The following is a 44,708-nucleotide window of genomic DNA, read 5'->3' as shown; positions in this document are numbered from 1 at the left end:
CAACTTGAACTCCAGCGAATGCTGGCGGTATGTCGATCTTGCGGTCATGAACCTTCTCCTGGTGAAGGCCCAGCCAGCGTATCAGTCTCTGCAACTATCGGTGGTCCAGCCCCAGGGGTTCACTCCACGCAGCGCGAAGCGCGTAGCGAGTTCTGCCGCGGCCCGTCTGTCCGAGCACCGCAGGGAAGTCGGCGCGCGGCGCCGACCGCCCCACTTGAAGCGCCGACACGCCCTCACCGGCACCAGGGCCGGACCACGGACCACACAACACCAAGCACCCACACCGACCACTGCAAAGCAAAAAGGGCCAACGCGACCACAGCCGCATTGACCCTTGCGTGAAGACCGGCGAAGAGCAGATTCAGGCCGGCACAGCCTCCACCCCCGCACGGTCCCAGTGCCGGTGCTTGGCAATGGCAGCGACGAAGGTCTGCGCAATGCCCTGCGCCTCTTCGTTCTCGCCCAACTGCTGCGCAGGGGTCGCGGCCACCACCACGCCGGCTGGCGCGTCGGTCTTGCCCTCTTCCACACCGACCGAGGCCAGCAGTTGCGCCCCCTCACCCACCACGCAGATGGACTTGAGGTGCTTGAAGGCCTCCAGCACGAAATGCTGCGCCTCGCCATTGGCCATCAGCGTCTTGGCGTTCTCGGTGCCCGCCGGCACCAGCACCGCATCGAACATCACCGACGGCATGTTGGTGAAGGTGGCATCCACCTCGACCTGACGCTTCGATGCGCTCGTGACGCTGCCCAGACGCGGGCCCACGACCTTGCACATCGCCCCCGCCGACTCCAGCGCCTCGCGGATCGGCTTGAGCGAGGCCGAGTCGACGCCGTCGCTCACCAGGATCGCGATCTTGCGCGTCTTGATGCTGCCGTCGCCGGTGCCGATCATGCTCAGCGCGGGCGATTCCTCGATGGGGAGGTTGATCCGCGCCTCACGGTAGCCGGCCTGGCCTGCAGCAGCCTTGGCGTCGGGCGCCTCGATGCCCAGCGGCTCGGCCACACGGCGGGCCAGCTTTTCGTCCACATGCGCCAGGTTGTCCACCATGCGCTGGCGCACCGCGGGCACCTCCACCTTCGACAGCTCGAAGCGGAAGGCCGCAATGATGTGCTCCTTCTCCACGGCCGTCTGGCTGTTGAAGAACAGGCGCGCCTGCGTGAAGTGGTCGTCGAAGCTCTCGCTGCGGCGGCGCACCTTGGGCGACTCGACCGTCTCGGGGTAGGTCTGGAAGCCCTCGCTGTCGCCATCGACCCGGAACTCCGAGCCATTGCCCAGCGAGTTCGGCTCGTACGCCACCTGCCCGCGCGAGATGGTCTGGCGGTGCATGCCGTCGCGCTGGAAGTTGTGGAAGGGACAGACGCCGCGGTTGATCGGCAGCTCGTGGAAGTTGGGGCCGCCCAGGCGCGACAGCTGCGTGTCGGTGTAGCTGAACAGCCGGCCCTGCAGCAGCGGGTCGTTGCTGAAGTCGATACCCGGCACCACGTGGCCGGGGTGGAAAGCGACCTGCTCGGTCTCGGCGAAGAAGTTGTCGGGGTTGCGGTTGAGCACCAGCTTGCCCACGGGCGTGACCGGCACCATCTCTTCGGGGATCAGCTTGGTCGGGTCCAGCAGGTCGAAGCCCAGCGAATGCTCCTTGTCCTGCGGGATCAGCTGCATGCCCAGTTCCCATTCCGGGAAGTCGCCGTTCTCGATGGCTTCCCACAGGTCGCGGCGGTGGAAGTCCGGGTCCTTGCCGGCAATCTTCTGCGCCTCGTCCCAGACCAGGGCATGGCTGCCCAGCTTGGGCTTCCAGTGGAACTTGACGAAGTGGGCATCGCCCCGGCTGTTGATCAGGCGGAAGGTGTGCACGCCGAAGCCCTGCATCATGCGCAGGCTGCGCGGGATGGCGCGGTCGCTCATGGCCCACATCAGCATGTGGGTGGTCTCGGGCATCAGCGAAGCGAAGTCCCAGAAGGTGTCGTGCGCGCTGGCCGCCTGCGGCATGCCGTGGTGCGGCTCCTGCTTGACGGCATGGACCAGGTCGGGGAACTTCATCGCGTCCTGGATGAAGAACACCGGGATGTTGTTGCCTACCAGGTCCCAGATGCCTTCCTGCGTGTAGAACTTGACCGAGAAGCCGCGCACATCGCGCACCGTGTCGGCCGAGCTGGAGCCGCCCGCCACGGTGGAGAAGCGCACGAACACCGGCGTCTTCAGCGACGGGTCGTTCAGCAGGCCGGCGCGCGTGAACTGCGACATCGACTTGTAGACCTGGAAGTAGCCGTGCGCCGCACTGCCACGCGCATGCACCACGCGCTCGGGAATGCGCTCGTGGTCGAAGTGCGTGATCTTCTCGCGCAGGATGAAGTCTTCGAGCAGCGTCGGGCCGCGCACGCCCGCCTTGAGCGAGTTGTGGTTGTCCGCGATGCGCGTCCCCTGGTTGGTGCTCAGGTGCGGCAGCGGCAGCTCGGCGGTGGAGGCAGCCAGCTGCTCGATCTTGGCGTTCGTTGTGTCGGCCGTGCGGCCGCGGCGCGGGGCGGGGGACTTGCTCTTGGTGGGCATCGGGTGCTTAGAGAAGGAGGTGGGGCCGGTCAGCCGGCTTCGCTGTCGAGAAACACGTCGACGGCGTTGACCAGAGCGACCAGAGCGATCACGGCGGTCATGCCGGCGACGCCCCAGACCAGGAATTCGTCCAGCCAGGCGCTGTTGAGTGCGCTGACAAGGGCAGAGGTCAGTTCCATGGGAATCCTGCTTCGAGAAGGAAGTTGGGGGGGAACGCAGGCCGCTTCGTGCGAGGCATGCCCCTGACAGGTGGGCCGCGAATGTGACAAAGCGTAGGCCCGTGGTTTCGCCGGACGCGTAGTGACGCCACGCCGGCAGATGTGGGAGCGCCGAGCCCGACAAGGTAGGACATGGCCGACGCGCGGCGCACGCCTACACGGCGGGGCGCGAAGGCCTGTGGCACGAACGGTGCAAGGCCGTCTAGGCTCACGCACCCGCGCCGCGACAGTCCACCCCGGACGAAGGCCCGCCCTCCTCCCATGCTCATCCGCATCGGCTACGACATCGAACTGGCCCTGGCCGGACCCACCGCCGTGGTCTACCTGCTGCAGGTGCACCCCGACCGCGCGCACGATCTCGTCGCGCCGGAGCATCCGGTGGCCGATCCCCCCTTCTGGACCGACCACTATGTGGACGGCTTCGGCAACCGTTGCGCCCGCGTACGCGTGCCGGCCGGTCAGCACCGGCTGCGGCTGCACGGACAGGCCACCATCCACGATCCGGGTTGGCCCGACCAGCAGGACTGGGGCGCGCTGCAACATCCGGTGGACGAGCTGCCGCCCCAGACGCTGGCCTTCCTGCTGCCCAGCCGCTATTGCGAGGTGGACAGCGAACTGCTGGCCTTCGCCTGGGCCCAATTCGGCCAGACGCCGCTGGGCTGGGCCCGGGTGCAGGCCATCTGCGACTGGGTGCACCACCACATCCGCTTCGACTACGGCTGCGCCGATGCCGGCCGCACGGCGCTGGGCGGCTGGCGCCAGGGCGTGGGCGTGTGCCGCGACTATGCGCACCTGGCGGTGGCGCTGTGTCGCTGCATGAACATTCCGGCCCGCTACGTCACGGGCTACCTGGGCGACATCGGCGTGCCGCCGGTGCCCTACCCCATGGACTTCAGCGCCTGGTTCGAGGTCTACCTGGGCGGCCGCTGGCACACCTTCGATGCCCGCCACAACGTTCCGCGCATCGGCCGCGTGGTCATCGCCCGCGGTCGCGATGCCGCCGATGTGCCGATCACCATGGTGTTCGGCCAGCACCAGCTCAACCGTTTCGACGTGATCACCGAGGAAGTCAGGGGCTGAAGCCGAGCACCTGCATCGCGCGGGTCAGGCCCTGGCTGGGCACATCGGCCTCGTCCCAAGGGGCATTGCCCGTCGCCAGCCGCTCGCCGACGCTGGCCAACGTCCAGTGCGCACCGCTGGTGAGGTTGGGCAGCTCGTCCCACGCCACGGGCACCGACACGCCCAGCCCCGGCCGCGACCGCACCGACCAGGCGCTCACCGTCGTGGCGCCGAAGCCGTTGCGCAGGTAGTCGACAAAGATGCGGCCCACGCGGTTCTTCGGGCCGCTCTTGGCCACGAAGCGCTCGGGCAGCGTGCGGGCCAGGTGCTGCACCACGGCGCGCGAGAAGTCCTTCACCGTGTCCCAGCCATGCTGGCGCCGGATCGGCACCACCACATGCAGGCCCTTGCCGCCGCTGGTCTTGAGCAGGCCGTCCAGGCGCAGCTCCTGCAGCAGCGTGCGCATCAGCAGGGCGCCTTCCTGCACATGGGCCCAGGGCACGCCTTCGCCCGGGTCGAGGTCGAAGGTCATGCGGTCGGGCTTGTCCAGCCCGCGCGAATGGCCGTTCCAGGTGTGGAATTCGAGCGTGTTCATCTGGGCAGCCGAGAGCAGGCCCTTGGCGCTGTCGATCTGCAGCAGCGGCTCATGGCCCGGGTCCAGCGCGGGGTCGAGCAGGCGCACGCCGGGCAGCGGTGCGTTCTGCACATGCTTCTGGAAGAACAGCTCGCCACCCACGCCGTCGGGCGCGCGCACCAGCGAGACCGGCCGGCCACGCAGGTGCGGCAGCATGAGCGGCGCGACCTGGGCGTAATAGGCGATGACCTCGCCCTTGGTGGCACCGCTGGCGCGGTCGATCACGCGGTCGGCGTGGGTGATGCGCAGGTCGGCCGGCAGGTCGCTTTCGCTGCTCTCGCCGGCAACGACGGCCGGCTTGCGACGGCCCTTGGCGGATGCGGGCTTCGCCGCAGCCGCGCGCGCTGTCGGCCTGGGGGACGCGGCCTCTTTCGGCGTCGAATGTGCGTCCGCCTTCCCCGCGGCCCGCGGGGCCTTCCCGTCGGCAGTCGATGAATCCATGGCGTGCTCCCGAACGATCTGCCGCGCGGGCTTGTCGCTACGCAGGCCCTGGAACACGGCCTGCCGCACCTTGCCTTCGCGCGTCCACTGGCCGAAGGCCACTTCCGCGACCAGCTCGGGCCGCACCCATTGCGCCTTCTCGCCCGCCGGCCGCGGCGTGAAGGGGCATTCGTCCTGATCGAGTGCCTGCAACTGCGCATGCATCTCGGCCAGGCGGCGCTGGTCGAAGCCGGTGCCGACATTGCCCGCATGCTTCAACTCGCCTCGCTCGTCGTACACGCCGAGCAACAGCGCGCCGAAGCCGATGCGGCTGCCGCGCGGCGCGGTATAGCCGCCGATGACGAACTCCTGCCGCAACTGGTGCTTGAGCTTGATCCACCCCAGCGAACGGCCGCTGATGTAGGGGCTGTCCAGCCGCTTGCCCACGATGCCCTCGAATCCGATGCCGGCCGCAGAGGCCAGCAGGTCGCGCGGCGTGGCGTCGAAGGCCTCGCTGAAGCGCAGCGAGGGCGGCAGCTCGCCAGCGTCGAAGATGGCGCGCAAGGCTTCGCGCCGCAGCGTCAGCGGCTCGTCACGCAGATCGCGCCCGCCCACGAAGGGCGCGTCAAACAGCCAGTAGACGATGGGCGCCGTGGCCTGCAGGTCGAAGGCGTTCTGCAGGGCCTGGAAGTCGGGCGCGTCGTTCGCGCCCAGCACGCCGATCTCGCCATCGAGCCAGGCATTGCGCACCGGCAATTGCGTCAGGGCGCGGGCCAGTTCGGGCAGGCGGTCGGTCCAGTCGTGGCCATTGCGGGTGAAGCAGCGCACACGTCCGCGGCCGTCGATGTGGGTGAGCAGGCGGTAGCCGTCGAACTTGAGTTCCCACGCCCATTGCGCAGGCTCAGCCGGCGGGCCGTCGGCCAGCACGGCGAGCTGGGGGGCGAGGGTGTCGGGCAGCGCGGCGGCCACGCCCGGGAGGGGCGTCTCTTCGGCGTCCTTCGGCCTTCCCTTCCTGGCCGTGGCGTCGGCGCGTTGGGTGGCGGCTTTGCTCCGGCCGCGGATTGCAGGCTTGCTGGCGACCGGGGGATCGGGTTCTGCCGGCTCGGCGGCGGGGGCGGCATCGGGTTGGCCGATGTGCCGCACGCTGTCCGGCTCGGCCTCGGTCACGTCGTAGTCGGCCAGCGGCCGCGCGGCGGCATCCTCGTCCTTGATGAGCAGCCAGCTGGGTTTCTTCTCATCCTTGCCGTGCATGCGCACCAGCGTCCAGCGGCCATGGAGCTTGTGGCCCTGCAGCGTGAAGCTGAGCTTGCCGGCGCGCAGGCCAGCGCGGGCATCGCCTTCGGGCACCCAGGTACCGCGGTCCCAGACGATCACCGTGCCGGCGCCGTACTGGCCCTCGGGGATGCGGCCCTCGAAGTCGCCGTAGGCAATGGGGTGGTCCTCCACCTCCACCGCCATGCGCTTGACCGTGGGGTCCAGGCACGGCCCCTTGGGTACCGCCCAGCTCTTGAGCGTGCCGTCCAGCTCCAGCCGGAAGTCGTAGTGCAGGCGCGTGGCGTCGTGCTTCTGCACCACGAAGGCCAGGGCCTCCACGCCCGGCGCGCCGCCATGGCGGGGCTCGGGGGTGCGCTGGAAGTCGCGCTTGCGGTGGTAGGCGGCCAGGGCCTGGGCGGCGTCGGCCGCGGGCTTCGAGATGGCGGTGTCGCGCGGGCCGGCGGTATTGCGCGTCGCCTTGCTGCTCGCCTTGCCGGTCGTGGCGCTGCGTGCCTGGCGGGCCGTCTTGCGGGTGGCCGGCGCCGCTCGGCGGGCAGGGGTCTTGTGGGTGGCGGTGGCCATGTGAATCAGTGGCAATCGGGCGGAGGCGAGCGTGGCGCTGTGGCGCAGCCTTCAGCCCATGCGCCTGCTCATGCCGCCTTGCGGCGCGGTGCCGTCTTGCGGGCGGGCGCGGACTTGGCGGTGGCCCGCTTGGCGGGTGCCTTGGCCGCAGCGCGCTTGCCTGCAGCGGCCTTGGTGCGCGTACTGCCGTCGTCCTCGCCCTCGTCCGCCTCGTCGTCCTTGGCCGCCGCTCGGCCCTTCCCACCGCGCAGGCTGCGCTGCAGCAGCTCGGTCAGGTCCAGGATCTTGGCGCCCGAGCTGGCCTGCTCCTGAGGCTCCAGCTTGGCGACGTCCTGCGCCTGGCCCGCCTCGGCCTTGCGCTCGACCAGCGCCATGATGCGGTCACGGAAGCGATCCTCGTACTCCTCGGGCTTCCATTCGCCCGACATGTCGTCGATGAGTTGCTCGGCCATCTTCAGTTCGCGGTCGTTCACGCCGGCCTTGCGGGCATCGGCGTCGGGCAGCGGCAGGCCTTCCCAGGAGCGGATGTCGGCGCCCCAGCGCAGCAAGTTGAGCACCAGGCCCGGCCCCGCGGGCACCAGCGCCGCCAGGTGCTCCTTGGTCTGGATCACCACCCGCGCCACGCCGATGCGCCCGGTGCGCACCAGCGCCTCGCGCAGCAGGGCGTACACCTTGGCGCCGCGCTGGATGGGCGCCGTGTAATAGGGCCGGTCGAGGTGGATGAAGGGAATGCCATCGGCCGGCACGAAGCGCTCGATCTCGATGGTCTGCAGCGTGCGCGGATAGGCGTCGGCGATCTCCTTGTCGGTCAGCACCACGTACTGGCCGTCCTCCCATTCGACGCCGCGCACGATGTTCTCGCGGGCGATCTCCTTGCCCGTCTTCTTGTTGATGCGCTTGTAGCCCACGGGGTCCATGGAGCGCTTGTCCAGCCAGTCGAAGTCGATGCTGCCGTCCTGCGTGGCCGAGTACAGCGCCACCGGAATGTGGACGAGTCCGAAGCTGATGGCGCCCTTCCACAGGACGCGCGGGCTGGATGCGGGCATGGCAAGGCTCTCCGTGCGGGGGACAGCCAATCTAGGCCAGCGCGCGTGGCACGGCCTGTAGGAGGAAGAAGCCGCCGCCCGCCGTGCGGCGCCTACACCACGATGGGCGTGACCGCGCCATCCATCGCCAGCACCGCACCGGTGACGTAGCTCGCCCGCGCCGAGGCGAGGAAGAGCACCGCATCGGCCACCTCGCGCGCCTCGGCGATGCGGCCGAGCGGCAGCTTCGCCGTGGACTGCGCCAGAGCCTCCTCGGGCGAGACACCTTGCTGGGCGGCCTGGGCCTTCAGGCCCTCTTGCAGTCGCTCGGTGGCGGTGAGGCCCGGGTTGACCACGTTCACCCGCACGCCCTTGGCCGCATAGGCATTGGCCAAACCCACGCTGGCGAGCATCAGGGCCGCGTTGGCCGAGCCGCCCGGCAGGTGGATCGGGCTGGCCACCTTGCCGCCCGCGCCCACCACGTTGACGATGGCCCCGTGCCCGCGCGCGGCCATGCGCTTGATGAGCGGGTCCATCATGTGGATGTAGGTGAAGTACTTGGCCTGCATGGCGGCCTGCCAATGGGCCGCCTCGAGCTCTTCGGCGGGCGTCCTTCGGGCGGCGCCGGCCGAGTTGATCAGCACGTCGACCGGGCCGTGGGATTTCTCGATGCGGTCCAGCACCGCGATGGCGGCCTGCGGGTCGCTCAGGTCGGCCGCGAATGTGGCGACCATGCGGGCCGCGTCGGCCCGGGCGTCGGCCAGCGCCAGCGCCGCGTCGACCAGCCCCGCCTCATGGCGGGCCACCAGGCTGACGCGGGCGCCCTCCTGCAGAAATCCCCGTGCGCAGGCCAGGCCGATGCCCTTGCTGCCACCCGTGATCAAGACATGTTTGCCGGCAAGTTCGAGGTCCATGGCTGCATCCTGCGCGTCGGGCGCGAACTGTCAAACGACCGCCGCCAATGTCCCTGCCCGTTGCTGCGGTGTCACGCGGCTGTCAGGCCTTCGTCCTTCGGGCTCAGGCCCCGTGGCACTTCTTGTATTTCTTGCCGCTGCCGCAGGGGCAGGGGTCGTTGCGGCCGGGCTCGTCGGCGCGGCGCACGGCCTGCACGCGCGGGCCCAGGCTGCGCCACAGCTGGCGCAGGTCGTACACGGCCCAGATGGCCTCACCGAAGTCGTCCAGCCGCTGCTGGCTGACGGTGGGAGGGCCGTCTTCGGCGTACATCGACAGCGCGGGCGGGTGGGTGTCGTCCTCCGCCAGCGTGGCGATGCAGTCCAGGCCGTCGGCCAGCATCTCGGCGACTTCCTTGTCGCGCGGCGGTGCCCAGTCCTCGGACCAGTGCTCGACCGCGGCCAGAAAGCCCAGGGCCCACACCTGCGCGAAGGAAGGCAGCTCGCCCTCGGGCGCTTCGGCGCGCTCCTCGGGCGGCAGGGCGGCGATGGCGCCGCGCAGATCCAGGCACTCGGGCTGGAAGCAGCGATCGTCGTCCAGCGACTGCACGTCGGCTGCGTCGAGGGCCGTCTGCATCTCGTGCCAGCGGCGCTTCCAGCGCCAGACGAACTCCATGTGCTGGGCGGGGGAGAAGCCGGGGCCGAAGAGCGCAGGCCAGTATTCGCTGGGCTCGACCACGCGGCGGGTGCAGACCAGCGCGGCCATGAAGCCGTCGCAGAACTCCCACTGGGGGATGTCCTCGTCGCGCTCGCGCATCGCGTCGAGCGCGTCGTCCAGGGCGTCGAAGTCCTCGGGCGTCAGGGCAGGCAGGGCGGCGGCGGTGCCGACTTCGGCCGGCTGGGGGGTGTCGGAAGTCATGGAAAAAGGGTGTCGGGGAATGCCCCCTATGATGCAGCACACCAAGCCGCCCGCCGGCGAGCGCCCCTGGCGGCCCTGCGGCCGGCCCGGCCGATTTCCGTTTTCATGGCAGCGCTCCGCCCCTCCTTCCGACGTTCCTCGTCCTCCTCCCCCCGCCGCGACGACACCGCCGGCGGCGAGGCCCCGCCCCGGCGCGACCCGCATGCATTCCTGCGCGAGATGCTCCCAAAGCAGGCGCGCAGCGTGGCCGACCACCGGCTGGACGACCGGCGCGTCTGGCTCAAGAAGGCCGGCCCGCGCCATGGCCCGCTGCGCTACCGGTTGCTGTCGCTCATCGCCCGCACGCTGCGGCTGGAGGTGCTGACACCCGTGCCCAACCCCGGCGGCGCGGCGGCCATCGCCATCGAAGCCGCGCGCCTGCGCAGCCTGGCCGCCAGCGGCCTGCGCGTGCCGCAGGTGCTGGCCGAGCAGCCCGAGGGTCTGTTGATCAGCGACCTGGCCGGCAGCGGCCGCAGCGCCGCCATGCTGATGGAGCGTCTGGAGCAGGCCGCCACCCAGGGCCCGGCCGTGCTGCTGGCGGCCTGGGCGCAGGGGCTGCAGGCCATCGCCCGGGTGCATGCCCGCGGCCAGTACCTGAGCCAGGCCTTCGCCCGCAACATGGTGCTGTGCCCCGATGGCGAGATCGGCTTCATCGACTTCGAGGATGACCCCGGCGCCACGCTGCCCACCGACCAGTGCCAGGCCCGCGACTGGCTGAGCTACCTGCATTCGACCGGCGCGCTCATCCTGGCGGCCGGCCCGCAGGCTGCCGCGGCGCACTGGCAGGCGGCCATGGACGCGGCCGAGCCCGGCGTGCGCGAGCGCGTGGCCGAGGCGGCGCGCCGCATGCGCTGGCTGCGGCACCTGCCCCAAGGCCGTCGGTGGGGCCGCGACACGCAGCGCGTGCGCGCCGCGGCGGTGCTGCTGGGGCGCTGGCACGCCGCATGACGGTGCAGCCCGGGCCGGACAGGGCACTGGAAGCGCGCTTCCTTGCCGACGTGCTGCGCAACCCGCACAACGCCTGCATCCTGGCGCGCTGGGACGCGCTGGCCCTTCCAGACGGCTGGCTGGTGGCCGGCTGCCTGTTCCAGACCGTCTGGAACCAGCGGTCGGGGCGGCCGCCGGCGGCGGACATCAAGGATTACGACCTCTTCTACTTCGACCCCGACGACCTTTCCGAGGCTGGAGAGCGGGCCGTGCAGCGGCGCGTGGATGCCCTGTTCGCCGACCAGGGCATCACGCTGGAGGCCTGCAACCAGGCCCGCGTGCACCTCTGGTACGAAGCGCATTTCGGCCAGCCCTACCCGCGCCTGCACAGCAGCCGCGACGGCATCGACCGCTTCCTGATCCCTGCGACCTGCGTCGGCATCGCGCCCGGCCGGCTGTATGCGCCCTACGGGCTGGACGGCCTGTATGCGGGCACGCTGGCGATGAACCCGCTGGTGCCGCATGCGGCGCTGTACGAACGCAAGGCGGCCTCGTACCGGGCACGGTGGCCGTGGCTGCAGGTCGCGCCTGCGTCATTGCCGTGAGCGGGGAGCAGCCGGCAGCGCCACCATCGCGCAGGGCCGCAGCGACGCCATCGCGCGCACCCAGGCGGGCCGCCGGCCTGCGCGAGAATCCGCCTCTTTCCCGTCCCCCGACACCGCCCGGCGCCGTGCCTGCCAAGAACACCAACCCGCCTGCCAAGAAGACGCGCCGGACCTCCGCTGCCGCCGCGCCGGCCGATGCGACGGCTGCGCCGCAACCCGCGGCGCAGCTGGCCGCCCCGGCCCCTGGCGGCCCCACGCGACGCATGCGCCCGCGCGAGCCCGAAGAGCAGATCGAGCACCGCATCCTGGCCGCCGCCGTCGCCGAGTTCGCGGAGCACGGCTTTGCCGGCGCGCGCATCGAGCGCATCAGCAAGCAGGCCGGCACGGTGGACCGGATGCTGTACTACTACTACGGCAACAAGGAGCGGCTCTACCAGGCGGTGCTGGAGAAGCTCTATGCCGAGATGATCGGTGCGCAGCGCGACTTCGTGCTGCCGCCCGACCCGGTGGCCGGCATGCGCCAGCTGATCGAGCATGCCTGGGACCACTACGCGGCCAACCCCGATCTGGTGCGCGTGATCATGAACGAGAACCTGCTGCGCGGCCGGCACATCCGCCAGTCGCAGCAGGTGGGGCGCACGTCCTTCCCCCTGGTGGAGACGGTGGCCGAGATCCTGTCGGCCGGCCAGGCGCAGGGCGTGTTCCGCCGCGACGTGAAGGCCGAGCATGTGCTCATGAGCATCATGTCGCTCGGCTTCTTCTACATCTCCAACCAGTACACCTGCTCGGCCTGGATGGGCGTGGACCTGATGAGCCGCCCGCGCCGCGCCGGCTGGCGCGCGCACATCTGCGAGGTGGTGCTCCGAAGCATCGAGGCAGAGCCACGCGTCGCCTGAAGGCGCGCCGCGCTCAGCCGGGGTTGCGCAGTTTCTTCACCACGTCATCCGGCGGCGCCAGCTTGCTGCCGTCGATGTAGGTGCCTGCCGGCATCACGCCCTTGCCGTCCTTGACCGCCGTGCGGCCCACGTAGATGCCCATCGTGGACTGGTTGTCCTGCGGCCGGAAGGTGGCGGGGCCGAAGGGGGTTGAGAAGTTCAGGCCCTTGAAGGCGGCGATCAGCTTCTCGGTGTCGGTGCCGCCGGCCTTCTGGATGCCGGCCGCCAGGGCTTTCACCGTGGCATAGCCCACCACGGCGTTCAGGCGCGGATAGTCGCCGTACTTCTTCTGGTAGGCCGCATAGAAGGCGCGGTGCTCGGGGGTGTCGATGTTGGCGTAGGGATAGCCGGTGACGATCCAGCCCTCGGGCGCATCGTCCTTGAGCGGGTCCAGGTACTCGGGCTCGCCGGTCAGCAGGCTCACCACCTCGCGGCCCTGGAACAGGCCACGCGTCTTGCCCTCGCGCGCCAGCTTGGTCAGGTCGCTGCCGAACATCACGTTGAAGATGGCGTCGGGCTTGGCATCGGCGATGGCCTGCACCACCGCACCGGCGTCGATCTTGCCCAGCGGCGGCGCCTGCTCGGCCACGAACTCCACGTCGGGCTGCAGCTTCCTGAGCTGCTCCTTGAAGGCGGCGGTGGCCGCCTGGCCGTACTCGTAGTTGGGATAGATGAGCGCCCAGCGCTTCTTGCCGAGCTTGGCGGCTTCGGCCACCACCGACGTGGCCAGGGCATAGGTGCCGGAGCGCAGCCGGTAGGTGTAGCGGTTGCCGTTCTCCCACACCACCTTGTCGCTCAAGGGACCGGAGGCGAGGAAGAACATCTTCTTCTGCCGCGCGAAGTCGGCCAGCGCCACGCCCACGTGCGACAGCGTGACGCCGGAGAGGATGTCGATCTTCTCGCGCGCGATCAACTCCTCGGCCATGCGCACGGCATCGCCAGGGTTGGCGTTGTCGTCGCGGAACAGCGTCTCCAGCTTGCGGCCGCCGAGCACGCCGCCGGCGGCGTTGATCTCTTCCTGCGCCAGCAGCCAGCCGTTGCGGTAGGGCACCAGGTTCTGCGGCAGGGCCTTGTAGCTGTTGATCTCGCCGATGCGGATGGGCTCCTGCGCGGCGGCGGGCAGGACGGCGGCGGCAGCGGCCAGAAGGCCGACGGTGAGGGCTTGGCGCCAGGGGGTGGGGATCATCGCGGGTCCTCGTGGGTGGGTGTTGGACGGAGACGGGGGAGACCGAAAGGGGGAGGGGCACGCCGCTGGTGCGGGCGCGTAGGCGGACGCTCAGGCCGATTCGGCCTCGACCATTTCCTGCACGATGCGGCGCATCTTGATGGCCGAGGCGTCCAGGCCGAGCTGCACGCGCTGCCAGTCGCGCGGCTTGTCCTCGTTGCGCTGGATGGCTTCGAGCACCGCCTTGTCCTCGTTGAAGGCCACGCGCAGGCCGGCGCGCAGGCGCTCGTCGGTGGCGGCGTCGGCGGGCGAGTTCTTCAGCAGCAGCCAGTGCTGCACGCAACTGCGCGCGTCCACCGGCGTGATGAAGTGGCAGGCGAACATCTGGATGCAGTCGCCGCGTGCGCCCTCGGGCGCCCCGGTTCCGGTGGCGGCGGAGCCGAAGTCGATCACGGCGATGCTGGGCGCGTGGTAGTGGTAGTAGTGCCAGCGGTCCACGTTTCCGCCGAAGTCCTTCAGGCCCTGGAAGATGGGAATCAGCGGCCCGTCGATCACCCAGCGCCAGGTGACCACCTTGCGGCCTTCGCGCTGGTGCTGCACGCGCGTCTCCTCACGGCCGGTGCTGCCCAGCGTGGTGGGATGCACATAGACCACATGCGTGGGATCGCACAGGTTGTCGGCCAGGCTCAGGTAGTTGGCGGCCACGGGCAGCGCGTCGCCCTCGATCACGCTGTAGGCCGGGTCGTCGTACTCGGGCAGATGGAAGACCTGCGTGGCATCGGCCAGGGCCGCGTCGCCCATCCACACCCAGACCATGCCCATGCTCGTCGCCGTGGGATAGCTGCGCACCTGCGCATTGGCGGGCGCGCGCTGCATGCCCGGCGCCTGCGTGCAGTGGCCGCGGCAGTCGAAGGCCAGGCCGTGGTAGCCGCATTCCACCGAATCGCCGCGCAGCCGGCCCAGCGACAGCGGCGCGAGGCGGTGCGGGCAGGCGTCGTCCAGTGCGGCCACCTCGCCGGTGCTGGTGCGGAAGACCACCAGGTCTTCGCCCAGGACGCGCCGCTTGGCCAGCGACTGGCCGATATCGCGGGCCCAGCCGAGCGGGTACCAGGCGTTGCGGGGATAGGGCGTGCTGCTCATCGTGCGTCGACTCCGTGGGATGTTTGATCCACATCAGCATACGGCGTGCCAGCCCTGGAGTAAGTGTTTTCTTCACTTAATGGAGTATTCACTCCATTTTCGAGTGCACCATGGTCGGCAACGGTGCGTGGGGTGCACTGCTGCAGGGCATGGCGAGAAGCGCGGGGGCCGTGCGCGATGAAAGTCAGTCAGCCCGTTTGCCCCGGCGTGGAGCGGCGGGCTTCGACAGGCTCAGCCTGCAAAGCCAAGCCGCCCGGCCTTGCGCCGCGCCGGCGAGGCCACTGCCCTGGCCAAGCCCGCCTTCGCGCCAAGCCAAGCCAGCCCACGCCACGCGCGGGCCCGCAGGAAGCCTCAGCCGCCCTTGCGCGCCTGCGCCGCCAGCAGGCGCTTGTTCACGGCGTGCACCGCGCCCAGCTCGGCCTGCATGGCGCGGCTGATCTGCGACAGGGTGCGCAGGCGGCGGTTGCTCTCGCGCAGGCGCTCGGCCAGCGCGCGCGAGATGGAGAGCATCAGCCGCGCGGCCACGGCCGGCTGCACTTCCACCAGGCCGCGCAGGGCCTTGCGGGTGAGCACCGCCAGCTTGAGGTCGGTGAGGGCCGTGCAGGTGGCCGAGCGCGGCGAGCCGTCGATCAGGCCCATCTCGCCGAAGAGCTGACCGGCGTCGATGACCGAGATCACCACCTCGTCGCCGTCGCCCACGCCCGTGCCCTCGGCCCGTACCTGGCCTTCGAGCACCAACGCCATGTAGTCGACGTCGTCGGTCTGGCCCTCGGTCATGATGATCGTGCCGGCCTTGACGGCCATGGGGCGCATGGCATCGACGATGACGCGCGCGTCGTGGATGTCCAACTCGGCCACGATGGACGAGCGGGTGAGCATCAGCGCGGCTTCCTCGCGCAGGTTCACCGAGGCCATGGTGCTCCTTCTTCGCCATCGCCGGACGCGGGCGGCAGCAGCCACACGCGCCCGCCGCCCACCGCATGCAGCCGGCGCTGCGGCATCCGCGGCAGCAGCAGGCCGCCGGTGAATTCGCCGAAGGCCGGCAGGATGGCCAGGCCCGGCTCGCTGACGAAGCAGGGCAGGCGCAGGCTGTCACGACCCGGGCCCTGCAGCGCGCAGGCCGGATGCAGGTGGCCCGCCAGCACGAAGCGACCCGGCTGGGTCTGCGGATGGTGGCAGCAGGCGAAGGGACCGAGCGCAAAGGGCTCGTCGGCCAGCGCGATGCGCAGCTCGGCCGGCGGGTCGCCGGCCCGGTCATCGTGGTTGCCGCGCACCAGCGTCATGCCGACCTGCGGATGACGCGCGCGCCAGGCGGCCAGCGCCTGCAGCACCTGCGGCGTGCGGGCCTGCGGCGCGTGCAGGAAGTCGCCCAGGAAGACCACCTCGCGCGCACTCTGCCGATGGATCAGCGCGTCGAGCCGCGCCAGGTTCTCCTGCGTGGTGCCGCCGGGCACCGGCTGGCCCAACGCCCGGAAGGTGGCGGCCTTGCCGATGTGCAGGTCGGCGATGAACAGGGTCCGGGCCGCCGGCCACCACAGGGCGCGCTCGGGCAGCAGGTGGAGGCGCTCGCCGGCCCAGAGCACTTCATGGGCGGCAGGGGCGTCGGAGACGGGCAGGAAGGACATGGGGGAGGCGGGAGGAGGCAGGAGTTTACGTTTGGCAACCATCCAGAAAGCTGAACGGTCACGAAGTCCCGAACGACTGGCCGGCTTGATGCCCTGGGCATTGCGTGCGAGCCACGTGCCTGGCCTGCTCGCCACCGGCGTGGCCGCGCCGCCCTGCCCGGCCCCGCGGCGCGCACAACGCTAGAGCGGCGGCAGCGGCTTCGACGGTTTGCGCGGACGCCGGGCGCGGCGCGGGGCGGGCGCGGCGTCTTCGCTGCCCTTGACCGGCTTGTCCGGCGGCTGTTCCTGACCGAAGGCCAGGGTGCGGCGCACGTCCTGTGCGTCGCCCACGGGAATGTCGCCGCCCGCAGCCTCCTCCAGCTGCGCCACCATGCGGGCGATGCGGTCGGCCACGCTCTCGTTGCTGAGCTTTTCGCGGAAGCGCTCGACCATCAGCGGAAAGGCGAAGGGCGTGGGTCGCTTCGGCTGCACCAGCTCCAGCCGCTGGCCGGCCATGCGCACCAGGCTTTCGCGCAGGCGGGCGATGTCCAGCTCCTGCGCCAGCAGCTCGGTCTCGGCCTGGGCCAGCAGGCGGTTGGCCGGGTCGTACTTGCGCAGCACCTCCCAGAACAGGGAGGACGAGGCCTGCAGTTGCCGGCTGCTGCGCTTCTCGCCCGGGTAGCCCTGGAAGATCAGGCCCGACACCCGCGCGATCTCGCGGAAGCGCCGCTGCGCCAGCTCGCTGGCATTGAGGCTGGCCAGCACCTCGTGCAGCAGCGCGCCGTCGTCGTCGTGCGCGGCCAGCGCCTCCTGCGCTGGCGCGTCGTGGCCGGCGCGCAGCACCTGGGGCAGCAGCTGCGGCCAGTCGACCCCGGTGGCGCACAGCAGCTCGAAGCCGTAGTCGTTGACCGCGATGGAAAAGGTGCGCGGCGCATGCTGCGCCACCCGCCAGGCCAGCAGGCTGGCCAGCCCCAGGTGCACGTGCCGGCCGGCGAAGGGGTAGAGGAACAGGTGCCAGCCCTCGCGCGTGCGCAGCGCCTCGGCCACCAGCGTGTCGGGCGTGGGCAGGCGCGACCAGGCCTGCTGGATCTCCAGCAGCGGCCGCACGGCCTGCAGCTCGGGCGAGTCGTAGCGGCCCTCGGCGGCCCGCGCCAGCTGCTGCACCGTGGCGTCGGCCAGCGTGGTCGACAGCGGCATGCGCCCGCCGTTCCAGCGCGGCACGGCCGGGCGCTGGCCGCTGGCGCGGCGCACCCAGGCGGTCATCTCGCGGATGCGCACCAGCTCCAGCATGCGGCCACCGAAGAGGAAGCAGTCGCCGGGCTTCATGCGGGCGACGAAGCTTTCTTCCACCGTGCCGATGCGCGCACCGCCGACGAACTGCACGCTCATGCTCGCGTCGCTGACGATGGTGCCGATGTTGCTGCGGTGCCGCCGCGCCAGCCGCGCGTCGGGCACGCGCCACACGCCTTCGGCATCGGGCACCACGCGGTGGTAGTCGGGGTAGGCGGCCAGCGACGGGCCGCCCTGGCGCACGAAGTCCAGGCACCACTGCCAGCTGGCTGGCGACAGGTGGGCATAGGCGGCCGTGCGCCGCACCTCGTCGTAGAGCGCCTCGGGCGTGAAGCCGCCACCCAGTGCCACCGTCACCAGGTGCTGCACCAGCACGTCCAGCGGCTCGCGCGGCGTGTGGCGCGACTCGATGTGGCCGGCCGCGATGGCGTCGCGCGCGGCGGCGCCTTCGACCAGCTCCAGGCTGTGGGTGGGCACGATGCTCACGCGCGAGGGCCGGCCCGGCGCGTGACCCGAGCGGCCGGCGCGCTGCAGCAGCCGCGCCACGCCCTTGGGCGAGCCAATTTGCAGCACGCGCTCCACCGGCAGGAAGTCCACGCCCAGGTCCAGGCTCGACGTGCAGACCACCGCCTTCAGCTGCCCGCCTTTTAGGCCCAGCTCCACCCATTCGCGCACCGCGCGGTCGAGCGAGCCGTGGTGCAGCGCGATCAGACCCGCCCAGTCGGGCCGGGCTTCGAGCAAGGCCTGATACCAGATCTCGGACTGCGAGCGGGTATTGGTGAAGACCAGCGTGCTGGGACTGGCATCGATCTCGGCCACCACCTGCGGCAGCATCGCCAGGCCCAGATGGCCACCCCAGGGAAAGCGGTCCGTGCGTCCGGGCAGCAGGGTGTCGACCACCAGCGTCTTGGGCACCTGGCCCTGCACCAGCACGCCGGCCTCGCCCGGGCCCAGCAGCGCACCCATGGCCTCGTGCAGATTGCCCAGCGTGGCGGACATGGCCCAGGCCATCAGGCCCGCATTCCAGCCGCGCAGGCGCGCCAGCGCCAGTTGCACCTGCACGCCGCGCTTGTTGCCCAGCAGCTCGTGCCATTCGTCCACCACCACCAGCCGCAGATGGCGCAGACGCTCCTGCGCATCGGCGCGGGCCAGCATCAGCGACAGGCTCTCGGGCGTGGTGACCAGCACCGTGGGCAGGCGCTGGTTCTGCGCGCTGCGCTCGGAGGACGAGGTGTCGCCGCTGCGCGAGCCGGCCACCCAGTGCGGTGCGACGAGCGGCAGCGGCTCGGACAGGGCCCGCAGCGAATCGGCGGCCAGCGCGCGCATCGGTGTGATCCACAGCACCGTGAGCGGGGGTGGCGCGGGTGGCTTGCCGCCGCTTTCCGCGGCGGGCGGCTCGCCGGCCAGCGCCTGCAGCGCGCCCAGCCACACCGCATAGGTCTTGCCCGCGCCGGTGGTCGCATGCAGCAGACCCGAGCGGCCGGCCGCGATGGCGGCCCACACCTCGCGCTGGAAGGCGAAAGGCCGCCAGCCGCGGGCGTCGAACCAGTGCTGGACGGCCAGCCCGGCAGGTCCGCCCGCGGGCGCAGGCCCGGGCGCGCCGGACGGCTGGGCAAGAGGCGATGAAGCGGGCCGGCGAGGCATGGCGCGATTACAGCAAAGGCCATGGGGGCCGTTTGCAGGTCGAAAGGCCGTCGTGCCTCGGAGGATGTGCGGGCCCGCCCCGCTCCGCGCGCCGTCCTGCCCGCGCCATGCCCAGCCACGGCGTCTTCAGGCGCCGCGGACTGCCTTCCTTGCGCAAGTGGCTCCATCGATAGGACCAGTTGGTCCCATTGAACGCTTCTGCCCCGCTGCCTAGCATGCCCCTCAATCACAAGGAGACAGCCCCGATGACCTTCCCGCGCACACGCCGCGCCGCGCTGGCCGCGCTGCTGGCGGCCACCGCCTTCCTGCCCGGCCTTGCGCTCGCGCAGGAGGGCAAGCCCATCACCGTCGTGGTCGGCAGCCCGGCCGGCGGCACCACCGACACCCTGGCCCGCATCATCGGCCGCATGATGGGCGAGAGCCTGGGCCGGCCGGTGGTGGTCGAGAACCGCGCGGGTGCCGGCGGCAACATCGCCGCCGCCTACGTGGCCAAGGCCCCGCCCGACGGCAGCACGCTGCTGATGAGCTTCACCGGCCACACCATCAACGCCACGCTCTACAAGAACCTGGGCTTCGACCCGGTGAAGGACTTCACGCCGATCACCATGGTGGCGCGCGTGCCCAGCGTGCTGATCGCCCGCAAGGGCCTGCCCTTCAACGACATGGCGGGGCTCATCGCGTATGCGAAGAAAAACCCGGGCAAGCTCAACTTCGCCATCGGCGCGCAGGGCTCCTCGCTGCACCTGGCCAGCGAGCAATTCAAGATGATGACGGGCACCGACATCGTCAACGTGCCCTACAAGGGGACCAACCCCGCACTGGCCGACGTGCTGGCCGGCACGGTGGACCTGATGTTCGCCAGCGCTGTGAATGTGCTGCCGCATGCGAAGAGCGGCGCCATCCAGCTGCTGGGCGTGAGCACGCGCGAGCCGCTGGCGCAGTTCCCGGGCGTGCCGCCCATCGGCCGCACCGTCAAGGGCTTCGAGTCGCAGGCCTGGTTCGGCCTGTTCGGGCCGGCGCGCATGCCGCAGGACGTGACCGACAAGCTCTATGCCGCGGTCAAGGCCGCCATCGACTCGCCGGCCTACCAGGAGCGCATGCAGACCGAGGCAGCCACCGCCGTCCACATGACGCCGCCGCAGTTCGGCCAGTTCGTGGCGCAGGACGTGCAGGACTGGGCGAAGATCATCAAGGCCTCGGGCGCGACCGTCGATTGAGCCGTCCGCGCACCGGCGACCGGCGGTGCACCGCGGACTAGGACGACCGACGCCGGGATCCGCCTTGCCCGGCACCAACGGCCCTCCTACATTCGGTCGCATGCCTGCCGCTGCCGAACCCTCCCTCCTGCCGCGCTTCCAGCAGGTGCGGCTGCTGCTGCGCGAGCGCCTGAAATCCGGCCACTACGAACGGGGCCTGCCGCTGCCGGGCGAGCGCCAGCTGGCCCGGGAATTCGGCGTCGCCCGCGTGACCGTGCGCACGGCGCTGGCCCGTCTGCAGGAAGAAGGGCTGGTGATGCGCATGCGCGGCAAGGGCACCCTTCCCACCGGCACGGGCGAGCCGCCGCGCCACCTGCCCCTGCGCGCCGGCCTGCTCGACAGCATCGTCAGCCTGGGCGAGCGCACGCGGGTGCAGGTCCTGGACCATGGCCTGGTGGAAGCGCCTTCGCATGCGGCCGAGGCGCTGGGCCTTGCGGCCGGCGAAGCGGTGCTGCGGGTGGTGCGCATCCGCAAGTTCAAGACGCAACCCTTCCTGTACTCCGAAGTCTTCCTGCCGGCCGACCTGGCCACGGCGGTGCAGCGGCACACGCTGCAGGACATGCCCATGCTGGTGGCGCTGGAGCAGCATGGCGTGCAGGTCGATTCGGCCGAGCAGACCATGGGCGCCGCCCTGGCCGACCTGCAGGTGGCGCAGGCGCTGCGCATGCAGGCCGGCGAGCCGCTGCTGCGCATCGCGCGCGTGGTGTGCGATGCCGCGGGCCGGCCGGTGCAGTACCTCACGGGGCTGTACCACCCGGGCCGCTACGAGTACCACATGCGCCTGTCGCGCGTGGGCGGGCCGACGCGGGTGTGGATCGAGAACAACCGCCCGCAGAACGGGCTGGCTTGAAGGAGCGCGCGTTCAGTGATGAGCGCTCAAGGCCAGGGCGTTGCGCAACAGGCTGTTCACCCGCGTCTGCCAGCCCGGTCCGCTGCGCTTGAGGGCTTCGAGCACGTCGGCGTCCACCCGCATGGTGAGGGCCACCTTGGGCTGGGCCAGCCTGGGGCGTCCGCGCGCGGGCCGCAGTGCCGCCAGTTGCGCATCATCCAGCGGCAGGTTGTCCGGATCGGCCAGGGCCGCCGCAGTGAGGGCGTCGTCCTCGACGGCCGTCGGGGCTGTGAGTTCAGGGCGCTTCTTGTTCATAACGTCGGAATTCCCGCAGGTTGGCCTTGCGAAGGCTGATCACCCGGCGCACGTCCGCCCGGTCGGTGAACACCACCACCCAGAGCCGGCCGGCCATCGGCGCCAGCGCCACCTGACGCGGCTCGCCATAGTCGCGCCGCAGGTCGGGCGCCACGAGCGCATGGTCCCAGTCGAGTTCCCGCGCCTTGGCAAGCGATACGCCGTGCTTGGCCTGGTTGAGGGCATCCTTGCCCGTGTCGAAAATCCATTCCACCCTGATTTTTTGTGTTGGCGAAAAATATCGCCTCCAGGGAGGTTATCAGACGATCATGCCGGCAACAAAGCCTGCAGCGTCTGCAGCGTATCCGCCTCTTCCACCGGCTTGTCCTGCCGCCAGCGCAGCATGCGCGGGAAGCGGGTGGCGATGCCGCTCTTGTGGCGCGGGCTGCGGGCGATGCCCTCGAAGCCGAGTTCGAAGACCAGCGTGGGCCGCACGCTGCGCACGGGGCCGAAGCTCTCGATGGTGGTCTTGCGGATCACGGCGTCGACCTTCGCCATCTCGGCGTCGGTGAGGCCCGAGTAGGCCTTGGCGAAGGGCACCAGCTGGCGGCCCTCCTTCCCCGGCGGGCCGTCCCACACGGCGAAGGTGTAGTCGCTGTAGAGGCTGGCGCGGCGGCCGTGGCCGCGCTGGGCGTAGATGAGCACGGCATCGACCGTGAGCGGGTCGATCTTCCACTTCCACCACAGGCCGACGTCCTTGGTGCGGCCCACTCCGTACTGCGCGTCGCGGCGCTTGAGCATGAAGCCCTCCACGCCCAGGCTGCGCGAGGCCTCGCGCTGGCGCGCCAGGTCGGCCCAGCTGTCGCCCGTGAGTACGGGGCTGGGGCGCAGCACGGGGTGGTTCACCTCGGCCAGCAGGGCGTCGAGGCGCGCGCGGCGCGCGTGCTGCGGTAGCGGGCGCAGGTCCTGACCGGTCTCTTCGAGCAGGTCGTAGGCCAGCAACACCACGGGCAGCTCGCGCAGCAGCTTGGGGCCGAGGGTCTTGCGGCCGATGCGCTTCTGCAGTTCGGCGAAGGGCTGCACGCGGCCGGCCGTGCGGGCCGGCATCGGGGCGACGCCGGCAGCGGCCGCCTGGGCGGCGCGAGCGCCCGGTGCTGCGCCGGCCGTGGGCGCCTCGGCGTCCGCGTCGTCATTGCCGGCGCGGGTTTCAGCCTCGGCCGGTGCGTCCCGCCACACCACGATTTCGCCATCCAGCACCGTGCCCTCGGGCAGCACGTCGCCCAGCGCGGCCAGCTCGGGAAAGCGCTCGCTGACCAGTTCCTCGCCACGCGACCACACCCAGGCCTGGCCCTCGCGGCAGACGATCTGCGCGCGGATGCCGTCCCACTTCCACTCGACCTGCCAGCCGGAGGGCGGGCCCAGCAGCTCGTCGAAACGTTCGAGCGGCTCGTTGAAGGGATGCGCCAGAAAGAAGGGATAGGGCTGGCCACCGCTGATGGCAGGGCCCTCGCCATCCGTGCCTTCGGGCGCGATCAGCGCGTCATAGTCCGCCTCGCCGGGCCGCGCGCCGATGTGGGTGTAGCCCATCAGCCGCTGGGCCACGCGCTTGGGGTCCAGCCCGCCCACGGCCGCGAGCGCCTGCGTGACCTGCAGCTTGGAGACGCCGACGCGAAAGGCCCCGGTGATGAGCTTGAAGTAGACGAGCCGCTCCTCCGGCGCCAGCAATCGCCATTGGCCGCGCAGCGTGTCGGGCAGGCCCTCGGCCGGCGCGCCGCGCAGGGGCAGCAGGTGCTGCTCCACCCAGTCGGCCAGGCCCAGCTCGTGGGTGCCGTCGGAAGGCGGCAGCAGCAGCGCGATGGTCTCGGCCAGGTCGCCCACGGCCTCGTAGCTTTCGACGAACAGCCATTCGGGCAGGCCCGCCGCCTCCTGCGCCAGCAGGCGCAGCAGCTTGACGGGCACCAGCTGGCGTGGCTTGCCGCCCGCCAGGAAGTACACCGCCCAGGCCGCATCGCGCGGCGACGCGGCGCGCAGGTAGCGCTGCAGGGCGGCCTGCTTGACCAGGTTGGACGTGCTGGCGTCCAGCTCGCGGTAGAGGGCGGCGAAGGCTTTCATGACGCTGCGGCCTCCGGCGCATCGGCGATGTCCTCGTCGCCGTACTCGGTGGCGAAGGCCTGGGCGTCAAGGCCGTTCTCGCGCAGCCAGCGCACCATCACCGCGACGCTGCCGTGCGTGACCATCACCCGCTCGGCACCCGTGGCGGCGATGGCGTTGTGCAGGCCGGGCCAGTCGGCGTGGTCGCTCATGACGAAGCCGCGGTCCACGCCGCGGCGCCGGCGCGTGCCGCGCAGCAGCATCCAGCCGCTGGCGAAGGCGTCGGACGCATTGGCGCCGAAGCGGCGCATCCACGGCGTGCCCTGGGCCGAGGGCGGCGCCACCACCAGGGCGCGGCGCAGCATCGCGGCATCGACGCCGGGGTCGGTCACGCGCAGCGTGGGCGGCAGCGCCACGCCCGCCGCGCGGTAGACCGCATTGAGGGGCTCCACCGCGCCGTGCACCACGATCGGCCCGATGGAGGCGTCCACGCCATGCAGCATGCGCTGCGCCTTGCCGAAGGCATAGCCCAGCAGCACGCTGGCGCGGCCTTCCTCGGCGTTGCGACGCCACCAGTCGTCGATCTGCGCGAACAGCTCCGGCTGCGTGGGCCAGCGGTAGATGGGCAGGCCGAAGGTGGATTCGGTGATGAAGCAGTCGCAGCGCACCGGCTCGAAGGGCGTGCAGGTGCCGTCGGGCTCGGTCTTGTAGTCGCCGGACGCCACCCAGACCTGGCCGCCATGCTCCAGCCGCACCTGGGCCGAGCCCAGCACATGGCCGGCCGGATGCAGCGAGATGCGCACGCCCTGGTGCTCGATGGCCTGGCCATAGGGCAGGGTCTGCAGCGTGATGTCGACGCCCAGCCGGGCGCGCAGGATGCCCTCGCCCTGCTCGTGCGCCAGGTAGTGGTTGTGGCCCCAGCGCGCATGGTCGGAATGGCCATGGGTGATGACGGCCCGGTCCACCGGGCGCCAGGGATCGATGTAGAAGTCGCCGGGCGGGCAGTAGAGGCCTTCGGGGCGGGCGACGACCAGATCGCCTGGGCGCGACGCGGCGCGCGGCGGCGGGAGCGATTCGGTCTCGGGCGGTGTCTCCATGGGCATGGCTCGCCGATGTTAGGCAGCGGGGCGCGCGGGCGCATGCCCCGGCGGGCGCTTCGCCCTGTGGGCGGGTGCCTACGCCTGCGCCGGGCCTGGGCGTCGCAGCGCCCCGGCATGCGGCTCGGCAGGGCCCGCTGCGACAGCCCCTGCACAATGCCCTCGCCATGCTCCACCCGCCGCGCTCCTTCGTCTACCTGGATGCCGTCGCCCGCGCCGGCTCGATCCGCAAGGCGGCCGAAAAGCTGCACGTGGCCTCGACCGCGCTCAACCGCAAGATCCTGGAGATCGAGGCGGAGATCGGCACGCCCCTGTTCGAGCGCCTGCCCCGCGGCGTGCGGCTGACGGCGGCCGGCGAGGTGCTGCTGACGGCGGTGCGACGCACGCTGGGCGACCTGCGCTCGGCCGCCTCGCAGATCGAGCAGTTGCGCGGCCTGGTGCGCGGCACGGTGCGCATCGGCTGCGCGGAGTCGGTGGCCAGCGACCTGATGCCCCGCACCATCGCGCACTACCAGCAGGCGCATCCGGGCGTGCAGTTCCAGGTGGTGTCGGGCGTGACGGCCCAGTTGGTGCAGCAGCTGATGACCGACGACGTGGAAATGGTGCTGGTGCACGACCCGCAGCCGGCCGAGTCCCTGCGGGTGATCAGCGCGCTGGACCAGCCGCTGTGCGCCATGCTGCGCCCCGACCATCCGCTGGCGGGCCGCGAGAGCCTGCGCTTGGCCGACTGCCAGGAGTACACCGTGGCGCTGGGCGACCGCTCCTTCGGCAGCCGGCGGCTGCTCGATGCGGTGATGGCCCGCTCGCGGCTGCAGCTGAAGGTGGCGCTGGAAGCGAGCGCCGTGCAGACGCTCAAGGAGTTCACGCGCCAGACCGGGGCGATCAGCTTCCAGTTCCAGATCGGCACGCTGCGCGAGGTGCGCACCGGGGAGCTGGTGTCGATCCCGCTGACGGACCGGTCGCTCACCAGCAGCCAGCTGGTGCTGGCCACGCGCGAAGGAAGGATGCTGCCGATCGCGGCGCTGTCGTTCCAGGAGGCGCTGGTCAACGCGCTGGCGGCGCTGCCGCACTGAACGCCCGATACGGCGGCAGGGGTCCGGCCCGCACCTGCGGCCTGGCATGAAAGCCGCTAGCAATCTGAATTGTGCACAATCAAATCATTGAAGTGCACAATCCAGGTGCAGGCACTTCCCACGGCGAAGCGCGGCACCCGCCCAACCTTCAGCTGGAGCTGCCATGAACCGCCCTGTTCTCTCTTCCTCCGCCGTGCGACTGCCGGCCCGATCCACCCGCCGCACCTTGTCCGCCGCCCTGCTCGGCGGGCTGCTCGCCGCGGCCTTGCTGGGCACGACCCTGTCCGCCACTGCCGCCGAGCCCGCTGCCTGGCCCGACCGCCCCGTGAAGATCGTCGTGCCCTTCCCGCCCGGCGGCGCAGCCGACGTGTACGCCCGCCTGGTGGGCCAGAAGCTGGCCGAGGCCACGGGCAACCGCCAGCCCATCGTCATCGACAACAAGCCCGGCGCGGGCGGCATCATCGGCACCGACGTGACGGCCAAGTCGCCGGCCGATGGCAGCACCTTCCTGATGGTGACCATCGGCCATGCGGTCAACCCCTTCATGTACAGCAAGCTGCCCTACGACACGCGCGCCGACTTCGTGCCCGTCGGCGTGGTGGCCGAGGTGCCCAGCGTCATCGTGACCGGCCCGGCGCTCAAGGACAAATCGCTCAAGGACCTGCTGGCCATGGCCCGCGCCAAGCCCGAGGAGGTGCAGTACGGCTCGTCCGGCGTGGGCTCCACCAGCCACGTGGGCGCGGCGCTCATCGAGTCGATGGCCGGCGTGCGCATGACCCACGTGCCCTACAAGGGCGCCGCCCCCGCGCTGCAGGACGTGATGGCCGACCGCGTGCCGCTGTCGGTGGACATCATCACGTCCTCGCTGCCGATGGTTATGAGCGGCAAGCTCAATGCCGTGGCCGTGACCGGCGCCAAGCGCGCGCCCAAGCTGCCCAACGTGCCGACGGTGGCCGAGGCCGGCATCCCGGGTTACGAATTCGTGTCCTGGTACATGCTGCTGGCGCCGGCCAAGACGCCCAGGCCGGTGCTGGAGCAGGTCAATGCCGAGCTGCGCAAGCTGGCTGCCCTGCCCGAGTTCCGCACGCGCATCGAGGACACCGGCGGCCAGGTCATCACGACCACACTGCCCCAGGCCAACGACTACCTCAATGCCGAGTTCACGCGCTGGGCCAAAGTCGTCAAAGACCGCAACATCAAAGCAGATTAAGAGCCCACCCCGTTGCTTGCTCACTTCGTGTAGCCGCCTCCCCCTCAAGGGGCGCACCCGGCGGCCCGGCAAAGCCGGTTCCGCGGCTGCACTGGCGTGGCCTGCTCCGCGGCCTTTCGATTCTTCTTAAGCGCTCCCCCCGCTTCAATGACTTCAACTCCGCCCTCTCACAACTCCCGCGACTTCATCGGCTACGCCAACCGCCCACCCGCCGTGGCCTGGCCGGGCGGGGCGCGGGTGGCGGTCTCCTTCGTGCTGAACTTTGAGGAGGGCGCCGAGTTCTCGGTGGCCGATGGCGATGCGCGCAACGAGTCGGTGTACGAGGTGATCGACCCGCGCACCGGCTGGGATCCGTGCATCGACAGCCACTTCGAATACGGCACCCGCGCTGCCTGGTGGCGGATCGCCGAGCTCTTCGAACGCCATCGCGCGCCGATGACCGTCAGCGCCTGCGGCCGCGCGGTGGCGCGCAGCCCCTGGCTGGCGCAGGACGCGGTGGCCCGCGGGCACGAAGTCTCGGCCCACGGCTGGCGCTGGGAAAGCCATGCCGGCATGGCACCCGCGCAGGAGGCCGCCGCCATGGACGCCTGCCTCGCGGCCATCGAGGCCGCCTGCGGCCGGCGGCCGGTGGGCTGGCACACGCGCTCGGCCTGCACGCCGAACACCCGGGCGCTGCTGGCCGAGCGCGGCTTCCTCTACGACAGTGACGCCTACAACGACGATGTGCCCTTCTTCGTGCCGGTGGCCGGCCGGTCGCACCTGGTGCTGCCCTATGCCTTCGACACCAACGACATGCAGTTCCAGCACACGCAGCGCTTCGCCACCGCCGCGCAGTTCGCCGAGTACGTGTGCGATGCCTTCGACTGGCTGCACGACGAGGGCGCGCAGCGCCCGCGCATGATGTCGGTGGGCCTGCACCTGCGCATGATCGGCCGGCCGGCGCGCATGAAGGCGCTGGCGCTGATCCTCGAACACCTGCGCCGCCGCGGTGGCGCCTGGATCGCCACGCGCGAGCAGATCGCCCGCCACTGGCTGGCCCACGCACCGCGCCCCGACGCCGCGGCCACCGCCGCCGGATGACGGCGTCCGCCGACAGGGATCGCGCGGATGGGCGCCCCGAGGGCCTGCGCTAAAGTCATCCGGATGCATCCGACGGAAGAGGCCATCCACCGCACCCTGGCGCAGACCCTGCTGGCCGGGCGGCTCGCGCCCGGCACCCAGCTGGTGGAAACGCGGCTCGCGCAGATCTTCGGCGTCTCGCGCGAGCGGGTGCGCAAGGTGCTGCACCGGCTGGGCCACGAGCGCCTGCTGGACCTGATGCCCAACCGCGGTTGCTTCGTCAGCAACCCCACACTGGCACAGGCGCGCGAGATCTACGACGCCCGCCGCATCATCGAAGGCGGCATCGTCGGCAGCCTGGCCGGCACGCTCAGCCCTTCGCAGCTGGAGGCGCTGGCCGAACACGAGCGGCGCGAGCATGCCGCGCTGCATGCGGGCGACCGCGCGGCCTCGATCCGGCTGTCGGGCGAATACCACCTGCTGCTGGCCGAATTCACCGGCAGCCCCTTCGTGGTGCGCCAGTTGCAGGAGCTGGTCAGCCGCACCGCCATGCTGGTCGCCTTCTTCGAGCCGGCCAGCGCCTCGGGCTGCGGCTGCGAGGAGCACGAGGCCATCGCCCTGGCCCTGCGGCGCGGCGATGCGGCCGGCGCCATGAAGGCCATGCAGGTGCACCTGTCGCTGATCGAGACGCGGCTCAAGCCCCGCGCCGCGCCCGAAGCCGAAGTGGACGCCGAGCAGGCCATCGCCGAGGCCTGGGCCGACGCCCAGGCCGGACTGGCCCAGCCGGCCGCCTGACCCCGCGGGCACGGGCGCTGCTTTCACCGACCGGCACCGCTGTCACCTTCACCGGGCCCTGCCATGACCCAGACCGCTCCCGCCCTGCCGCCCCGCCCCCGGCTGCTGGTGCTCAACCCCAACCGCACGGCCGCCATGACGGACGCCGTGCTGCACGAGCTGCGCCGGCTGACGGCCGGCCAGGTGGAGCTGCGCGGCTTCACCTGCGACGACGGACCGCCGGTGATCGCCACCCGCGAGAGCTTTGCCGCCGGCGCCCAGGCCGCCGCCCGCGCCTGGCCGGCGGTGGACGACGGCTGGGCCGACGCGGTGCTGCTGTCCTGCTACGGCGACCCGGGCCTGGCGGCGCTGCGGGCCGCCAGCCGAGTCCCCGTGTTGGGCATGGCCGAGTCGAGCATGCTGCAGGCGCTGGCCCGCGGCCGCCCCTTCCACATCGTCACCGCCGGCAAGGCCTGGGGGCCGATGCTGCATGAGCTGGCCGCGCGGCACTCCAGCGCCTGGCCGCTGCTGCACGGCATCACCACACTCGACACCACCGGGCTGGCCGGCAGCCAGAACCCGGCGGCCTTCTCGGCGCTGGTTCAGCGGGCGCTGGACGATCTGGCCGGCGCGCATCCGGGCGGCACGGCGCCCGACTGCATGCTCGGCGGCGCCGGCTTTGCCGGCATGCGGCCCACCCTGCGCTATGGCGGGCTGCTGGAGGACGGGCTGCAGGCCGCGCTGGCGCAGTGGCGCGCGCTTCCGATCGCACCGGGCGCCTGACCCGCCCCAGCACGCTGCGCAGAACGACGGAGGGGCGACCGAACCGACTGCACACAATTTGCGCTCGCTCCGAGCGAAACAATGCGCTGGAGGTTGGCGCAGCCGCTGCCCATACTGCGGTCATCTTGTGCAGCGCATCATGACTTCCGCCCTCCTTTCAACTCCCGCCGACCTCCGCCCGCAGCTGGCCGTGCACCGCCTGGCCATGGCCCATCCCGGCGATCTGTCGGCCCTGGCCGCGTTGTTCGACGCCGGCACCGTGGCCGCCGAAGAGGTGGTGGCGGTCATCGGCAAGACCGAGGGCAATGGCGGCGTGAACGACTTCACCCGCGGCTACTTCACCCAGTCGCTGATGCAGCTGCTGGCCGAGCGCACCGGGCGGCCGGCCGAGGCGATCTGGCGCGCGCTGCCCTGCGTGCTCTCGGGCGGCACTGAAGGCGTGCTGAGCCCGCATTACGTGGTCTTCTCGCGCCGTCTGGTGCCGGCGCATGCGGCGCGCGGCGCCAGCACCGACGCCCCGGTCGACGCCCCCGCCGACGCCCGGACGATCGATGCGGCCTCCGCCGCCCTTGCCATCGGCACCGCCTTCAGCCCCCCGACGCCGGCGCAGGACATCGGCCGCTGGACCCATGTGCGCGCGGTCGCCCAGGCCGTGCGCGCCGCCATGGACCAGGCCGGCATCGACCGGCCCGAGGACGTGGCCTTTGTCCAGCTCAAGTCCCCGTGCGTGACCTCGGCCCGCGCCCAGGCGGCTGCGGCCGCCGGCCACGCCGTGCTGACCGCGGACCCCGGCCGCTCCATGGCCTTCGCCCGGGCGGCGGGCGCTTTCGGCGCCGCCATCGCGCTGGGCGAACTGCCCGACGACCCGGTGCTGGAAGGTGCGCTGCTGCAGGACTTCGACCGCTTCTCGGCCCGCGCCAGCGTTTCCTCCGGCGTGGAGGTGGAGGCCAACGAGGTGATCGTGCTCGGCCACAGCACCCGCTGGCAGGGCCCGCTGCGCATGGGCTGCGCGCCGATGCGCGACGCGCTGGACATCGCGGCCGTCGGCGAGGCGCTGCGCCCGCTGGGCCTCGCGGCCACGCCTCAACTGCCGGCCGAGCAGGCCGCGCGCGTGGCCGCCGTCTTCGTCAAGTGCGAACCCGACCGCCGCGGCCAGGTGCGCGGCGCCCGCCACACCATGCTGGACGACACCGACATCAATGCCCAGCGCCACATCCGCGGCGCGGTGGGCGGGCTGGTGGCCGGCGTGCTGGGCGATGGGCGCCTCTTCGTCTCGGGCGGCGCGGAGCACCAGGGCCCGGATGGCGGCGGCCTGGTGGCCGTGATCGCGGCGGTCGCCTGACACGCATGACCGCCATGCACGCCTGGCAGATGAGCGCCGAGGCCCTGTCGCAGGCCTATGCGCGGCGCACGCTGTCGCCGGTGGAGGCGCTGCTTTCCGTGCTGAGCCGGGCCGACGCGGTGCACCCCGTGCTCAACGCCCTGGTGGTGCGTGATGACGCCGCAGCACTGGCGGCGGCCCAGGCGAGCGAGGCCCGCTGGCGAAGGGGCGCGCCGCTGTCGCCGCTCGATGGCGTGCCGCTCACCGTCAAGGACAACCTTCCCGTGGCCGGCCTGCCGTGCCGCTGGGGCAGCCGGCTCTTCGCCGACCATTGGCCGGCGCGCGACGAAAGCCCGGTCGCACGGCTGCGCGCAGGCGGCATGGTGATCCTGGGCAAGACCAACGTGCCCGAGTTCACGCTGCAGGGCTACACCGACAACCCGCTCTTCGGCCCCACCGGCAACCCCTGGGCCCCGGCACTCACGCCCGGCGGCAGCAGCGGCGGTGCCGTGGCGGCGGTGGCGGCCGGCATCGGCCCGCTGGCCCTGGGCACCGACGGCGGCGGCTCGATCCGCCGGCCCTGCGGCTTCACCGGGCTCTATGGCTTCAAGCCGGGTCGCGGCATGGTGCCGCGTGCCGATGGCCTGCCCGTGCTCCTGCCGGGGCTGGAAGAAGCCGGGCCCATCGCCCGCAGCATGGGCGATCTTCGGCGGGCCCTGCGCCTGCTCGCGCCCCGGTTGACGCCGCTGTGCGACGCCCCCGGTCCGCTGCGCATCGCCTACTGGCGTGCCATCGGCGACAGCCCGGTCGATGCGGCCGTCCTGGCGCGCAGCGATGCCGCGGCCGAGCGGCTGCAGGCGATGGGACACACCATGGTCGTGCAGCCCTCGCTGCCCGACGTCGAGACCTTCAACCGCCAGGCCTGGCCGGTCATCGCCAGCACCGGCCTGGCGGCCGTGCTGCACGACCGTATCGACGGCTACGAGGACGCGCTTACGCCCGCCATGGCCGCGCTGCTCGCGCAGGGTCGCAGCCACAGCGCGGTCGACCTGTTCCAGGCCCAGGCGCTGCAGCGCGCGCTGGCGCAGGCCTTGCAGGGCCTGTTCGCGCAGCACGACCTGCTGCTCACCCCGGCCAGCGCGGCCCTGCCCTGGCCGGCCGACCAATCCCATCCCGCCACCATCGCCGGCCAGCCGGTGGACGGCCGCGGCCATGCCGTGTTCACCGCCTTCGTCAACGGCGCCGGCCTGCCTGCGCTGGCCGTGCCCGCTGGCCCGACGGAAGACGGCCTGCCGGTGGGCCTGCAGCTGGTGGCCCCCCGCGGCGGCGACGCACTGCTGTGCGCCGTCGGCGCGATGTGGGAACGCGACGCCGCGCCGGCCTGGTGCTGGCCGCCCGCCCTCGACAAGGAAGAGATGCCCTCATGAAGATCGTGATCGTGGGCGCCGGCGTGGCCGGTGCCATCCTCGCCCGCCGCCTGGCCCGCCTGCCCGGCGTGGAACTGCACTGCCTCGAACGCGTCGGCCCGGACGACCATGCCGAAGCCGGCACCGGCCTGAACGTCGGGCCCAACGCCATCAAGGCGCTGCGCCGGCTCGACGCCGCGCTCGCGGCCGAGGTGGAGGCCGCCAGCCTGCCCTGGACCCGCTGGGACATCGCCCTGACCGACGGCACGCCGCTGATGGCGCTGCCGCTTGCGCAGGTGGCCGACAACCCGGGCATCCGCATCCGCTGGTCCGAGCTGTACCGCGTGCTGCGCCAGGGCGCAGGCGCGGCCATCCGCTACGGCTGCACGCTCGAATCGGTGGGCGCCAGCGAGACGGCGCCGGGCAAGACCCGCGTGCGCTTCACGCAGCACGGCGCCACGCACGAGATCGACGGCATCGACCTGCTGGTGGGCACCGACGGCCGCTACTCCCGCGTGCGCGAGACCTTCTCCGGTGCGCCCGAGCCGCGGCACATCGGCGTCGCCATCCTGCGCGTGCTGGTGCCCGACACCAGCGCCGGCCTGGTGGACGACTACGGCCAGTGGTTCAGCGGCTGCCACCGCCTGCTGGCCTTCCGCGTGCCGCCGGACCATGTCTACATCGCCGCCACCTACCCGGTGGCCCCCGGCGCCCCGGTGCAGGACGCCTGGAAGACCGAGGCCGTGATGCGCGCCACCTATCAGCCAGCGCAGGGCGAGGCCAGCCCCGCCGTGCGCTGGCTGCTGGACGCCATGTGCGCGCAGTTGCACGACGCGCACTGGGCCCGCATGCAGGAAGCCGACGTGCGCTTCGCCGAGCCCGAGGTGGACGTGCTGTACCTGGGCGACAGTGCCCACGGCATGGCGCCCACGCTGGGCCAGGGCGCGACGCAGGCCATGGAAGACGCCTGCGCCGCCGCGCTGATCGTGGAGGATGCCTGGGCCCGCGGCCAGCGCACGCCGCGCGTCTGGCTGGACCGAATCGTGGCCGCTCGCACCGAGCGCCTGCGCTTCGTGATGGACCTGTCGGTGCGCGCCACCGACACCATGCTCGAAGGCGCCGACCCGGTGGCCGGCACACGCTGGAAGACCGAGGCGCCCTTCCAGGCCGAGCTGGCGGCGCTGTTCCGCGACGTGGCGCTGGGCGTGCCGGATGACGCCTCTGCCCAGGCCGGCGCCGCAACGACCAGCGCCGCCGCGATGCCGGCGGCCTGATTCCTGCTCGTCCTCCTGCGCCCCACGCCCCATGGACAACGCACTCACCCACGGCCTCTTCCACCTGGCCATCAAGACCGCCGACCTGACCGCCACGCGCGCCTTCTGGATCGGCGTGATCGGCCTGCGCGAGGTGCCCCGGCCCGACTTCGGCTATCCCGGCGCCTGGCTCGCCTGCGGCCAGCCGGGCGGGCAGGCCATCATCCACGTCTATGCCGGCGGCCCGGCGCTGGGCGGCGAGGCCCGCGTGCCGCAGGGCACGGCCGCCATCGACCACGTGTCGCTGGCCTGCAGCGGCTACCACGCCTACATCGCCCGCTTCCGCGCCGCGGGGCTGGCGTGGCGCGAGTTCCTGGTGCCCGGCACCACGCTGTGGCAGCTCTTCGTCTACGACCCCAGCGGCGTGCAGCTGGAACTGACCTTCGAGGGCGCGGTGGAAGCCGGCGCCCCACCCGACATGTCGCCCGGCCGCGTCTACCGCGCGGGCGAGTCCTTCTTTGCCACCGAACCCTATCCCGTCCTTTCCCTGAAGAACCCTCCCGGAGAACCCGCCCATGCTTCGCACTGACTTCCTGCGGCTTGCCGCACGCGCCACCGCCGCATTGGCACTGGCCCTGCCCTTCGCGGGCGTCGCCCATGCGGCCGACAAGATCAAGTTCGGCGTCTTCCCGTCCAGCGCCGCCCTGCCCTTCTACATCGCCCAGAACCGCGGCTGGTTCAAGGAGGCCGGCCTGGAGGTGGAAGAGGTGCCGATGACCAGCCACCCGCTGACGGTGCAGGCCCTGGTCTCGGCCAGCATCGACGGCGCCGCCAACCTGGTGACGCTGGAAGGCGCCAACATGGAGTCGCGCCGGCCCGGCACGCTCAAGTACATCTCGCTCAATGGCCAGAACAGCCAGCATGTGATCGAGCAGTTCGTGGTCAAGGCCTCCAGCCCGGCCAAGTCGCTCAAGGATTTCAAGAACGGGTTCAAGCTCTTCTCGGCGCCGGGCCCGGCCAACATCGGCGCGGCGCGCGCGGTGCTCAAGAAGGTGGGCCTGGTGGAAGGCAAGGACTTCACCATCCAGGAGCAGCAGATCGGCGTGCACGTGGGCGCGCTGCAGTCGGGCAACTTCGACGGCGGCTACACGCTGGAACCCTCGGCCACCATCATGGTGGCGCAGGGCGTGGGCCGGCGCGTGGAGACGGGCGTGATCGCCACCTACCTGCTGGGCCGCAAGGACGCCTCGGCCTTCGCTGCCGGGGCCGTGCTGTCCGACAAGTTCATCGCCGAGCGGCCCGAGGTCGCCAAGCGATTCGCCGCCGTGTGGGCGCGGGGGGTGAAGGCCGCCCAGACCGACACCAGCACGCGCGGCTACCTGATCCAGGGCATGAAGGTGCCGCCGGAGCTGGCCGCCACCGTGCCGCTGCCGCGCATCGTGATGACGGGCGACCTGTCGCCGGCCGACGTGGCCGACTTCCAGAAATTCCTGGACATCGGCACCGAGCTGGGCGTGATCAAGGACAAGATCGACGGCAAGGCCGTGGTCAAGGCGCTGTGATGCGGGCCATGGACGTCTCCCCGCCGCGCACTGCGCCCGCCCATGCCACCGCTGCCGAGGTGGCGGCCGGCCACCGCTGGTTCGCGCCCGGCACGCACATCACCATCCGCGGGCTGACCAAGCGCTTCGGCGATGCGGCGGTGTACGAGAACTTCGACCTCGACATCCCGCACGGCAGGATCACCTCGGTCTTCGGCCCCAACGGCTGCGGCAAGAGCACGCTGATCAACATGATCGCGGGCATCCTGCCGCACGACGGCGGCCAGATCCTGTTCGAAGGCAAGACGGCGCGCGAGACGCGCATCGGCTACGTCTTCCAGAACTACCGCGAGGCGGTGTTCCCGTGGATGCGGGCCATCGACAACATCCGCTATCCGCTGCAGTACCTGGGCCTGTCCAAAGGCGAGCGCGAGGCGCACATGGACCGGCTGATGGCCGACTTCGACGTCAAGCTCGACCTCTCGCGCTACCCCTACCAGATGTCGGGCGGCCAGCAGCAGCTGGTGTCGATCATGCGGGCGCTGGTGGTGGAGCCGGAGGTGCTGTTCCTGGACGAGCCCTTCTCGGCGCTCGACTACGAGATGGTCATGTTCCTGCGCGAGCGGCTGCAGAAGGTGCTGGTGGGGCGCAAGGTGACGACGCTGCTCGTCTCGCACGACCTGGACGAGGCCGTGCTGCTGGCCGACCATGTGCTGCTGCTGACCAAGCGACCCACGCAGGTGGCCGACAACCTGCCCTTCGATGCGCCGCGTCCGCGCACCGCGGCCACCACCGTTACGCCCGAGTTCATCGATGTGAAGACGCGGGCGCTGGAGATCTTCCAACGCGAGGTGCGCAAATGAAGACGCCGCTCTCTGCGCGCCTGCGCCCGCTGTGGGGCATGGCGCTGATCGTCGCCCTGTGGGCCTTCGCCCATGCCACCAAGGCGGTGGACCCGGTGCTGCTGCCCTCGCCCGGCGAGGCGCTGCAAGCCTTCTGGAAAGGGCTCTCGGGCGGCACGCTGTGGGGCGACTTCGAGAAGACCATCGTGCGCACGCTGGTCTCCTTCGTCATCGCGCTGGCGGTGGCCGTGCCGCTGGGCGTGATCCTGGGCGCCAACGAGAAGATCTACGAGGGCATCGAGTTCGCCATCGACTTCTTCCGCTCGACGCCGGCCTCGGCCATGTTCCCGCTCTTCCTGGTGCTGTTCGGCGTGGGCGAGAAGACCAAGATCGCCGTGGCCGCCTTCGGCGCGGCGCTGGCCATTTTGTTCAACGTGGCCTATGGCGTGATGAGCGCGCGCAAGCAGCGGCAGCTGGCGGCCCGCGTGATGGGCGCGCCGCGCTGGCGCGTGCTGACCGACGTGACGCTGCTCGAATCCATGCCGCAGGTCTTCGTGGGCATGCGCTCGGGCGTGTCCATCGCGCTGGTGATCGTGATCGTGGCCGAGATGTTCATCGGTTCCACCGACGGCCTGGGCCAGCGCATCATGAATGCCCAGACCATCTTCGACATGCCCGACATGTACGCTTCGATCTTCGCGGCGGGCCTGCTGGGCTACGTGATGAACCTGATCTTCCTGGTGGCGGAGCGGCGCTTCGTGCACTGGGGCGGAAAGTAAGAGACGACCCCATGACTGTGTCCATGAGCGAGATCAACCTGCCGGACGTGCTGGCCGAGGTGAACGCGGTGTTCGACGAGTACGAGCGCGCCCTGACGACCAACGACGTGCCGGTGCTCGACCAGCTGTTCTGGGACTCCGAGCACACGCTGCGCTACGGCGCCACCGAGAACCTCTACGGCTTTGCCGCCATCCAGGCATTCCGACAGGGCCGCCCCGCCAACAACCTGGAGCGCGAGATCACGGCCCGCTCGGTCACCACCTTCGGCCGCGATTTCGCCGTGGCCAACGTGGAGTTCCGCCGCACCGGCAGCACCCGCATCGGCCGCCAGAGCCAGACCTGGGTGCGCCTGCCCGAGGGCTGGAAGGTGGTGTCGGCGCATGTGAGCCTGATGGGTTGAGCTACTTGCCGGCCCCGGCCGGCATCGCCTTCTGCATCTCCGCCGCCATGCGGCGCATGTCCTCGGACGACATGGACTGCTGCATCTGGCCCATCATGCGCTGGATCTCGGCCTGGCTGGGCGCACGGCCCGCGGCCGCGGCGGCGCCCATCGGCGCGGTCATGCGCTGCATGTCGACGACATTCATCTTCATGCCGCCGGGCAGCACCATGTCGCCGGGCCGCATGCCGGCAGGGCAGGCGCCCTTCCATTGCGCCTCCATCGTCATGTCGCTCTCGTCCTGTTTGGCGCGCGGCGGTGCGTAGGTGGTGTGCGAGCTCACGCGGTAGCTGCTGTTCATGTCGCCGGTGACGACGGTCAGCCGCGTCATCGTGGTATCGGGCAGCTTGCAGACCTCCTTGTGCGTCAGCACGCGGCCGACTTCGCTGCGCATGTCCTCCTGGCAGTTGGTGGGCTTGCGCGCCTCGGCCTGGCGGCTCGCGCCCTGCTCCTGCAGCAGGCGGTCGGTCGCGGCATCGGCGCACTGCTGCAGGGTCATCGGCTGGCCCTTGGCGGAGGTCTCGACGCGCATCTCCCACAGGCCGTCCTTGCGGCGTGGGAATGCCGGGCCGGCGAGCGCGGCGGCCGCCTCGGTGAGCAGTGCGACGGCGATGGTGAAGCGAACGGTGCGGAACGGGTGATAGGCGGACATGGCAGCTCCTTGGCGGATGCGCGCTCCGCCTGCCGCCGTTGTAGTGGCCCGCGCCGCCGCTGCGAATACCGCGCGCGTACTAGGTCGAAGGTCGAAGCGACGCCGACTGGGCGATCACAAGGCCGCCTTTGTGCACGCGCTTGAGCCCCTCTATCACAAGGGGAGAGGGAGCGAAGTCGTCAGAAGCAGGGCCCGTCTAGAACGCCGTCCATTTCTGCGCGCTGGCCGCGCTCTCCACCGCCTTCTCGATGAGGCGCACCCCGCGCGCGCCATCGGCCAGCGTGGGGTAGTCGGCCCGCAGCGGATCGGGCGCCACACCCTGCTGCAGCGCGCGGATGTGCGCGATCACGCCCAGGTACACGTTGGCGAAGGCCTCGATGAAGCCTTCGGGATGGCCGGAGGGCAGCCGCGTGGCCAGCCGCGCCGATTCGCCCAGCCACGGCGAGCCGCGCGTCAGCAGCCGGCGTGGGCCGTCCAGCGGCGCATGCACCAGCACTTCGGGCTGCTCCTGCCGCCAGTCCAGCGTGCCGGTGCTGCCGAAGACGCGCAGGCGCAGGTCGTTCTCGCAGCCCACCGCGATCTGCGAGGCCACGAGCACGCCGCGCGCGCCGCCTTTGAAGCGCAGCAGCAGGCTGGCGTCGTCGTCCAGCCGCCGGTCTGGCACGAGCGCAGACAGGTCGGCGCACAGGCTCTCCAGCTCCAGGCCGGTGACGGTGGCCACCAGGTTCTCGGCATGCGAGCCGATGTCGCCCAACGCGCCCGCGGCGCCACTGCGCGCCGGGTCGGTGCGCCAGCCGGCCTGCTTGTTGTCGCCGCCTTCGAGCCGCGTCGCCAGCCAGCCCTGGTGGTAGTCGACCACCACCTTGCGCACCTCGCCGATGGCGCCGGCCGCCACCAGGTCGCGGGCCTCGCGCACCATGGGATAGCCGCTGTAGTTGTAGGTCACGCCGAAGACGCTGCCGCTGTGCGCCACCGTCTCCACCAGGTCCTGCGCCTGCTCGCTGGTGTGGACCAGCGGCTTATCGCACACCACGTGGATGCCCGCCTCGGCGAAGGCGCGGGCGACCTCGTGATGCAGGTGGTTGGGCGTGACGATGGAGACGAAGTCGATGCGCTCGTCGGCGCTGCGACGCAGCTCATCATCCAGCAGCGACTGCCAGTCGGCATGGTTGCGCGCATCGGCCAGGCCGAGTTCGCGGCCCGAGGCGCGCGCGCGTTCGGGCGTGGACGACAGGGCGCCGGCCACCAGCTCGGCCTGGCCGTCCAGCGCCAGGGCTTGGCGGTGCACGGCGCCGATGAAGGCGCCCTGCCCGCCGCCGACCATGGCGTAGCGCAGCTTGCGGGTGGCGTGGGGCGCGCCCGAGCCGTCCATGCCCATGGGCCGTGCTTGGGTGTGTTCGCTCATGTGCCCGCCATGCCGCCCTGGGCGGCCTTGTCGAAGGCGGCGTCGAAGGCGCCGGCCGCGGGCGGGAAGTCCAGCCGGCGGCAGAAGGCGGCGCTTTCGGTGGCGCCATGCACGCGGTCCATGCGACTGTCCTCCCACTCCACCGAGAGCGGGCCGCCATAGCCGATGTCGTTGAGCGCCACGATGATGGATTCGAAGTCCACCAAGCCCCGGCCCACGCTGCGGAAGTCCCAGAAGCGGCGCGCGTCGCCGAAGCTCGTGTGGCCGCCGAAGACGCCCACGCTGCCATCGCCCCTGCCCCACCACACGTCCTTCATGTGGGCGTTGTAGATGCGGTCGGCAAAGCCGCGGATGAAGCGCACATAGTCCACGCCCTGGTAGGCCAGGTGACTGGGGTCGTAGTTGAAGCCGAAGCGCCGGTGGCCGCCCACGGCGGCGATGGCCCGCTCGGCCGAGGCGATGTCGAAGGCGATCTCGGTGGGATGCACCTCCAGCGCAAAGTTCACGTCCTGCTGCTCGAAGGTGTCCAGGATGGGCCCGAAGCGCCGGCCGAAGTCCGCGAAACCTGCATCCCAGTAGGCCTGGGTGGTGGGCGGGAAGGCATAGGTGGCGTGCCAGATCGACGAACCGGTGAAGCCGGTGACGGTGCGCACGCCGAACTTCGCCGCGGCGCGCGCCGTGTCGGCCAGCTCGCGGGCCGCGCGCTGGCGCACCCCTTCCGGCTCGCCATCGCCCCACACGCTCGCCGGCAGGATGGCGCGGTGCCGCTCGTCGATCAGGTCGCACACCGCCTGGCCCACCAGGTGGTTGCCGATGGCCAGGCAGGTCAGGCCATGCTCGCGCAGCAGCGCCCACTTGTCCCGCACGTAGGTCTCGGAGGCCAGCGCCTGCTGCACGTCGAAGTGGTCGCCCCAGCAGGCCAGCTCCAGGCCGTCATAGCCCATGCGCCGCGCCAGCGGCGCCAGCTCGGCCAGGGGCAGGTCGGCCCACTGGCCGGTGAAGAGGGTGATGGGGCGCGGCATGGACCGTCCTTCCTCAGAACGGGGAGTCGGGGTGGTAGAAATCTTTCGCGTTGTCCTTGGTGATCAGCACCGACGGGATGATGGTCGTCGCCGGCAGCTTCTCGCCCTTCAGGCGCGCCTCGGCCGTGAGCTTGATCGCGTCGTAGATGAACTTGGGCGAGTAGCTCACGTCGGCCTGGATGCGCGGGTCCTTGTTGTCGAGGATGGTCTTGACCATGCCCTTGGCCCCGGCGCCGCCGAAGACGATCTTGATGTCGGTGCGCTTGGCCTGCTCGATGGCCTTGAGCACGCCCACGGCCATGTCGTCGTCGGCCGCCCAGATGGCGTCGATCTCCTTGAAGCGCGTCAGGTAGTCCTGCGTCACCTTGAAGGCATCGTCGCGGTTCCAGTTGGCGTACTTGGCGTCCAGCAGCTTGATGTCCGGGTAGTTCTTGAGCACCGCGTTGAAGGCGTCCATGCGCTCGTTGTCCAGCGTGGTCGCGATGCCGCGCAGCGCCACCACGTTGCCCTTGCCGTTCAGCTTCTTGGCGATGTACTCGGCGGGGATCTTGCCGAAGGCGGTGTTGTCGCCGGCCACGTAGGCGTCCTGCGCGCTGGTGTCCGTGAGGCCGCGGTCCACCACCGTGACGTAGGCGCCCTTGGCCTTGACCTGCGCCACCGGCTTGGTCAGCGCGGCTGACTCGAAGGGGAAGACGACCAGCGCGTTGATCTTGGTGACGGTGCTCAGGTCCTGCAGCTGGTTGGCCTGCTCGGGCGCGTTGGCAGCCGTCTTGATGGTGATCTTCAGGTCCTTGTACTGCTTCTCCAGGTCCTTCTTGGCCTGGTTGGCCCAGTAGTTGATGCCGCCCATGAAGCTGTGAGTGGCGGCCGGGATGGACACGCCGAGGTTCACTTTCTCGGCAGCCAGCGCGGGGCCCCCGGCGAAGGCGGCGGCAGCCACGGCGGTGAGCGCGAGGCGGCGGGTGATGAAGGTCATGGGGTTGTCTCCTGGGTTGGATGGAAGGTCACTGGCACGGAAGATCTGTTGTCGCCTGGCGTGCCGAAGCGCCGGAGCGCGGCTTCGACAGGCTGGGCGAACGGTCGGGGGTCGACGGTCACCGGCGGCCTCGCTGCAGGAAGGCCACCACGATGATCACGAAGCCCTGCACCGCCGCGTTGAGGTACACGCTGATGATGCTGGTGAGGTTGAGGATGTTGCTGATGACCGAGAGCAGGATGGCGCCCACCACCGTGCCGGCGATGCTGCCCGCACCGCCCTTGAGCGCGGTGCCACCGACGATCACGGCAGCGATGGCCTCCAGCTCCCACAGCAGCCCGGTGGTCGGCGAGGCCGAGCCCAGCCGGGGCACGTACAGCAGCGTGGCGATGCCCACGCACACGCCCAGCAGCATGTAGGTGAGGATCTTCACGCGGTCCACGTCCACTGCCGCATAGCGCGCCACCTGCTCGTTGGAGCCGATGGCCTGCACGTAGCGGCCATAGGCCGTGCGGTTGAGGATCACGCCGCCGACAAGCGCCACCGCCACGAACACCCACACCGGCACCGGAATGCCCAGCAGGCTCGCGTAGTAGACCGGCGCGTACAGGTCCGAGAGGTCGTTGTCGAGCGTGAGCGCGCCGCCGTCGGCGAAGTAGGTGAGGTAGGCGCGGAAGATGCCCAGCGTGCCCAGGGTGACGATGAAGGGCTCGATGCGTCCCTTGGTGATGAGCAGCCCGTGCGCCAGGCCGAACATCGCGCCCAGCAGCACCGCGAGCGCGGCGCCGAGCACCACCGCCAGCAGCGGCGAGCCGGTGGCCGGGCCGGCCCAGTTGATGAACATGATCACGCTGCCGGCGATCAGCGCCGCCATCGAACCCACCGAGAGATCGATGCCCCCCGAGATGATCACGAAGCACATGCCCACCGCGATGATGCCGATGAAGGCCGTGCGCGTGAGCACGTTCATGGCGTTGTCCACGGTGGCGAAGTCGCTGTTGAGCGCGGCCCCGGCGATGCACAGCAGCGCCAGGCCGATCACCGGACCGAAGCCGTGGAGGCGTTCAGCCCAGCCCGGCCTGGCGGCGGCGCGGTGCTGTGCGCCTTCGACCGCGGCGGTGGATGAAGGGGTGTCAGGCGTCGACATGGGCTGTTCCCGTGGCATGGGCGATGAGCTGTTCTTCGGTGAGGCCGTCGGCCGGCAGCGTGGCGACGATGCGGCCCGCGCGCATGACGGCCACGCGGTGCGCCAGGCCGATGAGTTCCATCAGCTCCGACGAGATGACGATGACGGCCAGGCCCTCGCGCGCCAGGCGCTGCACGAGGAAGTAGATGTCGCGCTTGGCGCCCACGTCCACGCCGCGCGTGGGCTCGTCGAGCACCACCACCTTCGGATGCGGCTGCAGCACCTTGGCCAGGGCCAGCTTCTGCTGGTTGCCGCCGGAGAGCGACGAGGCGCGCACGTCCAGCGAGCCGGTGCGGATGCCGTAGTCCTTCACGGCGGTGTCGAGCGCGGCGCGCTCGGCGTCGGGCCGCAGCCAGGGCCGCGCGTATTGCTCCAGCGCCATCAGCGTGAGGTTCTGCCGCAGGCCGAAGGCCACGTGCAGCCCCTTGCCCTTGCGGTCTTCGCTGAGGTAGGTGAGGCCGTGGCGGGCGGCATCGCGCGGCGAGCGCAGCTGCACCGCGCGGCCTGCCAGTTCGACCTGGCCGCGCCCCGGGCGCAGGCCCAGCAGGCCTTCGAAGAGCTCGGTGCGGCCGGCGCCGACCAGCCCGGCGAAGCCCAGGATCTCGCCCGGCCGCACCTCGAAGCTCGCCTGATGCGCCCAGCCGGGCACGTCGAAGCCCTGCACGCGCAGCGCGGGTTCGCGGCCGGCGGGTACCGGCTCGCGCGGCGGATAGAGGTCCGCGATCTCGCGGCCAACCATCAGGTTGGCCATCTGGTGACGCGTGACCTCGGCCGTGGCCGCGCGCGTGACGAAGCGGCCGTCGCGCATAACGACGACCTCGTCGGTCACGCGCTCCACCTCGTCCAGCTTGTGCGAGATGTAGACGATGGTCACGCCGTCGGCCCGCAACTGCGCGATGAGGCGGAACAGGCGCTCCGTCTCGCCCGGCGTGAGCGTGGCCGTGGGCTCGTCCATGATCAGCAGCCGGGCACGGCGTGCGATGGCCTTGGCGATCTCGACCAGCTGCTTCTCCGCCACGATCAGGCGCCGCACCTTGGCGGCCGGATCGACCTGCAGCCCGACCTGGGCCAGCGCCGCGGCGGCCTCGGCCTGCATGGCCCGTTCGTCGAGGAACAGCCCCTTCTTCTTTTCATGGCCCAGGAAGATGTTGTCGGCCACGCTCAGGTCCTCCGCCAGGTTGAATTCCTGGTGGATCAGCACGATGCCCAGCGCTTCCGCGTCGCGCGAGCTGCGGAAGGTCTGCGGCTGGCCGTTGATGCGCAGCACGCCGCCGCTCGGGCTCTCATAACCGGCCAGGATCTTCATCAGCGTGGACTTGCCGGCGCCGTTCTCGCCCAGCAGGCCGACCACCCGGCCCGGCGGCAGCGCGAAGCTCACGCCATGCAGCACCTGAACCGGACCGAAGGCCTTGATGATGCCGTCGAACTCGACGGCGACGCCGGACGTCGCTGCCGTGGAGGGGGTGGTCATGGCCGTCATCGCGGGCTCCGGCTCAAGGTGCAACGCCGCGGGCGCGCAGCGTCTCGTGCATGGCCAGCACGCCGGCACCGGTCACGCCCGCGTCGGTGCCCAGCGGCGTGTACTGGATCTCAAGGTGCCGCGTCGACAGCGCCAGCGAGCGTTGGTAGACGCTCTGCCGCACGGCCGCCAGGAACAGCGGGCCGATCTGCGTGATGCCGCCGCCGATGAACACATGCGAGGGATTGAAGAAGTTCACCACCGAGGCCAGCATCTGCCCAATCAGGCTGCCGGCGCGCTGGATGATGGCGTTGGCCGCGACGTCGCCCGCGCGGCTGGCGTGGCCCACGTCGATGGCTTCGATGCGGCCCTGGGTGCGCAGCACCGCTGCGAGCGCCGGTGATTCGCCCCGCTCCGCCGCCGCCTGCGCCATGCGCACGATGGCCGGGCCGGCCGCCATCGCCTCGACGCAGCCGACGTTGCCGCAGTGGCAGCGCGGCCCTTGCTGGTCCACGCAGATGTGGCCCACGTCGCCGGCCGAGCCGGCGGCGCCGCGGTAGACCTCGCCATGGCACACGATGCCGCAGCCGATGCCCGTGCCCACCTTGATCACCAAAAAGTTCGACAGCCCGCGCTGCAGCCGCCACAGCTCGCCCAGCGCCATCAGGTTGACGTCGTTGTCCACGAAGACCGGCGCCGCATAGTCCTCGCGCAGGTAATCGCGGATGGAGAAGCTGTCCCAGCCCGGCATCAGCGGCGGATTGACGAGCTGGCCGGCCTCGAAGTTGACCGGTCCCGGCACGCCCATGCCGATGCCCAGCACGCGACGAGCTGGAATGCCGCGGGCCTGCAGCAGTTCGCGCAGTCGCTGGCGCACGCGGGCCAGCACCACGCCCGGGCCCTCGCGCACGTCGATGGCCTCGGCATGCCGGGCGAGCACCGTGAGGTCGGGCTGCATCACGGCGACATCCAGGCTGGTGGCGCCGATGTCCACAGCCAGCAGAACGCCCAGCTCTGCGTGCAGCTGCAGTTGCTCAGGCCGGCGTCCGCCAGTGGAAGCGCGCG

General features: G+C 71.1%; 41 protein-coding genes (1 of these 41 cut by a window edge). 19 read left to right on the top strand and 22 right to left on the bottom strand.

What is annotated here, in order from left to right; all coding sequences use genetic code 11:
• Positions 1-361 precede the first annotated feature (361 nt).
• A complete protein-coding gene (gene katE, locus KBC94_RS25940) occupies positions 362-2,545 on the bottom strand; it encodes a catalase HPII (protein WP_294377338.1) in 2,184 nt (727 codons plus the stop codon).
• A 29-nt stretch (positions 2,546-2,574) separates the two neighbouring features.
• The gene (locus KBC94_RS25935; RefSeq protein ID WP_294377336.1) at positions 2,575-2,724 is read right to left on the bottom strand and encodes a hypothetical protein; all 150 of its coding nucleotides are present in this window, start codon (positions 2,722-2,724) and stop codon (positions 2,575-2,577) included.
• Positions 2,725-3,024: 300 nt separating this feature from the next.
• Here KBC94_RS25935 and KBC94_RS25930 point away from each other — a divergent pair, with 300 nt between their 5' ends.
• A complete protein-coding gene (locus KBC94_RS25930; RefSeq protein WP_294377333.1) occupies positions 3,025-3,843 on the top strand; it encodes a transglutaminase family protein in 819 nt (272 codons plus the stop codon).
• Here the strand turns inward: KBC94_RS25930 and ligD are convergent.
• From ligD to KBC94_RS25910, 4 genes are all read right to left on the bottom strand, one after another.
• Positions 3,833-6,712, bottom strand: a complete 2,880-nt coding sequence (gene ligD / locus KBC94_RS25925) for a DNA ligase D (protein WP_294377330.1) — start codon at positions 6,710-6,712, stop codon at positions 3,833-3,835. The two genes, KBC94_RS25930 and ligD, sit on opposite strands and share 11 nt — an antisense overlap.
• 68 nt (positions 6,713-6,780) lie before the next feature.
• Complete coding sequence (locus KBC94_RS25920; RefSeq protein ID WP_294377327.1) at positions 6,781-7,758, bottom strand: Ku protein; 978 nt, start codon at positions 7,756-7,758, stop codon at positions 6,781-6,783.
• Between the two features lie 92 nt (positions 7,759-7,850).
• Complete coding sequence (locus KBC94_RS25915; protein WP_294377324.1) at positions 7,851-8,651, bottom strand: SDR family oxidoreductase; 801 nt, start codon at positions 8,649-8,651, stop codon at positions 7,851-7,853.
• Positions 8,652-8,754: 103 nt separating this feature from the next.
• Positions 8,755-9,546 carry a UPF0149 family protein gene (locus KBC94_RS25910; RefSeq protein WP_294377322.1) on the bottom strand — a complete coding sequence of 264 codons (792 nt, stop codon included), beginning with the start codon at positions 9,544-9,546 and terminating at the stop codon, positions 8,755-8,757.
• Positions 9,547-9,651: 105 nt separating this feature from the next.
• Between KBC94_RS25910 and KBC94_RS25905 the strand changes: the two genes are divergently transcribed.
• From KBC94_RS25905 to KBC94_RS25895, 3 genes are all read left to right on the top strand, one after another.
• Positions 9,652-10,533: a hypothetical protein gene (locus KBC94_RS25905; protein ID WP_294377320.1), complete on the top strand. Its 882-nt coding sequence runs from the start codon at positions 9,652-9,654 to the stop codon at positions 10,531-10,533.
• Positions 10,530-11,117, top strand: coding sequence for a nucleotidyltransferase family protein (locus KBC94_RS25900; protein ID WP_294377318.1), 588 nt, complete (start codon positions 10,530-10,532; stop codon positions 11,115-11,117). Before KBC94_RS25905 ends, KBC94_RS25900 begins: the two co-directional genes overlap by 4 nt.
• Before the next feature lie 125 nt (positions 11,118-11,242).
• Positions 11,243-12,013, top strand: a complete 771-nt coding sequence (locus KBC94_RS25895) for a TetR/AcrR family transcriptional regulator (protein ID WP_294377317.1) — start codon at positions 11,243-11,245, stop codon at positions 12,011-12,013.
• Positions 12,014-12,026: 13 nt separating this feature from the next.
• Here the strand turns inward: KBC94_RS25895 and KBC94_RS25890 are convergent, their stop codons facing one another.
• The 5 genes from KBC94_RS25890 to KBC94_RS25870 all read right to left on the bottom strand — a co-directional run bounded on the left by KBC94_RS25890 (position 12,027) and on the right by KBC94_RS25870 (position 18,895).
• Positions 12,027-13,238: an ABC transporter substrate-binding protein gene (locus KBC94_RS25890; RefSeq protein ID WP_294377314.1), complete on the bottom strand. Its 1,212-nt coding sequence runs from the start codon at positions 13,236-13,238 to the stop codon at positions 12,027-12,029.
• Between the two features lie 90 nt (positions 13,239-13,328).
• Positions 13,329-14,357 (bottom strand): aromatic ring-hydroxylating dioxygenase subunit alpha, encoded by a 1,029-nt coding sequence (locus KBC94_RS25885; RefSeq protein ID WP_294377312.1) that lies wholly within the window; start codon positions 14,355-14,357, stop codon positions 13,329-13,331.
• Positions 14,358-14,708: 351 nt separating this feature from the next.
• Complete coding sequence (locus KBC94_RS25880; protein ID WP_294377307.1) at positions 14,709-15,272, bottom strand: Crp/Fnr family transcriptional regulator; 564 nt, start codon at positions 15,270-15,272, stop codon at positions 14,709-14,711.
• Positions 15,260-15,982 carry a ligase-associated DNA damage response endonuclease PdeM gene (gene pdeM / locus KBC94_RS25875; protein WP_294377303.1) on the bottom strand — a complete coding sequence of 241 codons (723 nt, stop codon included), beginning with the start codon at positions 15,980-15,982 and terminating at the stop codon, positions 15,260-15,262. The genes KBC94_RS25880 and pdeM overlap by 13 nt, the downstream gene beginning before the upstream one ends.
• A 180-nt stretch (positions 15,983-16,162) precedes the next feature.
• Positions 16,163-18,895 (bottom strand): ligase-associated DNA damage response DEXH box helicase, encoded by a 2,733-nt coding sequence (locus KBC94_RS25870; protein ID WP_294377300.1) that lies wholly within the window; start codon positions 18,893-18,895, stop codon positions 16,163-16,165.
• A gap of 245 nt (positions 18,896-19,140) precedes the next feature.
• On the opposite strand from KBC94_RS25870, the gene KBC94_RS25865 reads away from it, so the two are divergent.
• Both KBC94_RS25865 and KBC94_RS25860 read left to right on the top strand, forming a co-directional pair.
• Entirely contained in the window at positions 19,141-20,112 is a 972-nt protein-coding gene (locus KBC94_RS25865) for a tripartite tricarboxylate transporter substrate binding protein (RefSeq protein ID WP_294377297.1), read from the top strand.
• A gap of 100 nt (positions 20,113-20,212) precedes the next feature.
• On the top strand, positions 20,213-21,001 hold the full coding sequence (locus KBC94_RS25860; RefSeq protein ID WP_294377293.1) for a GntR family transcriptional regulator: 789 nt from the start codon (positions 20,213-20,215) through the stop codon (positions 20,999-21,001).
• 12 nt (positions 21,002-21,013) lie between these two features.
• On the opposite strand, the gene KBC94_RS25855 is transcribed toward KBC94_RS25860, so the two are convergent.
• The 4 genes from KBC94_RS25855 to KBC94_RS25840 are packed head-to-tail and all read right to left on the bottom strand — an operon-like array spanning position 21,014 to position 24,462.
• Positions 21,014-21,295 (bottom strand): BrnA antitoxin family protein, encoded by a 282-nt coding sequence (locus tag KBC94_RS25855; protein ID WP_017758158.1) that lies wholly within the window; start codon positions 21,293-21,295, stop codon positions 21,014-21,016.
• Complete coding sequence (locus tag KBC94_RS25850; RefSeq protein WP_017758159.1) at positions 21,276-21,548, bottom strand: BrnT family toxin; 273 nt, start codon at positions 21,546-21,548, stop codon at positions 21,276-21,278. The genes KBC94_RS25855 and KBC94_RS25850 overlap by 20 nt, the downstream gene beginning before the upstream one ends.
• A gap of 53 nt (positions 21,549-21,601) precedes the next feature.
• Complete coding sequence (locus KBC94_RS25845) at positions 21,602-23,386, bottom strand: ATP-dependent DNA ligase (RefSeq protein WP_294377282.1); 1,785 nt, start codon at positions 23,384-23,386, stop codon at positions 21,602-21,604.
• Positions 23,383-24,462, bottom strand: a complete 1,080-nt coding sequence (locus KBC94_RS25840; RefSeq protein WP_294377279.1) for a ligase-associated DNA damage response exonuclease — start codon at positions 24,460-24,462, stop codon at positions 23,383-23,385. The genes KBC94_RS25845 and KBC94_RS25840 overlap by 4 nt, the downstream gene beginning before the upstream one ends.
• Positions 24,463-24,629: 167 nt before the next feature.
• Here KBC94_RS25840 and KBC94_RS25835 point away from each other — a divergent pair, with 167 nt between their 5' ends.
• The 13 genes from KBC94_RS25835 (at position 24,630) to hpxZ (ending at position 36,904) form a co-directional block, all read left to right on the top strand.
• On the top strand, positions 24,630-25,535 hold the full coding sequence (locus tag KBC94_RS25835) for a LysR family transcriptional regulator (RefSeq protein WP_294377276.1): 906 nt from the start codon (positions 24,630-24,632) through the stop codon (positions 25,533-25,535).
• Between the two features lie 163 nt (positions 25,536-25,698).
• Complete coding sequence (locus tag KBC94_RS25830) at positions 25,699-26,745, top strand: tripartite tricarboxylate transporter substrate binding protein (protein WP_294377274.1); 1,047 nt, start codon at positions 25,699-25,701, stop codon at positions 26,743-26,745.
• A 147-nt stretch (positions 26,746-26,892) separates the two neighbouring features.
• Positions 26,893-27,825, top strand: coding sequence for a polysaccharide deacetylase family protein (locus KBC94_RS25825; protein WP_294377272.1), 933 nt, complete (start codon positions 26,893-26,895; stop codon positions 27,823-27,825).
• Positions 27,826-27,888: 63 nt separating this feature from the next.
• On the top strand, positions 27,889-28,599 hold the full coding sequence (locus tag KBC94_RS25820) for a GntR family transcriptional regulator (protein WP_294377268.1): 711 nt from the start codon (positions 27,889-27,891) through the stop codon (positions 28,597-28,599).
• Positions 28,600-28,662: 63 nt separating this feature from the next.
• Entirely contained in the window at positions 28,663-29,361 is a 699-nt protein-coding gene (locus KBC94_RS25815) for an aspartate/glutamate racemase family protein (RefSeq protein ID WP_294377265.1), read from the top strand.
• Positions 29,362-29,500: 139 nt separating this feature from the next.
• On the top strand, positions 29,501-30,703 hold the full coding sequence (locus KBC94_RS25810) for a ring-opening amidohydrolase (RefSeq protein ID WP_294377263.1): 1,203 nt from the start codon (positions 29,501-29,503) through the stop codon (positions 30,701-30,703).
• 5 nt (positions 30,704-30,708) lie between these two features.
• Positions 30,709-32,109, top strand: coding sequence for an amidase (locus KBC94_RS25805; RefSeq protein ID WP_294377261.1), 1,401 nt, complete (start codon positions 30,709-30,711; stop codon positions 32,107-32,109).
• Positions 32,106-33,362, top strand: a complete 1,257-nt coding sequence (locus KBC94_RS25800; protein ID WP_294377258.1) for an FAD-dependent monooxygenase — start codon at positions 32,106-32,108, stop codon at positions 33,360-33,362. Before KBC94_RS25805 ends, KBC94_RS25800 begins: the two co-directional genes overlap by 4 nt.
• 31 nt (positions 33,363-33,393) lie before the next feature.
• Positions 33,394-33,930 carry a glyoxalase gene (locus KBC94_RS25795; protein WP_294377255.1) on the top strand — a complete coding sequence of 179 codons (537 nt, stop codon included), beginning with the start codon at positions 33,394-33,396 and terminating at the stop codon, positions 33,928-33,930.
• Positions 33,917-34,903 carry an ABC transporter substrate-binding protein gene (locus KBC94_RS25790; protein ID WP_294377253.1) on the top strand — a complete coding sequence of 329 codons (987 nt, stop codon included), beginning with the start codon at positions 33,917-33,919 and terminating at the stop codon, positions 34,901-34,903. Before KBC94_RS25795 ends, KBC94_RS25790 begins: the two co-directional genes overlap by 14 nt.
• A gap of 8 nt (positions 34,904-34,911) precedes the next feature.
• Positions 34,912-35,745: an ABC transporter ATP-binding protein gene (locus KBC94_RS25785; RefSeq protein ID WP_294377251.1), complete on the top strand. Its 834-nt coding sequence runs from the start codon at positions 34,912-34,914 to the stop codon at positions 35,743-35,745.
• On the top strand, positions 35,742-36,503 hold the full coding sequence (locus KBC94_RS25780; RefSeq protein ID WP_294377247.1) for an ABC transporter permease: 762 nt from the start codon (positions 35,742-35,744) through the stop codon (positions 36,501-36,503). The genes KBC94_RS25785 and KBC94_RS25780 overlap by 4 nt, the downstream gene beginning before the upstream one ends.
• 23 nt (positions 36,504-36,526) lie before the next feature.
• Positions 36,527-36,904 (top strand): oxalurate catabolism protein HpxZ, encoded by a 378-nt coding sequence (hpxZ, locus tag KBC94_RS25775; RefSeq protein ID WP_294377245.1) that lies wholly within the window; start codon positions 36,527-36,529, stop codon positions 36,902-36,904.
• A gap of 1 nt (position 36,905) precedes the next feature.
• On the opposite strand, the gene KBC94_RS25770 is transcribed toward hpxZ, so the two are convergent.
• The 7 genes from KBC94_RS25770 to KBC94_RS25740 form a co-directional block, all read right to left on the bottom strand.
• A complete protein-coding gene (locus KBC94_RS25770; protein ID WP_294377242.1) occupies positions 36,906-37,595 on the bottom strand; it encodes a DUF3617 family protein in 690 nt (229 codons plus the stop codon).
• 196 nt (positions 37,596-37,791) lie between these two features.
• On the bottom strand, positions 37,792-38,973 hold the full coding sequence (locus tag KBC94_RS25765) for a Gfo/Idh/MocA family oxidoreductase (protein ID WP_294377356.1): 1,182 nt from the start codon (positions 38,971-38,973) through the stop codon (positions 37,792-37,794).
• A 23-nt stretch (positions 38,974-38,996) separates the two neighbouring features.
• Positions 38,997-40,022 carry a sugar phosphate isomerase/epimerase gene (locus KBC94_RS25760; protein WP_294377240.1) on the bottom strand — a complete coding sequence of 342 codons (1,026 nt, stop codon included), beginning with the start codon at positions 40,020-40,022 and terminating at the stop codon, positions 38,997-38,999.
• A gap of 13 nt (positions 40,023-40,035) precedes the next feature.
• Positions 40,036-40,998 carry a substrate-binding domain-containing protein gene (locus tag KBC94_RS25755; protein WP_294377235.1) on the bottom strand — a complete coding sequence of 321 codons (963 nt, stop codon included), beginning with the start codon at positions 40,996-40,998 and terminating at the stop codon, positions 40,036-40,038.
• Positions 40,999-41,116: 118 nt separating this feature from the next.
• Positions 41,117-42,145 carry an ABC transporter permease gene (locus tag KBC94_RS25750; RefSeq protein ID WP_294377232.1) on the bottom strand — a complete coding sequence of 343 codons (1,029 nt, stop codon included), beginning with the start codon at positions 42,143-42,145 and terminating at the stop codon, positions 41,117-41,119.
• Positions 42,132-43,655 (bottom strand): sugar ABC transporter ATP-binding protein, encoded by a 1,524-nt coding sequence (locus KBC94_RS25745; RefSeq protein ID WP_294377227.1) that lies wholly within the window; start codon positions 43,653-43,655, stop codon positions 42,132-42,134. The genes KBC94_RS25750 and KBC94_RS25745 overlap by 14 nt, the downstream gene beginning before the upstream one ends.
• A gap of 22 nt (positions 43,656-43,677) precedes the next feature.
• Positions 43,678-44,708 carry the 3' portion of an ROK family protein gene (locus KBC94_RS25740; protein ID WP_294377352.1) on the bottom strand. Its footprint extends 139 nt past the window's final position, so the window shows 1,031 of its 1,170 coding nt (coding positions 140-1,170); the start codon falls outside the window, past its right edge — the gene reads right to left on this strand; the stop codon is at positions 43,678-43,680.

Source organism: Pseudacidovorax sp., from assembly GCF_017991995.1.
GTDB lineage: Bacteria > Pseudomonadota > Gammaproteobacteria > Burkholderiales > Burkholderiaceae_C > Xenophilus.
The sequence above is the reverse complement of the archived record's forward strand: the minus strand, read 5'-3'. Positions and strand labels throughout refer to the sequence as shown.

What these genes read in the sequence shown, in the direction of transcription:
- katE (WP_294377338.1), bottom strand. Translation starts at nt 2,545, where the DNA reads ATGCCCACCAAGAGCAAGTCCCCCGCCCCGCGCCGCGGCCGCACGGCC.
- KBC94_RS25935 (WP_294377336.1), bottom strand. Translation starts at nt 2,724, where the DNA reads ATGGAACTGACCTCTGCCCTTGTCAGCGCACTCAACAGCGCCTGGCTG.
- KBC94_RS25930 (WP_294377333.1), top strand. Translation starts at nt 3,025, where the DNA reads ATGCTCATCCGCATCGGCTACGACATCGAACTGGCCCTGGCCGGACCC.
- ligD (WP_294377330.1), bottom strand. Translation starts at nt 6,712, where the DNA reads ATGGCCACCGCCACCCACAAGACCCCTGCCCGCCGAGCGGCGCCGGCC.
- KBC94_RS25920 (WP_294377327.1), bottom strand. Translation starts at nt 7,758, where the DNA reads ATGCCCGCATCCAGCCCGCGCGTCCTGTGGAAGGGCGCCATCAGCTTC.
- KBC94_RS25915 (WP_294377324.1), bottom strand. Translation starts at nt 8,651, where the DNA reads ATGGACCTCGAACTTGCCGGCAAACATGTCTTGATCACGGGTGGCAGC.
- KBC94_RS25910 (WP_294377322.1), bottom strand. Translation starts at nt 9,546, where the DNA reads ATGACTTCCGACACCCCCCAGCCGGCCGAAGTCGGCACCGCCGCCGCC.
- KBC94_RS25905 (WP_294377320.1), top strand. Translation starts at nt 9,652, where the DNA reads ATGGCAGCGCTCCGCCCCTCCTTCCGACGTTCCTCGTCCTCCTCCCCC.
- KBC94_RS25900 (WP_294377318.1), top strand. Translation starts at nt 10,530, where the DNA reads ATGACGGTGCAGCCCGGGCCGGACAGGGCACTGGAAGCGCGCTTCCTT.
- KBC94_RS25890 (WP_294377314.1), bottom strand. Translation starts at nt 13,238, where the DNA reads ATGATCCCCACCCCCTGGCGCCAAGCCCTCACCGTCGGCCTTCTGGCC.
- KBC94_RS25885 (WP_294377312.1), bottom strand. Translation starts at nt 14,357, where the DNA reads ATGAGCAGCACGCCCTATCCCCGCAACGCCTGGTACCCGCTCGGCTGG.
- KBC94_RS25880 (WP_294377307.1), bottom strand. Translation starts at nt 15,272, where the DNA reads ATGGCCTCGGTGAACCTGCGCGAGGAAGCCGCGCTGATGCTCACCCGC.
- pdeM (WP_294377303.1), bottom strand. Translation starts at nt 15,982, where the DNA reads ATGTCCTTCCTGCCCGTCTCCGACGCCCCTGCCGCCCATGAAGTGCTC.
- KBC94_RS25870 (WP_294377300.1), bottom strand. Translation starts at nt 18,895, where the DNA reads ATGCCTCGCCGGCCCGCTTCATCGCCTCTTGCCCAGCCGTCCGGCGCG.
- KBC94_RS25865 (WP_294377297.1), top strand. Translation starts at nt 19,141, where the DNA reads ATGACCTTCCCGCGCACACGCCGCGCCGCGCTGGCCGCGCTGCTGGCG.
- KBC94_RS25860 (WP_294377293.1), top strand. Translation starts at nt 20,213, where the DNA reads ATGCCTGCCGCTGCCGAACCCTCCCTCCTGCCGCGCTTCCAGCAGGTG.
- KBC94_RS25855 (WP_017758158.1), bottom strand. Translation starts at nt 21,295, where the DNA reads ATGAACAAGAAGCGCCCTGAACTCACAGCCCCGACGGCCGTCGAGGAC.
- KBC94_RS25845 (WP_294377282.1), bottom strand. Translation starts at nt 23,386, where the DNA reads ATGAAAGCCTTCGCCGCCCTCTACCGCGAGCTGGACGCCAGCACGTCC.
- KBC94_RS25840 (WP_294377279.1), bottom strand. Translation starts at nt 24,462, where the DNA reads ATGGAGACACCGCCCGAGACCGAATCGCTCCCGCCGCCGCGCGCCGCG.
- KBC94_RS25835 (WP_294377276.1), top strand. Translation starts at nt 24,630, where the DNA reads ATGCTCCACCCGCCGCGCTCCTTCGTCTACCTGGATGCCGTCGCCCGC.
- KBC94_RS25830 (WP_294377274.1), top strand. Translation starts at nt 25,699, where the DNA reads ATGAACCGCCCTGTTCTCTCTTCCTCCGCCGTGCGACTGCCGGCCCGA.
- KBC94_RS25825 (WP_294377272.1), top strand. Translation starts at nt 26,893, where the DNA reads ATGACTTCAACTCCGCCCTCTCACAACTCCCGCGACTTCATCGGCTAC.
- KBC94_RS25820 (WP_294377268.1), top strand. Translation starts at nt 27,889, where the DNA reads ATGCATCCGACGGAAGAGGCCATCCACCGCACCCTGGCGCAGACCCTG.
- KBC94_RS25815 (WP_294377265.1), top strand. Translation starts at nt 28,663, where the DNA reads ATGACCCAGACCGCTCCCGCCCTGCCGCCCCGCCCCCGGCTGCTGGTG.
- KBC94_RS25810 (WP_294377263.1), top strand. Translation starts at nt 29,501, where the DNA reads ATGACTTCCGCCCTCCTTTCAACTCCCGCCGACCTCCGCCCGCAGCTG.
- KBC94_RS25805 (WP_294377261.1), top strand. Translation starts at nt 30,709, where the DNA reads ATGACCGCCATGCACGCCTGGCAGATGAGCGCCGAGGCCCTGTCGCAG.
- KBC94_RS25800 (WP_294377258.1), top strand. Translation starts at nt 32,106, where the DNA reads ATGAAGATCGTGATCGTGGGCGCCGGCGTGGCCGGTGCCATCCTCGCC.
- KBC94_RS25795 (WP_294377255.1), top strand. Translation starts at nt 33,394, where the DNA reads ATGGACAACGCACTCACCCACGGCCTCTTCCACCTGGCCATCAAGACC.
- KBC94_RS25790 (WP_294377253.1), top strand. Translation starts at nt 33,917, where the DNA reads ATGCTTCGCACTGACTTCCTGCGGCTTGCCGCACGCGCCACCGCCGCA.
- KBC94_RS25785 (WP_294377251.1), top strand. Translation starts at nt 34,912, where the DNA reads ATGGACGTCTCCCCGCCGCGCACTGCGCCCGCCCATGCCACCGCTGCC.
- KBC94_RS25780 (WP_294377247.1), top strand. Translation starts at nt 35,742, where the DNA reads ATGAAGACGCCGCTCTCTGCGCGCCTGCGCCCGCTGTGGGGCATGGCG.
- hpxZ (WP_294377245.1), top strand. Translation starts at nt 36,527, where the DNA reads ATGAGCGAGATCAACCTGCCGGACGTGCTGGCCGAGGTGAACGCGGTG.
- KBC94_RS25770 (WP_294377242.1), bottom strand. Translation starts at nt 37,595, where the DNA reads ATGTCCGCCTATCACCCGTTCCGCACCGTTCGCTTCACCATCGCCGTC.
- KBC94_RS25765 (WP_294377356.1), bottom strand. Translation starts at nt 38,973, where the DNA reads ATGGGCATGGACGGCTCGGGCGCGCCCCACGCCACCCGCAAGCTGCGC.
- KBC94_RS25760 (WP_294377240.1), bottom strand. Translation starts at nt 40,022, where the DNA reads ATGCCGCGCCCCATCACCCTCTTCACCGGCCAGTGGGCCGACCTGCCC.
- KBC94_RS25755 (WP_294377235.1), bottom strand. Translation starts at nt 40,998, where the DNA reads ATGACCTTCATCACCCGCCGCCTCGCGCTCACCGCCGTGGCTGCCGCC.
- KBC94_RS25750 (WP_294377232.1), bottom strand. Translation starts at nt 42,145, where the DNA reads ATGTCGACGCCTGACACCCCTTCATCCACCGCCGCGGTCGAAGGCGCA.
- KBC94_RS25745 (WP_294377227.1), bottom strand. Translation starts at nt 43,655, where the DNA reads ATGACCACCCCCTCCACGGCAGCGACGTCCGGCGTCGCCGTCGAGTTC.